The sequence below is a fragment of the Modestobacter italicus genome (genome assembly GCF_000306785.1).
GTDB classification, from domain to species: Bacteria; Actinomycetota; Actinomycetes; order Mycobacteriales; family Geodermatophilaceae; genus Modestobacter; species Modestobacter italicus.
In genome coordinates this window covers 4,263,520-4,320,434 of record NC_017955.1, presented here as the reverse complement: position 1 = coordinate 4,320,434, position 56,915 = coordinate 4,263,520, and the positions used below count along the sequence as shown (strand labels likewise).

General features: G+C 74.1%; 52 protein-coding genes (2 of these 52 only partly in view). 35 read left to right on the top strand and 17 right to left on the bottom strand.

Going from position 1 to position 56,915, the window contains the following annotated elements; translation table 11 throughout:
• From pgsA to MODMU_RS20420, 11 genes are all read left to right on the top strand, one after another.
• On the top strand, positions 1–37 hold the 3' portion of the coding sequence (pgsA, locus tag MODMU_RS20470) for a CDP-diacylglycerol--glycerol-3-phosphate 3-phosphatidyltransferase (protein WP_014742292.1). 653 nt of this gene lie to the left of the window's left edge; only the last 37 of its 690 coding nucleotides appear in the window; its start codon lies beyond the left edge, outside the window; it ends in the stop codon at positions 35–37.
• Positions 34–570, top strand: a complete 537-nt coding sequence (locus tag MODMU_RS20465) for a CinA family protein (RefSeq protein ID WP_014742291.1) — start codon at positions 34–36, stop codon at positions 568–570. Before pgsA ends, MODMU_RS20465 begins: the two co-directional genes overlap by 4 nt.
• 142 nt (positions 571–712) lie before the next feature.
• Positions 713–1,363 carry a helix-turn-helix domain-containing protein gene (locus MODMU_RS30385; RefSeq protein WP_014742290.1) on the top strand — a complete coding sequence of 217 codons (651 nt, stop codon included), beginning with the start codon at positions 713–715 and terminating at the stop codon, positions 1,361–1,363.
• A 276-nt stretch (positions 1,364–1,639) separates the two neighbouring features.
• Positions 1,640–2,125, top strand: coding sequence for a TetR/AcrR family transcriptional regulator (locus MODMU_RS20455; RefSeq protein ID WP_014742288.1), 486 nt, complete (start codon positions 1,640–1,642; stop codon positions 2,123–2,125).
• A 94-nt stretch (positions 2,126–2,219) separates the two neighbouring features.
• Positions 2,220–3,530, top strand: coding sequence for a DUF4032 domain-containing protein (locus MODMU_RS20450; RefSeq protein WP_014742287.1), 1,311 nt, complete (start codon positions 2,220–2,222; stop codon positions 3,528–3,530).
• 174 nt (positions 3,531–3,704) lie between these two features.
• Positions 3,705–4,943 (top strand): extracellular solute-binding protein, encoded by a 1,239-nt coding sequence (locus MODMU_RS20445; RefSeq protein WP_014742286.1) that lies wholly within the window; start codon positions 3,705–3,707, stop codon positions 4,941–4,943.
• A complete protein-coding gene (locus MODMU_RS20440) occupies positions 4,940–5,902 on the top strand; it encodes a carbohydrate ABC transporter permease (protein ID WP_014742285.1) in 963 nt (320 codons plus the stop codon). The genes MODMU_RS20445 and MODMU_RS20440 overlap by 4 nt, the downstream gene beginning before the upstream one ends.
• The gene (locus MODMU_RS20435; RefSeq protein WP_014742284.1) at positions 5,902–6,735 is read left to right on the top strand and encodes a carbohydrate ABC transporter permease; all 834 of its coding nucleotides are present in this window, start codon (positions 5,902–5,904) and stop codon (positions 6,733–6,735) included. Before MODMU_RS20440 ends, MODMU_RS20435 begins: the two co-directional genes overlap by 1 nt.
• 43 nt (positions 6,736–6,778) lie before the next feature.
• On the top strand, positions 6,779–8,071 hold the full coding sequence (locus tag MODMU_RS20430) for an ABC transporter ATP-binding protein (protein ID WP_014742283.1): 1,293 nt from the start codon (positions 6,779–6,781) through the stop codon (positions 8,069–8,071).
• 124 nt (positions 8,072–8,195) lie between these two features.
• Positions 8,196–9,824, top strand: coding sequence for a glucose-6-phosphate isomerase (gene pgi, locus MODMU_RS20425; RefSeq protein WP_014742282.1), 1,629 nt, complete (start codon positions 8,196–8,198; stop codon positions 9,822–9,824).
• A 174-nt stretch (positions 9,825–9,998) separates the two neighbouring features.
• Positions 9,999–10,838 (top strand): PspA/IM30 family protein, encoded by an 840-nt coding sequence (locus MODMU_RS20420; protein ID WP_014742281.1) that lies wholly within the window; start codon positions 9,999–10,001, stop codon positions 10,836–10,838.
• A 57-nt stretch (positions 10,839–10,895) separates the two neighbouring features.
• Here MODMU_RS20420 and MODMU_RS20415 read toward each other — a convergent pair whose 3' ends face one another.
• Positions 10,896–11,747 carry a DNA-formamidopyrimidine glycosylase family protein gene (locus MODMU_RS20415; RefSeq protein WP_014742280.1) on the bottom strand — a complete coding sequence of 284 codons (852 nt, stop codon included), beginning with the start codon at positions 11,745–11,747 and terminating at the stop codon, positions 10,896–10,898.
• A 33-nt stretch (positions 11,748–11,780) separates the two neighbouring features.
• The gene (locus MODMU_RS20410; RefSeq protein ID WP_430699170.1) at positions 11,781–12,644 is read right to left on the bottom strand and encodes a DNA-formamidopyrimidine glycosylase family protein; all 864 of its coding nucleotides are present in this window, start codon (positions 12,642–12,644) and stop codon (positions 11,781–11,783) included.
• Between the two features lie 136 nt (positions 12,645–12,780).
• On the opposite strand from MODMU_RS20410, the gene MODMU_RS20405 reads away from it, so the two are divergent.
• The gene (locus MODMU_RS20405; protein ID WP_014742278.1) at positions 12,781–13,347 is read left to right on the top strand and encodes an antibiotic biosynthesis monooxygenase; all 567 of its coding nucleotides are present in this window, start codon (positions 12,781–12,783) and stop codon (positions 13,345–13,347) included.
• A 12-nt stretch (positions 13,348–13,359) separates the two neighbouring features.
• On the opposite strand, the gene MODMU_RS20400 is transcribed toward MODMU_RS20405, so the two are convergent.
• Positions 13,360–17,958: an ATP-dependent helicase gene (locus MODMU_RS20400; RefSeq protein WP_014742277.1), complete on the bottom strand. Its 4,599-nt coding sequence runs from the start codon at positions 17,956–17,958 to the stop codon at positions 13,360–13,362.
• Between the two features lie 112 nt (positions 17,959–18,070).
• Between MODMU_RS20400 and MODMU_RS20395 the strand changes: the two genes are divergently transcribed.
• Positions 18,071–18,295 carry a KTSC domain-containing protein gene (locus MODMU_RS20395; RefSeq protein ID WP_014742276.1) on the top strand — a complete coding sequence of 75 codons (225 nt, stop codon included), beginning with the start codon at positions 18,071–18,073 and terminating at the stop codon, positions 18,293–18,295.
• 25 nt (positions 18,296–18,320) lie between these two features.
• Positions 18,321–19,973, top strand: a complete 1,653-nt coding sequence (locus MODMU_RS20390; protein ID WP_014742275.1) for a DUF885 family protein — start codon at positions 18,321–18,323, stop codon at positions 19,971–19,973.
• Here the strand turns inward: MODMU_RS20390 and MODMU_RS20385 are convergent.
• Complete coding sequence (locus tag MODMU_RS20385; protein WP_014742274.1) at positions 19,963–21,900, bottom strand: S9 family peptidase; 1,938 nt, start codon at positions 21,898–21,900, stop codon at positions 19,963–19,965. The genes MODMU_RS20390 and MODMU_RS20385 overlap by 11 nt on opposite strands.
• Before the next feature lie 61 nt (positions 21,901–21,961).
• Here MODMU_RS20385 and MODMU_RS20380 point away from each other — a divergent pair, with 61 nt between their 5' ends.
• Entirely contained in the window at positions 21,962–23,107 is a 1,146-nt protein-coding gene (locus MODMU_RS20380) for an acyl-CoA dehydrogenase family protein (RefSeq protein ID WP_014742273.1), read from the top strand.
• A 108-nt stretch (positions 23,108–23,215) separates the two neighbouring features.
• Positions 23,216–25,762, top strand: coding sequence for a glycoside hydrolase family 3 C-terminal domain-containing protein (locus MODMU_RS20375; protein WP_014742272.1), 2,547 nt, complete (start codon positions 23,216–23,218; stop codon positions 25,760–25,762).
• Between the two features lie 32 nt (positions 25,763–25,794).
• Here MODMU_RS20375 and MODMU_RS20370 read toward each other — a convergent pair whose 3' ends face one another.
• Complete coding sequence (locus tag MODMU_RS20370; protein WP_014742271.1) at positions 25,795–26,970, bottom strand: glycoside hydrolase family 3 N-terminal domain-containing protein; 1,176 nt, start codon at positions 26,968–26,970, stop codon at positions 25,795–25,797.
• A 64-nt stretch (positions 26,971–27,034) separates the two neighbouring features.
• Here MODMU_RS20370 and MODMU_RS20365 point away from each other — a divergent pair, with 64 nt between their 5' ends.
• Complete coding sequence (locus tag MODMU_RS20365) at positions 27,035–28,324, top strand: MFS transporter (protein WP_014742270.1); 1,290 nt, start codon at positions 27,035–27,037, stop codon at positions 28,322–28,324.
• A gap of 153 nt (positions 28,325–28,477) precedes the next feature.
• Positions 28,478–28,672 (top strand): DUF3046 domain-containing protein, encoded by a 195-nt coding sequence (locus MODMU_RS20360; RefSeq protein ID WP_014742269.1) that lies wholly within the window; start codon positions 28,478–28,480, stop codon positions 28,670–28,672.
• Between the two features lie 22 nt (positions 28,673–28,694).
• Here the strand turns inward: MODMU_RS20360 and MODMU_RS20355 are convergent, their stop codons facing one another.
• Complete coding sequence (locus MODMU_RS20355) at positions 28,695–29,552, bottom strand: NmrA family NAD(P)-binding protein (RefSeq protein WP_014742268.1); 858 nt, start codon at positions 29,550–29,552, stop codon at positions 28,695–28,697.
• Between the two features lie 101 nt (positions 29,553–29,653).
• Here MODMU_RS20355 and MODMU_RS20350 point away from each other — a divergent pair, with 101 nt between their 5' ends.
• From MODMU_RS20350 to MODMU_RS29180, 3 genes are all read left to right on the top strand, one after another.
• On the top strand, positions 29,654–30,046 hold the full coding sequence (locus MODMU_RS20350; RefSeq protein ID WP_014742267.1) for a winged helix-turn-helix transcriptional regulator: 393 nt from the start codon (positions 29,654–29,656) through the stop codon (positions 30,044–30,046).
• A 157-nt stretch (positions 30,047–30,203) separates the two neighbouring features.
• Positions 30,204–31,244 carry a recombinase RecA gene (recA, locus tag MODMU_RS20345; RefSeq protein ID WP_014742266.1) on the top strand — a complete coding sequence of 347 codons (1,041 nt, stop codon included), beginning with the start codon at positions 30,204–30,206 and terminating at the stop codon, positions 31,242–31,244.
• Between the two features lie 8 nt (positions 31,245–31,252).
• Entirely contained in the window at positions 31,253–32,341 is a 1,089-nt protein-coding gene (locus MODMU_RS29180) for a regulatory protein RecX (RefSeq protein WP_231851690.1), read from the top strand.
• A 180-nt stretch (positions 32,342–32,521) separates the two neighbouring features.
• Here MODMU_RS29180 and MODMU_RS20335 read toward each other — a convergent pair whose 3' ends face one another.
• From MODMU_RS20335 to MODMU_RS20315, 5 genes are all read right to left on the bottom strand, one after another.
• Positions 32,522–32,938 carry a hypothetical protein gene (locus MODMU_RS20335; RefSeq protein WP_014742264.1) on the bottom strand — a complete coding sequence of 139 codons (417 nt, stop codon included), beginning with the start codon at positions 32,936–32,938 and terminating at the stop codon, positions 32,522–32,524.
• Positions 32,939–33,094: 156 nt separating this feature from the next.
• Positions 33,095–33,985 carry an amino acid ABC transporter permease gene (locus tag MODMU_RS20330; RefSeq protein WP_014742263.1) on the bottom strand — a complete coding sequence of 297 codons (891 nt, stop codon included), beginning with the start codon at positions 33,983–33,985 and terminating at the stop codon, positions 33,095–33,097.
• Positions 33,982–34,629: an amino acid ABC transporter permease gene (locus MODMU_RS20325; RefSeq protein ID WP_014742262.1), complete on the bottom strand. Its 648-nt coding sequence runs from the start codon at positions 34,627–34,629 to the stop codon at positions 33,982–33,984. The genes MODMU_RS20330 and MODMU_RS20325 overlap by 4 nt, the downstream gene beginning before the upstream one ends.
• A 72-nt stretch (positions 34,630–34,701) precedes the next feature.
• Complete coding sequence (locus MODMU_RS20320) at positions 34,702–35,601, bottom strand: glutamate ABC transporter substrate-binding protein (protein ID WP_014742261.1); 900 nt, start codon at positions 35,599–35,601, stop codon at positions 34,702–34,704.
• A 29-nt stretch (positions 35,602–35,630) separates the two neighbouring features.
• Positions 35,631–36,386, bottom strand: coding sequence for an amino acid ABC transporter ATP-binding protein (locus tag MODMU_RS20315; protein WP_014742260.1), 756 nt, complete (start codon positions 36,384–36,386; stop codon positions 35,631–35,633).
• A 160-nt stretch (positions 36,387–36,546) separates the two neighbouring features.
• Between MODMU_RS20315 and miaB the strand changes: the two genes are divergently transcribed.
• Entirely contained in the window at positions 36,547–38,010 is a 1,464-nt protein-coding gene (gene miaB, locus MODMU_RS20310; protein ID WP_014742259.1) for a tRNA (N6-isopentenyl adenosine(37)-C2)-methylthiotransferase MiaB, read from the top strand.
• Between the two features lie 145 nt (positions 38,011–38,155).
• Here the strand turns inward: miaB and MODMU_RS20305 are convergent, their stop codons facing one another.
• Complete coding sequence (locus MODMU_RS20305; RefSeq protein WP_014742258.1) at positions 38,156–39,982, bottom strand: DUF349 domain-containing protein; 1,827 nt, start codon at positions 39,980–39,982, stop codon at positions 38,156–38,158.
• A 40-nt stretch (positions 39,983–40,022) separates the two neighbouring features.
• Between MODMU_RS20305 and MODMU_RS20300 the strand changes: the two genes are divergently transcribed.
• From MODMU_RS20300 to dapF, 3 genes are read left to right on the top strand one after another with little or no spacing between them, the layout of a single operon-like run.
• Positions 40,023–40,715, top strand: a complete 693-nt coding sequence (locus tag MODMU_RS20300) for a class III extradiol ring-cleavage dioxygenase family protein (protein WP_014742257.1) — start codon at positions 40,023–40,025, stop codon at positions 40,713–40,715.
• Positions 40,712–41,635 carry a tRNA (adenosine(37)-N6)-dimethylallyltransferase MiaA gene (gene miaA, locus MODMU_RS20295; protein ID WP_014742256.1) on the top strand — a complete coding sequence of 308 codons (924 nt, stop codon included), beginning with the start codon at positions 40,712–40,714 and terminating at the stop codon, positions 41,633–41,635. The genes MODMU_RS20300 and miaA overlap by 4 nt, the downstream gene beginning before the upstream one ends.
• The gene (gene dapF, locus MODMU_RS20290) at positions 41,632–42,531 is read left to right on the top strand and encodes a diaminopimelate epimerase (protein WP_014742255.1); all 900 of its coding nucleotides are present in this window, start codon (positions 41,632–41,634) and stop codon (positions 42,529–42,531) included. Before miaA ends, dapF begins: the two co-directional genes overlap by 4 nt.
• Positions 42,532–42,537: 6 nt before the next feature.
• Here the strand turns inward: dapF and MODMU_RS20285 are convergent, their stop codons facing one another.
• Positions 42,538–42,753 (bottom strand): hypothetical protein, encoded by a 216-nt coding sequence (locus MODMU_RS20285; protein WP_014742254.1) that lies wholly within the window; start codon positions 42,751–42,753, stop codon positions 42,538–42,540.
• Between the two features lie 38 nt (positions 42,754–42,791).
• Positions 42,792–44,078 carry an MFS transporter gene (locus MODMU_RS20280; protein ID WP_014742253.1) on the bottom strand — a complete coding sequence of 429 codons (1,287 nt, stop codon included), beginning with the start codon at positions 44,076–44,078 and terminating at the stop codon, positions 42,792–42,794.
• A gap of 69 nt (positions 44,079–44,147) precedes the next feature.
• On the opposite strand from MODMU_RS20280, the gene MODMU_RS20275 reads away from it, so the two are divergent.
• The 4 genes from MODMU_RS20275 (at position 44,148) to MODMU_RS20260 (ending at position 48,247) form a co-directional block, all read left to right on the top strand.
• Entirely contained in the window at positions 44,148–44,678 is a 531-nt protein-coding gene (locus tag MODMU_RS20275) for an ArsR/SmtB family transcription factor (protein WP_014742252.1), read from the top strand.
• Between the two features lie 79 nt (positions 44,679–44,757).
• Positions 44,758–46,257 (top strand): GTPase HflX, encoded by a 1,500-nt coding sequence (gene hflX / locus MODMU_RS20270; RefSeq protein ID WP_014742251.1) that lies wholly within the window; start codon positions 44,758–44,760, stop codon positions 46,255–46,257.
• A gap of 204 nt (positions 46,258–46,461) precedes the next feature.
• Complete coding sequence (locus MODMU_RS20265) at positions 46,462–47,202, top strand: phosphatase PAP2 family protein (RefSeq protein WP_231851689.1); 741 nt, start codon at positions 46,462–46,464, stop codon at positions 47,200–47,202.
• A gap of 55 nt (positions 47,203–47,257) precedes the next feature.
• On the top strand, positions 47,258–48,247 hold the full coding sequence (locus MODMU_RS20260; RefSeq protein WP_014742248.1) for a hypothetical protein: 990 nt from the start codon (positions 47,258–47,260) through the stop codon (positions 48,245–48,247).
• Positions 48,248–48,313: 66 nt separating this feature from the next.
• On the opposite strand, the gene lexA is transcribed toward MODMU_RS20260, so the two are convergent.
• Positions 48,314–49,120 carry a transcriptional repressor LexA gene (lexA, locus tag MODMU_RS20255; RefSeq protein WP_014742247.1) on the bottom strand — a complete coding sequence of 269 codons (807 nt, stop codon included), beginning with the start codon at positions 49,118–49,120 and terminating at the stop codon, positions 48,314–48,316.
• A gap of 295 nt (positions 49,121–49,415) precedes the next feature.
• On the opposite strand from lexA, the gene MODMU_RS29175 reads away from it, so the two are divergent.
• The 3 genes from MODMU_RS29175 (at position 49,416) to MODMU_RS20240 (ending at position 53,785) form a co-directional block, all read left to right on the top strand.
• Positions 49,416–50,024, top strand: a complete 609-nt coding sequence (locus tag MODMU_RS29175) for a LysM peptidoglycan-binding domain-containing protein (RefSeq protein WP_014742246.1) — start codon at positions 49,416–49,418, stop codon at positions 50,022–50,024.
• 257 nt (positions 50,025–50,281) lie between these two features.
• The gene (gene nrdR / locus MODMU_RS20245; protein WP_331437088.1) at positions 50,282–50,809 is read left to right on the top strand and encodes a transcriptional regulator NrdR; all 528 of its coding nucleotides are present in this window, start codon (positions 50,282–50,284) and stop codon (positions 50,807–50,809) included.
• A gap of 81 nt (positions 50,810–50,890) precedes the next feature.
• Positions 50,891–53,785, top strand: a complete 2,895-nt coding sequence (locus tag MODMU_RS20240; protein WP_014742244.1) for a vitamin B12-dependent ribonucleotide reductase — start codon at positions 50,891–50,893, stop codon at positions 53,783–53,785.
• A gap of 211 nt (positions 53,786–53,996) precedes the next feature.
• Here MODMU_RS20240 and MODMU_RS20235 read toward each other — a convergent pair whose 3' ends face one another.
• Positions 53,997–54,329, bottom strand: coding sequence for a GYD domain-containing protein (locus tag MODMU_RS20235; protein WP_014742243.1), 333 nt, complete (start codon positions 54,327–54,329; stop codon positions 53,997–53,999).
• A gap of 251 nt (positions 54,330–54,580) precedes the next feature.
• Here MODMU_RS20235 and arr point away from each other — a divergent pair, with 251 nt between their 5' ends.
• Together arr and MODMU_RS20225 are read left to right on the top strand one after the other, a co-directional pair.
• Positions 54,581–54,991 (top strand): NAD(+)--rifampin ADP-ribosyltransferase, encoded by a 411-nt coding sequence (gene arr / locus MODMU_RS20230; RefSeq protein ID WP_014742242.1) that lies wholly within the window; start codon positions 54,581–54,583, stop codon positions 54,989–54,991.
• A gap of 64 nt (positions 54,992–55,055) precedes the next feature.
• Positions 55,056–55,811 carry a B3/B4 domain-containing protein gene (locus MODMU_RS20225; RefSeq protein WP_014742241.1) on the top strand — a complete coding sequence of 252 codons (756 nt, stop codon included), beginning with the start codon at positions 55,056–55,058 and terminating at the stop codon, positions 55,809–55,811.
• Between the two features lie 44 nt (positions 55,812–55,855).
• Here MODMU_RS20225 and MODMU_RS20220 read toward each other — a convergent pair whose 3' ends face one another.
• The gene (locus MODMU_RS20220) at positions 55,856–56,344 is read right to left on the bottom strand and encodes a winged helix-turn-helix transcriptional regulator (RefSeq protein ID WP_014742240.1); all 489 of its coding nucleotides are present in this window, start codon (positions 56,342–56,344) and stop codon (positions 55,856–55,858) included.
• A gap of 116 nt (positions 56,345–56,460) precedes the next feature.
• On the opposite strand from MODMU_RS20220, the gene MODMU_RS20215 reads away from it, so the two are divergent.
• Positions 56,461–56,915, top strand: partial view of an SRPBCC family protein gene (locus MODMU_RS20215; protein WP_014742239.1) — the 5' portion only. It continues 34 nt past the right edge of the window; the window shows 455 of its 489 coding nt (coding positions 1–455); it begins with the start codon at positions 56,461–56,463; its stop codon lies off the right edge, out of view.

Below are 56,915 nucleotides of genomic sequence, written 5' to 3'. Positions count from 1 at the left end.
CGCACCCGGGCGCACCCGCCGGGACGACGCCGCGTGAGCCTGCCACCGGCCGAGCCGACGACCGCGGCACGGGTGCACGCCGGGCTGCTCGCCCGCGGGGAGACCGTGGCCGCGGCCGAGTCGCTCACCGCCGGGCTGTTCTGCGCCACACTGGCCTCCGTGCCCGGCGCCAGCGGCACGCTGCGCGGTGGTGCGGTCGTCTACGCCACCGACCTGAAGACGGCGCTGGCCGGGGTACCGGCCGACCTGCTCGCCGAGCACGGGCCGGTCAGCGAGCGCACCGCCGCGGCGCTCGCCGAGGGCATCCGGGTCCGCTGCGCGGCGACCTGGGGCGTCGGGCTCACCGGCGTCGCCGGCCCCGACCCCGTTGACGGTCACGCCCCCGGCCGGGTCTACCTCGGGCTCAGCGACGGGCTGCTCACCGTCGTCCACGAGCTCGACCTGCCCGGCGACCGCGCCGAGGTGCGCGCCGGCGCGGTGCAGACCGCGCTGCTGCGGCTGCTCGAGCGGCTCGACGAGCACCCGCTGCCGGCCGGGAACCACCCGGGCCGCGCCGGTGTTACGCCATGAGCGGACGTGCCCCCACCGGGACGGTGACCGGGGTCATGGCCGCGTACGGTGACCACACGGGGTCCTCCGGTCCGTCCGGTCGGTGCCCGTGCACACGACACCACGTGCAGGAACTGCGCGTCGGAGTGGACAGGAGACGGCCATGACGCTGCTGCGCACACAGCTGGGGAACACCCTGCGGGGTCACCGGCTGCGGCAGCGGCGGACGCTGCGCGACGTCTCGGGCGCGGCCCGGGTCAGCCTGGGCTACCTGTCGGAGGTCGAGCGGGGGCAGAAGGAGGCGTCCTCCGAGCTGCTCGCCTCGATCTGCGACGCCCTCGACGTCGAGCTGGCCGACCTGCTGGCCGAGGTCAGCCTGGAGATGCGGCTGGCCGAGCCGGCCCGCCGCCCGGTGCGCCCGGTCGCGCTCGCCGGGGTCGGCGCCGGCCGTCCCCGGTGCCCCCGACGACGACCCGGCCGCGGCCGCGGAGTCCGAGACCGCCGAGCAGCAGGCCACCGAGGCCCCCGTCGCCGAGCCCGCCCTGGCGCTGGTCGGCGGCGCCCAGCCGGCCCGCTCCGGTGCCCGGGCGACCGGCGCCGTCTGCCTCGCCGCCTGACGAAGGACCCCCTCGCCCCCCACGCCTCGCTCCGCTCGGCGTGGGGCCCTGCGAGGGGGCCGTTCCAGTACGTCACCGTGGGACGGGTGCTGCTCGCGAGGCGACACGAACACCGCTCGGCGTCCACCTGCTTGACCCAGTGCGACCATCAAGGCACAAAGTGTCCATGTCTTCCCCCGGATCCCGCACCCAGCTGACGCCGCAGTCCTCCGCGCCGGCGGCTCCCGGTCGTACCGGGGTCACCGTCCTGGAGGCCGACGCGGCGGAGGCCGCCGCTGCCGAGGCGGCCGCCACGGCCGGGCACCACCTGACGACGCCGGTGCCGGTCGGGGCCTTCCTGCAGCCGCCCGCGCCGGGCCTGCAGCTCACCGCGCCGGTGCCGTCGCTGACCGCCGTGGGCCGTCCCGGCGCCCCGCCCCACCGCCGCGGGGCCGCGCAAAAGCCGCCGTCCGCTGACCCGGCCCGGGGTCGCGATGAGCCGCACCCGCCGCGGCCTGCTCACCGGGGCACGCAGCGCCTTCGCCGAGCGCGGTCTGAAGAAGACGACCATGCAGCACGTCGCCGCTGCCGCCGGCGTCGCGAAGGCCACGCTGTACAACCACTTCCGCACCAAGGACGACGTCGCGCAGGCCCTGGTCGCCTTCGAGCTCGACCGGCTGGCCGCGCTCGCCGCCGAGCTCCCGCTCACCGTCGCAGTGCCCGCGCTGGCCGAGGAGGTCGGCGCGCACCCGGTGCTCCGCCGGCTGGCCGAGACCGAGCCGGAGACCCTGGTGCAGATGATGGGGCTGGACTCCGAGCGGTGGGGTGACGTCGTCCTGACCCTCGCCTCCGCGCTGCGGATCAGCCGCCCCGAGGCCGAGCTGGTCTGCCGGTGGCTGCTGGGCCTGGTGCTGCAGCCGGGCACGGCGCCGGAGCGCGCCGCGCAGGCCGCCGTCGTCACCGGGCAGCTCGTCGGCTGACCTCCGCCGGCCCCGTCGGCCGCCCGTGCCCGCCCCGGTGGGCCGGGCGGCCGTGTCGTGTCCGGGGTCACAGCGGGGGAGCGGGCATGGCATCGTGGCGGCACGCCGCGAGCAGTGCGCGGGCTCGGTCGACCGGTTCCCGGAGGGCGTCGTGCGGTACCTGTTCCGGCCCCCGGCCGCCGAGGCCGCCGGGCTCCTCGCCCTCCCATGGCACCAGCCGCTGAAGGACTGGGACCCCGCCCTGCTGCTCGAGGTGCCCCAGCGCGGCATCTCCCGGCACGTCGTGCGCTTCACCGTGTCCGAGGGGCGGGTGTACGCCCTCAAGGAGATCGCCGAACCGCTGGCCCGGCACGAGTACTCGCTGCTCGCGGAGTTCGAGGCCGAGGGGCTGCCGTCGGTGTCGGTGCTGGGCATCTGCATCGACCGGCCCGACGAGCAGGACGCCATCCTGGTCACCCGGTACCTCGAGTACTCGATGTCCTACCGGTACGTGTTCAGCGGGCCGCGGGCGGCGCACGCACCCGACCGGCTGCTGGACACGCTCGCCCAGCTGCTCGTCCGGCTGCACCTGGCCGGCGTCTACTGGGGCGACTGCTCGCTGTCCAACACCCTCTTCCGCCGCGACGCCGGCGCGTTCACCGCGTACCTGGTCGACGCCGAGACCGCCGAGCGCTACTCGACCCTGTCCGCCGGGATGCGCGCCTACGACGTCGACCTGGCCCGGGAACGGGTCGGCGCCGAGCTGATGGACCTGCAGGCCGGTGAGCTGCTGTCGCCGGACATCGACCCCATCGAGGTCGCCGACGGCCTCGCCGGCCGCTACGAGGCGCTGTGGGACGAGGTCACCCGCGAGGAGGTCTTCCGGGTCGACGAGCAGGCCTACCGGGTGGCCGAGCGCCTGCAGCGGATCAACGACCTCGGCTTCGACGTCGGCGAGGTGGAGCTGGTGACCTCCCCGGAGGGCGCCCGGCTGCGGGTGGAGACCCGGGTGTCCGAGCCGGGGCAGCAGCGCCACGAGCTGTTCCGGCTCACCGGCCTGGAGGTGCAGGAGAACCAGGCCCGGCGGCTGCTCAACGACCTGTGGTCCTACCGGGCCTTCCTCGAGCAGCGGGCCGGCAGGCCGGTGCCCGAGGCGGTGGCCGGACGGCGCTGGCTGGCCGAGGTCTACCAGCCGGTCCTCGACATCGTCCCGGCCGAGCTCGCCGGGCGCCTGGAGCCCGCGGAGGTCTTCCACGAGGTGCTCGAGCACCGCTGGTTCCTCTCCGAGCAGGCCGGCTTCGACGTCGGCACCTGGGCGGCCGCACGCTCCTACGTCCAGCACGAACTGCCCCGCACCCCAGCGGTGATGACCACCCCCTCGGTCATCGCAGATCGCGGGACGGTCACAGCTCCGGCCTCAGATTGACACAGCATGTGAGCCGGGCCACTCTCCAAGATCCAAGGCGACGAACGCGTCGCTGATCGCCAACGGAGGCTGATGACGGTGCCGAGCGCTCGCCTTGTCCGACCGACCAGCCGAGGGGCGGGACGACGCCGACGCGCGCTCGCGGGCGCCGCCGCGGCCGCGGTCCTGTCGTCCGTGCTGGCCGCGTGCGGGAGTGACGACGGCGGGGTCCCGACGCTCACCTGGTACACCAACCCGGACTCCGGCGGGCAGGCCGAGCTCGCCGCCCGGTGCACCGAGGCCGCGGGCGGCAGGTACCGGATCACCACCTCGGTGCTGCCCCGCCAGGCCGGGGAGCAGCGCGAGCAGCTGGTCCGCCGACTGGCGGCCAACGACGACTCGATCGACATCATCAGCCTGGACCCGCCGTTCATCCCGGAGTTCGCCCAGGCCGGCTTCCTCGCCCCCGTGCCCGACGACGTGGCCGAGCGGGTCACCGAGGACGTGGTGGAGAGCGCCATCGAGGGCTCGACGTGGAACGACGAGCTCGTCGCCGTGCCGTGGTGGGCGAACACCCAGCTGCTCTGGTACCGCAAGTCGGTCGCCGAGGCCGCCGGGCTGGACATGACCCAGCCGGTGACCTGGGACCAGCTGATCACCGCCGCGCAGGACCAGGACAAGCTCCTCGGCGTGCAGGGGGCGCGGGCGGAGTCCCTCACCGTCTGGTTCAACGCGCTCATCGAGTCCGCCGGCGGGTCGATCATCGCCGAGAACTCCACCGACCCGGACGGGATCGAGCTGGGACTCACCTCGGATGCCGGCGTGCGGGCCACCGAGGTCATGCGCGACGTCTCCAGCAGCGGCCAGGCGGGTGCCTCGCTCTCCACCGCGACCGAGGACACCACCGCGACCGGCTTCGAGGGTCCGGACGCCGGCTTCCAGGTCAACTACCCGTTCGTCTGGGGCCGGGCGCTGTCCGCGGTCGAGGCCGGGACGATGGAGCAGTCCGTCCCCGACGACTTCGGCTGGGCGCTGTACCCGCAGGTCGACGAGGGCACCGACAGCGCGCCCCCGTACGGCGGGATCAACCTCGGCGTCGGTGCCTTCAGCCAGCACACCGACCTCGCCTACGAGGCGACCGAGTGCATCACGTCGACCGAGAACCAGGCCTACTACTTCACGACCAACGGCAACCCGGCCTCGGACACCACGGTGTACGACGACCCCGAGGTGCAGAAGGTGTTCCCGATGGCCGACACGATCCTGGACTCGCTGGACCAGGCGGTGCCCCGGCCGCAGACGCCGTACTACAGCGAGGTCTCCGGCGGGCTCCAGCGCGAGTACCACCCGACCAGCTCGGTCGACCCGGACTCGACGCCGCAGAAGGCCACCGACTTCATCACCGCCGTCCTGCAGAAGGAGCAGCTGCTGTGAGCACCACGACGCTCCCCCCGACGGAGAAGTCGGCACCGGTCTCGGCGCCGCGGGGCACCACCAGCGACCGGGCACGCAGCGAGCGCAAGCTCGGCTGGCTGCTCGCCGGCCCGGCGCTGCTGGTGATGCTGCTGGTCACCGCCTACCCGATCCTGCAGGCGGTCTACGACTCGCTGTTCGACTACCGGCTCACCGACCCGGAGAACCGGTCGTTCACCGGTCTGTCGAACTACCTGGTGATCCTCACCGACAGCACCTGGTGGATCTCGATCGGCGTCACGGTGTTCATCACCGTGGTGACCGTCGCGGTCGAGCTGGTGCTGGGCTTCGCGCTGGCCTTCGTGATGGCGAAGGCGCTCAGCGCCATCCGGCCGGTGCTGCGGGCGGCGATCCTCATCCCGTACGCGGTGATCACCGTGGTGTCGGCCTTCGCCTGGAAGTTCGCGTTCGCGATCGACACCGGTTTCGTGAACAAGTGGTTCGCCTGGCTGCCGGGGGTCGGCGGGGACACGGACTGGTTCGGCGGCACGTGGTCGGCGATCTTCGTCGTCTGCGTCGCCGAGATCTGGAAGACCACCCCGTTCATCTCGCTGCTCCTGCTGGCCGGCCTGGCCCAGGTGCCCGAGGTGCTGCAGGAGGCGGCCAAGGTCGACGGCGCCACCTGGTGGCAGCGGCTGCGCAAGGTGACGCTGCCGAACATGAAGGCCGCGATCATGGTCGCGGTGCTCTTCCGCACCCTCGACGCCTTCCGCGTCTTCGACTCCATCTTCGTGATGACCGCCGGGGCCAACAACACCGAGACGGTGTCGTTCCTGGCCTACCGGCAGACCATCTCCCGGCTGGAGATCGGGCTGGGGTCGGCGGTCTCGGTGCTGCTCTTCCTCGTCGTGGTGGGGATAGCCGCGTTGTTCATCAAGGGCTTCAAGGTCGACCTGGCCCAGGCGAGGGGTGAGGGCTGATGTCCCGCAAGGAGAAGAACTGGTGGATCGTCGCCGGGGTCCTGATCGTCATCTACGCGCTGTTCCCGGTCGCGTGGATCGTCTCGCTGTCGTTCAAGGCGCCCAGTGACCTGGCCAACGGCCAGTTCCTGCCCACCGACCCCGTGTCGGCGAACTACGAGGGCATCTTCACCGGCGCCGGCGGTGACCTGTTCCTGCCCGCGCTCCGCAACTCCTTCGGCATCTGCCTCATCGCGACGCTGATCTCCTGCATCCTCGCGATGTTCGCCGCCTACGCGATCGCCCGGCTGGACTTCCCGGGCAAGAAGTTCATCCTCGGCACCGCGCTCGCGGTGGCGATCTTCCCGGTCATCTCGATCGTGACGCCGCTGTTCAACCTGTGGCGCAACATCGGGCTCTACGACACCTGGCCCGGGCTGATCATCCCGTACCTGTCGCTGACCCTGCCGATCTCCATCTGGACCATGTCGGCGTTCTTCCGGGAGATCCCCTGGGAGATGGAGCAGGCCGCCCAGGTCGACGGGGCGACGACGTGGCAGGCGTTCCGCAAGGTCATCGTGCCGCTGGCCGCGCCCGGCGTCTTCACCACGGCGATCATCGCGTTCTTCATCGCCTGGAACGACTTCATCTACGGCATCTCGCTGACCTCGACCAGCGCGTCCCGGCCGGTGCCGGCGGCGCTCGGGTTGTTCTCCGGCGCGTCCCAGTTCGAGGACCCCACCGGGGTGATCGCCGCGGCCGCGGTCATCGTCACCATCCCGGTCGTGGTCCTGGTCCTGCTGTTCCAGCGGCGCATCGTCGCCGGCCTCACCAACGGCGCTGTGAAGGGCTGACCCCCATGCGCACCCGAACCGACCTCCCGGAGGGGGAGAACTGATGGCCGAGATCCAGATGAGCCACATCGTCAAGCAGTACGGCGACGGCTTCCCGGCGGTGAACGACGTGAGCCTGGACATCGCCGACGGGGAGTTCATGATCCTGGTCGGCCCGTCCGGCTGCGGGAAGTCCACGCTGCTGCGGATGATCGTCGGGCTGGAGGACATCAGCAGCGGCGACATGGTCATCGGCGGCAAGCGGGTCAACGACAAGGCCCCGCGGGAGCGCAACCTGTCGATGGTCTTCCAGAACTACGCGCTCTACCCGCACCTCACCGTCTTCGAGAACATCGCCTTCCCGCTGCGGCTGGCGAAGATGGACGACGCCGAGGTGCGGCGCCGGGTCAACGAGGCGGCCGACGTCCTCGAGCTGCACGAGCACCTCGAGCGCAAGCCGGCCAACCTCTCCGGTGGCCAGCGGCAGCGGGTGGCGATGGGCCGGGCCATCGTGCGGCAGGCGGAGGCGTTCCTCTTCGACGAGCCGCTGTCCAACCTCGACGCGAAGCTGCGCGGCCAGATGCGCACGGAGATCTCCCGGCTGCAGCGCCGGCTGGGGATCACCACCGTCTACGTCACCCACGACCAGACCGAGGCGATGACCCTCGGCGACCGGGTCTGCGTGCTGCGCAAGGGCAAGATCCAGCAGGTCGCCTCGCCGCGGGAGCTCTACGACCAGCCGGTCAACCTGTTCGTCGCCGGGTTCATCGGCTCGCCGCCGATGAACTTCCTGCCCGCCCGGCTGGAGGGCCGCTCCCTGTCGACGCCGTTCGGTCCGGTCGAGCTCGACGAGAAGCGGGCCGCCGCGGTGGCCGGGCGGGAGCTGCTGCTGGTCGGCATCCGGCCGGAGTACTTCGAGGACGCCTCGCTGGTCGACGAGGCCAAGCGGCCGCTCGGCTCGGTGTTCCGGGCCCGGGTCGACGTCACCGAGTGGCTGGGTGACCAGCAGTACGCCTACATCCCCTACGAGGCCCCCGAGGAGATCACCAACCAGCTGCGGGCGCTGTCCCGGGAGCTGGACGCCGAGGAGCTGCGCACCCAGGCGATCGTGTCGATCGACTCGACCAGCCGGATCCGGGAGGGCCGCGAGGCCGAGTTCTGGCTGGACAGCCGGAAGGTGCACGTCTTCGACCCGAGCACCGGGGAGAACCTGACCCGGGACGCCGAGGCCGGCGCCGCGCTGACCCGGATGGCGGCGGAGGACCGCGAGGAGCAGATCGCCGAGTCCGCCGGCGGCCGCAGCACCGGCATGGGCACCCGCGACTCCGGCGGCGCCCACGCAGCGGGCGCCGCCTGAGCTGCCTCCGGACCCCCGGGCGCGACCGGCATGATCACGCCCGGGGGTTTGTGCTGCGGTCCCGCTGCGCACCTGTCCCCGGAGAGCCACCCCGTGGACAGCGGAGCCCGACCCTGGAGGCAGCATGGACATCACCGCGACCGACGAGTGGGCCGCACTGGTCGACCACCACCGCGAGATCAGCGCCCGGACCCTGCGCGAGCTGTTCGCCGAGGACCCGGGGCGCGCGCAGCGGCTGACCGGCTCTGCCGGTGACCTGCACCTGGACTGGTCCAAGCACCGGGTCACCGACGAGACGCTGCGGCTGCTCGTCGCGCTGGCGGAGAAGGCCGGCGTGCCCGGCCGGATCGAGGCGATGTTCCGCGGCGACCACATCAACGCCACCGAGGACCGGGCCGTGCTGCACGTCGCGCTGCGCGCACCGGAGTCGGTGCCGCTGACCGTCGACGGCCAGGACGTCACCGCCGACGTGCACGCGGTGCTGGCCAAGATGCGCGGCTTCGCCGACCGGGTGCGGTCGGGGGAGTGGAAGGGGCACACCGGCGAGCGCATCACCGCCGTGGTCAACATCGGCATCGGCGGCTCCGACCTCGGCCCGGCGATGGCCTACACCGCGCTGGCCGACTACAGCGACCGCGGGATCACCGCCCGCTTCGTCTCCAACATCGACCCCACCGACTTCTTCGAGAAGACCCGCGACCTCGACCCGGCGACGACGCTGTTCGTCGTCTGCTCCAAGACCTTCACCACGCTGGAGACGCTGACCAACGCCACCGTCGCCCGCGACTGGCTGCTCGCGGCGCTGGGCGACGACTCGGCCGTGGCCAAGCACTTCGTCGCGGTCTCCACGAACACCGACGCGGTCGCCGAGTTCGGCATCGACCCCGAGAACATGTTCGCCTTCTGGGACTGGGTGGGTGGCCGGTACTCGTTCACCTCGGCCGTCGGGCTGTCGCTGATGGTGGCGATCGGGCCGGAGAACTACGACGAGATGCTCGCCGGCTTCCACGCCGTCGACGAGCACTTCCGGACCGCGCCGCCGGCGGAGAACGTCCCGCTGGTGCAGGGCCTGCTCAACGTCTGGTACACGAACTTCTTCGGCGCGCAGACCCACGCCGTCCTGCCCTACAGCCAGTACCTGTCCCGGCTGCCGGCCTACCTGCAGCAGCTGACGATGGAGAGCAACGGCAAGTCCGTCCGCTGGGACGGGGAGCCGGTGACGACGTCGACCGGCGAGGTCTACTGGGGCGAGCCGGGCACCAACGGCCAGCACGCCTTCCACCAGCTGCTGCACCAGGGGACGTCGCTCATCCCGGCGGACTTCATCGGGTTCGGCGAGCCGAACCACGACATCGGCGAGATGCACGACCTGCTGATGGCCAACCTCTTCGCGCAGAGCGCCGTGCTGGCCTTCGGCCGGACCGCCGAGGAGGTGGCCGCCGAGGGGACGGCCGCCTACGTCGTGCCGCACAAGGTGATGCCGGGGAACCGGCCGTCGACGACCGTGCTGGCGCCCAAGCTCACCCCGGGCACGCTGGGCCAGCTGATCGCCTTCTACGAGCACACCGTCTTCACCGAGGGGGCGGTCTGGCAGATCGACTCCTTCGACCAGTGGGGCGTCGAGCTCGGCAAGGTGATGGCCCGCGAGCTGGGGCCGGCGCTGACCAGCGAGGAGGCCCCGGAGATGGACCAGGACGCCTCCACGGTGGAGCTCGTCCGGCACTACCGGCAGCTGCGCGGCCGCAAGGTCTGAGGGCCCCGCTGCCCCCCGCGCCTCGCTCCACCGGGCCCGGACCCCTGCAGCGGGTCCGGTGACCGTGCGCTGTGGCTGGCCGCGGTGCGGGCCTGGGACGATGATCGAGACAGCGTCGCCCGTGCCGCCCCCGCCCACCGCCCGGTGGGTGGGGGCGCCGGACCAGGAGGAGCCATGCCGAACCCGTTCGTGAAGCTGTGGAAGTACCTGACGGCCTCGGCCAACCAGCAGATCGACCAGCGGGCCGACCCGAAGATCCAGATCGCCCAGGCGATCGAGGCGGAGCAGAACCGGCACCAGTCGCTGGCCAACCAGGCGGCAGCGGTCCTGGGCAACCAGCGCCAGCTGGAGATGCGGCTGAACCGCCAGCTCGGGGAGGTCGAGAAGCTGCAGTCCTCGGCGCGCCAGGCGCTGACGCTCGCCGACCAGACCCGGGCCAAGGGCGACGCGGCGAAGGCCTCGGAGTACGAGCAGGCCGCGCAGGCCTTCGCCACCCAGCTGGTCAGTGCCGAGCAGGCGATGGAGGACCTCAAGCGCAGCCACGACGAGGCGCTGCAGGCCGCCGAGCAGGCCAAGGGCGCCGTCGAGACGAGCCGGATGCGGCTGCAGTCGACGTTGGCGGAGCGGACCAAGCTGATGTCCCAGCTGGAGCAGGCGAAGATGCAGGAGCAGGTGTCGGCCTCGCTGCGGCAGGTCAACGAGCTGTCCGCCCCGGGGAACACGCCCAACCTCGGTGAGGTCCGCGACAAGATCGAGGCCCGCTACGCCAACGCGCTCGGCCAGGCCGAGCTGGCGCAGAACTCGGTCGAGGGCCGCATGCTCGAGGTGCAGAAGGCCACGATCGACGTCGAAGGCGCGTCCCGGCTGGCCGAGATCCGCGCTGCCATGAGCGGCGGCACCCCGGCGATCAGCGGCAACCAGGCGGCCGGCGCGCTCGAGCAGGGCACCCCGCCGGTGACCGGCCTGGGCGCCGAGACCCCGGCCACCCAGCCGGCGGAGCGGCCCGAGCAGTAGCGCCACCCGCCGCCCGCCCGGAGCCCCGTCGTCCTGCTGGACGGCGGGGCTCCGGCGTCAGCTGGCGGCCAGCGACGCCGGGTGGCCCGGCTCCCCGGTGCGGGCCAGCGGGTCGATCGGGCTGCGGGCGGCCTGGCAGGTCGGGCACCAGTAGGTCACCCGCTCCTGGGTGTCCGGGCCCTGGTCACCGAGCAGGATCGTTGTCCGGCAGCGGCGGCACGGCCGGCCCTTGCGACCGAACACCCAGTGGTCCTCCCCGCGCCGGGTCGAGCCGGTGGTGCTCTGCTCGGGGTGGTCGCGGTTGGCCTGCATCAGGCTGCGGGCCCGGGTGACCAGACCCGGCAGGTCCGGCACGTCGGCGACCCGGGTCCACGGGTGGGTGCGGGTCATGAACAGCGTCTCGACCTTGTACAGGTTGCCGATGCCGGCGAGGTTGCGCTGGTCCAGGACAGCCACGCCGATCTCCTCGTCGGGGTGCGCGCGGAGCCGGCGCAGCGCCTCGTCGAGGTCCCAGTCCGGGCCCAGCACGTCCGGACCCAGGTGGCCGACCAGCTCGCCCTCGGCGCTGGTGGGGACGACCCGCAGGTCGTGCAGCCGGTAGCCGACGCAGTCCCACTCGTCGGTGGTCAGCAGGGCCCGGACGCTGTGCGCCGGGCCGCCCTTCCACGGGGTGCCCTTGCGGTAGATGTGCCAGCTGCCGTCCATCCGGAAGTGGGTGCGCAGCGTGCGGCCGTCGGCGAACCGGATGAGCATGTGCTTGCCGCGGGGCACGACCTCGGTGACCGTCGCGCCGGCGAGGTCGACGGTGGCCAGCTGCGGGACCCGGAGCTCGCCGGTGGTGAGGGTGGCGCCGGCCAGCGCGGTGTTCATCCGGTTGGCGGCCAGCCAGACCGTGTCTCCCTCGGGCATCCCACCATGATCCCCGCCCGCGGCGGGCGGTGCTCAGTGGTAGTCGGCGCCGAGGGCCTCGGTGCCGGCCTGGCCGGTGCGGGCGCGCGGGTCGACCGGGGGCGGGGTGGCCTGGCAGCGCGGGCACCACCAGGTGACCCGCTCCTGCAGGTCGGGGCCCTGGTCGCCGAGCAGCACCGGCGTCCGGCAGCGGCGGCACGGCCGGCCCTTCCGTCCGGCGACCCAGTGCTCCTGCCCGCGGCGGAGCTCACCGGTGGTGCTCTGCGCCGGGCGGTCGCGGTTGGCCAGCATCAGGGTCCGGGCGCGGGTGACCAGGCCCGGCAGGTCCGGCACGTCGGCGACCCGCGCCCACGGGTGGACGCCGGCCAGGAACAGCGACTCGACCTTGTACAGGTTGCCGATCCCGGCGAGGTTGCGCTGGTCCAGCAGCGCCACGCCGATCTGCTCGTCGGGGTGCGCGCGGAGCCGGCGCAGCGCCTCGTCGAGGTCCCAGTCCGGGCCCAGCACGTCGGGCCCGAGGTGGCCGACCAGCTCGGCCTCGGCGCTGGTGGGGACGATCCGCAGATCGTGCAGCCGGTAGCCGACGCACTCCCACTCGTCGGTGGCCAGCACGGCCCGGACGCTGTGCCCGGGGCCGCCCCGCCACGGCCTGCCCGGCCGGTAGATGTGCCAGCTGCCGTCCATCCGGTAGTGCGTGCGCAGCGTCCGGCCGTCGGCGAGGCGGGTGAGCATGTGCTTGCCGCGCGGCACGACCTCGGTGACCGTCGCGCCGGCGAGGTCGATGCCGGCCAGCTGCGGCACCCGCAGCTCACCCCGGCGCAGCGTCGCACCGGCCAGCGCGGTGTTCATCCGTTGGGCGGCCAGCCAGACGGTGTCTCCCTCGGGCACGCCCACCATCGTCCCCGGCGCAGCCGTCCCGCGCCCGCCCCTGACCTGCCGACGATCGTCAGGAGCCTCGGTCGGGTGACCTGCTGTGAGCGGGGTGACAGCCGGGAACAGCCTGAGGTCCGTCGGCGCTCACGTGGCCGTGACCATGTCGACGCGACTGCGCAACCTCACCCCCGCACCGGCACCCGAGCCGGTGACGGTGACGGTGGCCCGCGTCGTGCCGCCCGAGCAGCGCGCCGCCTACGAGCGCTGGGCGGCCGAGGTGCAGGAGCTCGTGGCCACCTTCCCGGGCAACCTCGGGACGTCGCTGCTGCGCCCGGGCCCGGGCAGCAACGAGTACCACTTCGTCTACCGGTTCTCCGACGACGAGGCGCTGTCCCGGTGGGAGCGCTCGCCGGAGCGGGAGCAGGCGCTGGAGCGGGTGCACCCCTTCACCGAGCGCGAGCGGTTCGCCCGGGCGGTCGGCCTGGAGACCTTCTTCGCGGTGCCGGCTGAGCCCGGTCCGGCGTGGCGCAGCTGGCTGCTCACCGTCGCCGTCGTGCTGGCGATGACCACGACCTTCCAGCTGGTCGCCGTGCCGTTCATCGGGAGCTGGCCGTGGGGCCTGCGGCTGCTGCTGTCGGCCGTCTACGTGGTGACCGCGCTGCGCCTGCTCATGCCCCGCGTCAGCCGGCTGTTCGGCTCCTGGCTGCAGGGCTCGCGCCGCCGCTGACGCACCCGGTCGTCAGCCGCGCAGCCGCAGGCCGCGCGGGGTGGCGGCGAAGCCGGCCGCCTGCAGCGCGGCGGTGAGCGGACCCGACTCGTGCACCGAGGCCCCGTCGGCCTTCTGCACCGTCATCCGCCCGAGCGCCCCGGAGGCGGCCGCGGTCGACAACGCCGTCGCGGCCTCCTTGAGCACCGTCTCGTCCTCGGTCCAGGACAGCAGCGTCTTGCCGCCGCGCTCGACGTAGAGCACCAGCTCGCCGTCGACGAGCACCACCAGCGCACCGGCCTTGCGGCCGGCCCGGTGCCCGGTCTTCCGGCTGCCGGTGCCCTCGCCGACGTCGACCCCCTCCACGGACCCGTCGGCCGAGCCCACCGCCCGCTCGGGCCAGGGCAGCGCCGCGCCGTAGACGTTGGCCGGGTCGGTGGCGGCCAGGACGACCGGGCCGGCCGGCACCCGGTCGGGGCTGGCGAAGCTGCGCAGCCGGTCGATGGAGCCGGGGGTGCCGAACTGCGCCGCGCCCAGGGTCTCCACGAAGTAGCCGCGCCGGGCCCGGCCGTTCTCCTCGAACGCCCGCAGCACCGGGTACACCGCGGAGAACCCGCCGACCACCTGCTCGGCCTGCACCGCCCCGCGGGTCAGCACGCCGTGCCGCTCCAGCAGCGCCTCGCTGCGGGCGGTGGTGCGCTTGGTGGTGTTGCCCTCCAGGTCGGGCAGCCGCGACCAGCGGCCGGCCATCGCCGGCGGCCCGGTGCGGGTGGGCATCGCCGGGCGCCCGAGCCGGGTGCGGCCGTAGCGCGTGCGGTCCAGCCGGGCGCGCGGTGCGGCGGGCTGCCGCTTGTGCGTGCCGCCGCCGGCCAGCCGGACCCGCAGCGGGGCCAGCGTGTCGTTGGTGAGCGCGCCGGCCCAGACGAGGTCCCAGATCTCCTCGGCCAGCGCGGTGTCGTCGGTCGCGCCGACCCGGTCCGACAGCGACCGGAAGAACATCGCCTGACCGCCGGCCAGCTCCTCCAGCAGCGCCGCGCCGTACCCGCCCTCGACCTGGGCGGCACCGGGGGGCTCGGGCAGCAGCAGCGGGGCCAGGTCGGCCGGCACGAGGGTCACCCAGCCGTCGCCGCCGGACAGGCCCCCGGCGCCTGCCCACAGCACCTCGCCGGCGCTGGTCAGCTCGTCGAGCAGCGCGGGGGAGTAGCCCTGCACCCGCGAGGGGAGCACCAGCGACTCCAGCGCCGAGGCCGGCACGAGCGCGCCGGCCAGCTGCTCGACGACGGCCAGCACGCCGTCGACCCCGCGCATCCGGCCGCCCACCGACTGCCAGGACGGGGTGAACCGGGCCAGCGTCTCGATCGGGACCGGCTCGACCTCCTGGCGCAGCTTGGCCAGCGACCGGCGGCGGATGGAGCGCAGCACCTCGGCGTCGCACCACTCCTGGCCGGTGCCGCCGGGCCGGAACTCACCGGTGACCAGCCGGCCGGTGCCGACCAGCCGCTGCACGGTGGCGGTGACGACGGCTACGCCCAGCCCCAGCCGGGTGGCGACCTCGGGCGGTGCGAAGGGGCCGTGGGTGCGGGCGTACCGGCCGACCAGGTCACCCAGCGGGTCGGCGACCGGCTCGGTGAACGCCTCCGGGACCCCGACCGGCAGGGCCGTGCCCAGCGCGTCCCGGAGCCGGCCGGCGTCCTCGATGGCGACGTGCCGCTGCTCCCCGGCGATCCGGACCACCAGCGCCCGCCGGGAGACGACCAGCTCCTCGAGCCACTCCGCCGGTACGCCGCGGGCCGCCGCCTCGGCGACGGTCAGGTCGCCCACCCCGCGGAGCAGGTCGCTGGCGCCGTCGACGTCGCGGGGGTGCCGGGGCTGCGGCAGCCGCTGCAGCTCCTGCTCGACCTCGGCCATCGCGTCGGCGTCGAGCAGCTCGCGCAGCTCCGACCGGCCCAGCAGCTCGGCCAGCAGCCCGGTGTCCAGGGCCAGCGCCTGCGCCCGGCGCTCGGCGAGCGGGGCGTCGCCCTCGTAGATGAACTGGCCGACGTAGCCGAACAGCAGCGACTGGGCGAACGGCGAGGCGGTCTGGGTCTGCACGTCGACCACCCGGACCCGGCGGGCCCGCACGTCGCTCATCAGCTCGACCAGGCCGGGCACGTCGTAGACGTCCTGCAGCACCTCCCGGACCGCCTCGAGGGTGATCGGGAAGCCGGAGAACTCGCTGGCCACCGACAGCAGCTGGGCGGCCCGCTGGCGCTGCTGCCACAGCGGCGTCCGGCGACGCGGGTCGCGCCGGGGGAGCAGCAGGGCGCGGGCGGCGCACTCGCGGAAGCGGCTGGCGAACAGCGCCGAGTTGCCGACCTCGGCGGTCACCTCCCGCTCGACGTCGTCGGGGTCGAGGATCGCCAGGTCGGCCTCGGGTGCCTCGCCGGTGGTGTCGGGGAGCCGGAGCACGATGCCGTCGTCGGAGTGCATGGAGGCGACGTCGACGCCGTAGCGCTCGCGCAGCCGGGAGGCCAGCACCAGCGCCCACGGGGCGTTGACCTGCGCGCCGAACGGGGAGTGCACGACCAGCCGCCAGTCGCCCAGCTCGTCGCGGAAGCGCTCGACGAGCAGCGTGCGGTCGTCGGGCAGGTGGCCGGTGGCCTGCTTCTGCTCGGCGAGGTAGGCGAACAGGTTGGCCGCGCCCCACTCGTCGAGACCGGCGGCGCGGGCCCGCTCGGTGCCGGCCTCCGGGGTGGCCGAGCCGACCTCGCGGAGGAACGCGCCCAGCGCGCGGCCCAGCTCCAGCGGCCGGCCGAGGGTGTCGCCGTGCCAGAACGGCATCTTGCCGGGCAGCCCCGGGGCGGGGGAGACCAGCACCCGGTCGTGGGTGATCTCCTCGATCCGCCACGACGACGAGCCGAGCAGGAAGACGTCGCCGACCCGCGACTCGTAGACCATCTCCTCGTCGAGCTCGCCGACCCGCTTGCCACCCTCGCCCTTGCCGGAGACGAGGAAGACGCCGAACAGCCCGCGGTCGGGGATGGTGCCGCCGCTGGTGACCGCCAGCCGCTGGGCGCCGGCGCGCGCGGTGAGCGTGTCGGTGACCCGGTCCCAGGTCAGCCGCGGCCGCAGCTCGGCGAAGGCGTCGGAGGGGTAGCGGCCGGCGAGCATGTCCAGCACCGCGTGCAGCGCGGAGTCCGGCAACGCGGAGAACGCGGCGGACCGGCGCAGCACCCCGGCGACGTCGTCGACGGTGCGCGGCCGCTCGGACACCATGGCCACGATCTGCTGGGCCAGCACGTCCAGCGGGTTGCGCAGGTAGCGGGTCGACTCGATCGCCCCGGCCCGCATCCGCTCGGCCACCACGGCGCTCTGCACCAGGTCGCCGCGGAACTTCGGGAAGATGACGCCCTCGCTCACCGCGCCCACCTGGTGGCCGGCCCGGCCGACCCGCTGCAGCCCGGCGGCGACGTTGGGCGGGGACTCGACCTGGACGACGAGGTCGACCGCGCCCATGTCGATGCCGAGCTCCAGGGAGGAGGTGGCGACGACGGCGGGCAGCTGGCCGGACTTCAGCGCCTCCTCGACCACCGCGCGCTGCTCGCGGGAGACCGAGCCGTGGTGCGCGGAGGCGACCGGCTTGACGTCGGCCGGCAGCCCTCCGCCGGAGCCGGCCTGGGCCATCAGGTCGGCCGGGTTCGCGCCGTGCGGCAGCGGCTCCCCGGTGGCCCGCTCGTAGGCCAGCTCGTTGAGCCGGCTGGTGAGCCGCTCGGCCAGCCGGCGGGAGTTGGCGAACACGATGGTGCTGCGGTGGGACTGGATGAGGTCGAGCACCCGCTCCTCGACCGCCGGCCAGATCGACGTCCGGGGCTGGTTGCCGGCGGCGGACCCCTCCAGCTCGCCGGTCGGCTGGCCGAGGGCGCTCATGTCCTCGACCGGGACGACGACCGAGAGGTCCCACTTCTTCTGCGACGGCGGGGCCACCACCTGCACCGGGCGGCCGCCGGCCAGGAAGGTCGACACCTCCTCGATCGGCCGCACGGTCGCCGACAGCCCCACCCGCTGCGCCGGCCGCTCCAGCAGCTCGTCGAGCCGGTCGAGGGAGACGGCCAGGTGCGCGCCGCGCTTGGTGCCGCAGACCGCGTGCACCTCGTCGAGGATCACCGTCTCCACCCCGCGCAGCGCCTCCCGCGCCTGGCTGGTGAGCAGCAGGAACAGCGACTCGGGGGTGGTGATGAGGATGTCCGGCGGGCGGCGGGCGAAGGTGCGCCGCTCGTCGGCCGGGGTGTCGCCGGAGCGGACGCCCACGGTGATCTCCGGCCGGGTGAGCCCGAGCCGGGCAGCGGCCTGGCCGATGCCGGTCAGCGGGGCGCGCAGGTTCCGCTCGACGTCGACGGCCAGCGCCTTGAGCGGGGAGACGTACAGGACCCGGCAGCGGGCGAGCGGGTCCTCCGGGGGCGGGGTGGCGGCCAGCCGGTCCAGCGAGGAGAGGAAGGCCGCCAGCGTCTTGCCCGAACCGGTCGGGGCGACGACGAGGGCGTGCTCGCCGCTGCTGATCGCCGACCAGGCGCCCTCCTGCGCCGCGGTGGGCTGCTCGAACGCACCGGTGAACCACGCCTGGGTGGGCGCGGAGAAGCGATCGAGGGCCGACACGCCGTCCAGTGTCCACGCGGGTACGACAGTTCGCCGAGGTCCGACGGCTCGACAGGTCGGCACCGCGGAATGACACTGGTGTCATTCCGTCGCCGTCCCGCAGGGGGTGGACATGCTCCGGCAGCGCGTCGAGTCCTCGCACATCGCCACCGTCGGGTACGACGAGGAGCAGCGGATCATGGAGATCGTGTTCCGCGACGGCCGCGTCTACCACTTCCTCGAGGTGCCGCCCGAGCGCGTGCTGTCGCTGCTCCGGGCGGAGAGCAAGGGCCGGTTCTTCAACGCCGAGATCAAGCCCGACTTCGAGTACCGGGCGGTCGGCCGCCGCTGGGGGTGAGCCGGCGCCACGGCAGGATGACGCCGTGACGCAGACCGGGACGTCGGAGGACGTCGAGACCCTCGCCCAGGACTTCTGGGAGTGGCGGGCGGCCCAGCAGCCGCGCTCGCACGACGACATCCCCCGCATCGACCGGCCGGCCGGCTGGCTGCCGGACTTCTCCGCCGGTGCCGTCGCCCGGTACCGCCGGGAGCGGGACGCGTTCGCCGAGCGGCTGGCCCGGGTCGACGTCGGCGCGGACCGGGCGGCCGCGGTCGACGCCCGGCTGCTGCGGTCGGCACTCGCGCGCGTCCGGTGGGAGCTGGACGTCCTCCGCACCTGGCAGCGCGACCCGGGCTTCTACGTCGACCAGACCCTCGGCTGCGTGTTCGACCTGCTCACCCCGGTCGAGGTCGACGCCGCGCGGCTCGCCGACGTCCGCCGGGTGCTCGCCGCCACCCCGGCGCTGCTCGACGTCGGCCGGGAGAACCTCGCCGGCGAGGCGGTGCAGGAGTTCGCCGGCCTGGCGGTCACCGCGCTGGCCACGGTGGAGGACGACGTCGCGGCGATGGTCGCGGCGCTGGGCGACCTGCACCCGGCCGGGTGGGGCGCCGACGACGGCCGGGCGCTGGCCGCCGCGGGCGCGGCGGCGGCGCGGGCGCTGGGCGCTTTCCGCGACCGGCTGGCCGAGCAGCTGCCGGGGCTGCCGAGCGCGGAGCCGGTGGGGCCCGAGGACTTCGGCTGGTTCCTCCGCGAGGTCGCCGTCCTGCCGTACACCCCGCAGGAGCTGCTCGACATCGGCCGGCGGGAGGCCGAGCGGGCCGCGGTCCTCGAGCTGCTGGAGCGCAACCGCAACGGCAGCGCCCCGGGCGGGCGACCGGTGCCGCGGTTCGAAACCGGTGCCGAGCAGGCCGCCGCCCAGGCCGACGCCGAGATCGCCGTCCGCAGGTTCTACGAGGACCGCGGGCTGCTCACCCAGCCGGACACCCTGGCGCACTACCGGACCCACCCGATGCCGGCGTACCTCGCCCCGATCGCCTGGTGCGGCGTCGCCGACGACCTCACCGGGCCCGACCGGCTCGACGAGGACGGCTCGGCGTTCTTCCCGCCGCCGGGGGAGGACCTGCCCTACTTCTACGCGGCCAACGCCGCCGACCCGCGGGCCGGGATCATCCACGAGGGCGCCCACCACCAGCAGCTGGCGCTGTCCTGGCGGCACCCGCGCGCGGTCCGGCGGCACTACCACGACTCGTGCGCCAACGAGGGCATCGCGTTCTACAACGAGGAGCTCATGCTGGCCTCGGGGCTGTTCGACGACGCCCCCGCCACCCGCGAGGTCGTCTGCAACTTCATGCGGCTGCGGGCGCTGCGGGTGGTGGTCGACGTGCAGCTCGCGCTCGGCGAGCTCGACGTCCCCGCGGCCGCCGAGCTGCTCGAGCGGCAGGTGCCGATGGACCGCGGGACGGCGCTGGAGGAGGCGGCCTTCTTCGCCGCCACCCCCGGCCAGGCGATGACCTACCAGGTCGGCAAGACCCAGGTCCTGGCCCTGCTGGCCGACGCCTCGCGGACCGAGGGGTTCTCGCTGCGGGCCTTCCACGACCGGTTGTGGCTCGAGGGCAACGTGCCGTTCGCGCTGCAGCGCTGGGAGCTCCTCGACGACCGCAGCGACCTCGACCGGATCGACCGGCTCACGCCCTGAGCCAGCGGCCGAACCACTCGAGCAGGATCTCCAGCCGCTGCAGGCGGTGCACCGGGCTGCCGCTGCGGGTGAGCTCGTGGCACTCGCCGGGGAACCGGATGAGCTCCACCTCGCGGTCGAGCAGCTTCAGCGCCATGAACAGCTCCTCGGCCTGCCCGATCGAGCAGCGCCGGTCCTCCTCGGAGTGCACGATCGCCAGCGGCGCGGTGATGTCCCGGACCAGCCGGATCGGCGAGGCCTGCCAGTAGGAGGCGGCGTCGTCCAGGTGGGAGGCGCCCAGGTAGGCCTCGAAGAACCACGGCGCCTCGTCCTTGGTCCCGGCGTCGCTGTACAGGTCGTAGGGGCCGCGCTCGGCCCAGCCGGCCCGGAACAGGTCGGTCTGCGCGAGCAGGTGGGCGGTCAGCAGGCCGCCGTAGGACCCGCCCATGACGCCGACCCGGGCCGGGTCGAGGTCGGGGTCCGCGGCCAGCGTCGCCCGGATGACGGCGCTGACGTCGGCGACGTCGGTGACGCCCCACCCGCTGCCGGGCAGCGCCGCCCGCTCGCCGGAGACCGCGCGCATCCACGCCGTGCCGTAGCCCGCCGAGCCGCGCGGGTTGAGGTACAGCACGGCGAAGCCGGCCGAGACCAGCAGCTGCAGCTCGTGGGAGAACTGCCAGCCGTACTGGGTGCCACCACCCTGCAGCCACACGACCAGGGGCAGCGGCCCCTGCCGGTCCGGCCGTACCAGCCAGGAGTCGACCGTGATCCCCGGGGCGACCGGCACGGCCGTGTGCCGGGGCGCGACCAGGTCGCGCCGGGTCGCCGCCGACGGGGCGTGCCGGACCCGCTCGGTGCCGTCCGGCGCGAGGACGGCCACCGCGGGCGGGTCCACCGGCCCGGAGGTGACGACGGCGGTCCGCCCGCCCCGGACGTCGAACGCGGTGACCCGCCGCGGGCCGCCGACCAGCACCCGGTGCGACCCGGGCTCGGCGGTGGAGAAGGCGTGCACCGCGATCGCGCCGGCGTCCTCGACGACCACCGCGACCGTGGCCTGGTCGGTCCACACCGGGGCGACGCAGTCGCGGTCGAACCCGGCCGCCAGGTCGGTCAGCTCCCCGGTGGCCGGGTCCAGCACCGCCAGGTGCGCCGCCGCCGGGAACCCGGCGACGTCGGTGACGGTCAGCGCGACCAGCGAGCCGTCCGGCGACGGCACCGGGGAGCTGTGCAGGACGTCGCTGCCGGTGAGCCGGCGCGGTTCGCCGTCCAGCGGCTGGACGAAGACGTCGTTGACGATGCTGCGGTCCGCGCCCGGGTGCCGCTTGCCCACGAAGAAGACCGACCGCCCGTCGGGGTGCCAGGCGAACTCGGCGTCGTCGAAGCCGCCGCGGGACAGCCGGGTGGGCGCCGCCGTGCCGCCGGCGTCGACGAGGTAAGCCTGCCGGGGCCGGTCCACCGTCCAGCCGACGCCGTCCTCCTGGTAGCCCAGCGTGGTCAGCCGGCGCGGCGGGCGGCGGTCCTCGGGGAGGTCGTACCAATCGCGGTCGACGGGTTCGCGGACGACGAACAGCAGCCGCTGCCCGTCGGGTGACCAGGCGAGCTCCTCGACCGGGTCCGGCCACCCGGTGACGACGGTGGTGACCGCCCCGTCCGGCCCGACCAGGCGCACCTCGCTGCCGCCGGGCCCGTCCACCACGACGGCCAGCCGGTCGTCGGCCGGGGACCAGCGCGGCAGCCGGACCGCGCCCGGCGGGTCGAGGGGCGTCAACGGGGCGTCGCCGTCCACCGGGCCGGTGACGACGTCGCGGTGGTACCGGTTCGCCTCGACGTCGGGCAGCGACACGGCCACCGCGACCCGCGTGCCGTCGCGGGACAGCGCGACCTCCCCGATGTCGGCGTACCGGCCGAGGTCGTCGGGGAGCACGGGCTGGGCGGCCGTCGTCGTCACCGGGGGATCCTCGCAGCCCGGCGTCCTGCCCCCGCAGGGCGGCGTGGGTCACACTGAGGCCATGCGGCACCGCCTGTACGAGGCCGACCACGAGGACTTCCGGAAGAGCGTGCGCGCCTTCCTGGACGAGCACGTGGCGCCCTTCCACGACGACTGGGAACGCGCCGGGATCGTGCCCCGGGAGCTGTGGACGGCCGCCGGTGCGCAGGGCCTGCTGGGCATCGGCATGGAGGAGCGGTTCGGCGGCGGCGGGGTCCGCGACTTCCGCTGGTCCTGCGTGCTCGTCGAGGAGCTGGCCCGGATCGGTGCCAGCGGGGTCGGCTTCGGCCTGCACGACGACGTCGTCGGCCCCTACCTGCGCGACCTCGCCACCGAGGAGCAGAAGCAGCGCTGGCTGCCGGGGTTCTGCTCCGGTGAGCTGATCACCGCGATCGCGATGACCGAGCCGGCCGCGGGCAGCGACCTGCAGGGCATCCGCACCACCGCGCGGCGGGACGGCGACGGCTGGGTGCTCAACGGCTCGAAGACCTTCATCACCAACGGCATCAACGCCGACCTGGTCATCGTGGTGGCCCGGACGGCGACCGACGTCCCGGCCTCCCGCGGGCTGAGCCTGCTCGTCGTCGAGCGCGGCATGCCCGGCTTCAGCCGCGGCCGCAACCTGGACAAGGTCGGGCTCAAGGCCCAGGACACCGCCGAGCTCTTCTTCGACGACGTCCGGGTGCCCGACGCCAACCTGCTCGGCACCCGCGACCAGGGGTTCGCCCACCTGATGCACAACCTGCCGCAGGAGCGCCTGCACATCGCCGTCTCCGCCGTCGCGGCGGCCGAGACCGTGCTCGCCCTGACCGTCGGGTACGTGACCGAGCGGACGGCGTTCGGCCGCCCGGTCGGCTCCTTCCAGCACTCCCGCTTCGTGCTGGCCGAGCTGCAGACCGAGGTCGCCATCGCCCGCACGTTCGTCGACGAGTGCGTCCGGCAGCTGGACTCCGGCGACCTGACGGCCACCGACGCCGCCATGGCCAAGTGGTGGACGACGGAGCTGCAGAACAAGGTCGCCGACCGGTGCCTCCAGCTGCACGGCGGCTACGGCTACATGAGCGAGTACCGGGTGTCGAAGGCCTGGCGGGACGCGCGGGTGCAGTCCATCTACGGCGGCACCAACGAGATCATGAAGGAGATCATCGGCCGCTCGATGGGGCTCTAGCCCTCCACCCAGCGGGAGTCGAGTGGTGCGTCGCTCAGCCGGCTCTCAGGATGGACGGCGACCCGGGGGACACAGGGGTCCGACCCGGCGCACCGAGGGGATCTCCCCATGGCACCGCACCGCACCCGACGCCTGCGCGCCGGCCTCACCATCGCGGCCACGGTCGTGGTCGTCGCCGGCGGCGCCGCACCCGCCCTCGCCACGCCCGGCCGGGACGGCGGCGGACCCGCTCCCGGGCAGCCGCACGTGGACCGGCAGCGGATCGCCGCGCTGGTGGCGCAGATGACCGTCCCGGAGCAGTTCGGGATGCTCGGCGGCACCACCGGGGCCAACGGCGCCGCGGGGGCCATCGTCGGCGTCCCCCGGCTGGGCGTCCCCGGCCTGGACATGGCCGACGGGCCCTCCGGTGTCCGGGCCAGCGAGCCGGCCACCGCGTTGCCCGCGCCGATCGCGCTCGGCGCGACGTTCGACCGTGACGCCGCCACCGCCTACGGCGGCGTGCTCGGCCAGGAGGCGGACGCGCTGGGCATGGAGGTCCTCCTCGGCCCGATGATGAACCTGGTCCGCACCCCCTACGCGGGGCGGAACTTCGAGACCCTCAGCGAGGACCCGCTGCTGACCGCCCAGCTCGCCGCCCCCCAGGTCGCGGCCGTGCAGGACCACGGGGTCATCGCTACCGCCAAGCACTTCGCGGCCAACAACCAGGAACTCGGCCGGCAGGGCATCGACGTCCAGGTCGACGAGAAGACGTTGCACGAGACCGAGTTCGCCGGGTTCGAGGCGGTGGTGCGCGCCGGCATCGGCGCGGTCATGTGCTCGTACAACCAGGTGAACGGCGTCCAGGCGTGCGAGGACGCCGAGCTGCTGACGCACGTGCTGCGCGAGGAGTGGGGCTTCGACGGCTTCGTCATGACCGACTGGGGCGCGTTCCACGGTGCAGGCGCGTTGGAGGCGGGCCTCGACGTGGAGATGCCCCGCCCGACGGCCGCCTTCACCGACCTGAACCGGGACGCCAACGGCGACGGCGTCGTGGACGACCGCGACCTGACGCCCCCGGTGGCCGCGGCGCTGGACCGCGCGGTCACCGGCGTGCTCACCGCGATGGCCGAGGTCGGGTTGCTCGACGACGCCGGTGCCGAGCCGGAGCGGGCCGTCGCCCAGAACGCCGCGGTGGCCCGGCAGGTCGCCACCGAGGGCGCCGTCCTGCTGGCGAACGAGGGTGGCGCGCTCCCGCTGGGTGCGGACCAGCTCGCCGACGTGGCGCTGGTCGGGCCGACCGCGGCCACCCCGCTCATCGGCGGCGGCGGCAGCGCCCGGGTCACCCCCGACACCGGAGCCGTCGACAGCACGGTCGACGTGCTGCGGGAGCGGGGCGCCGGCGTCACCTGGGCCGTCGGGGAGGACCTGGAGGGCGTCGTCGTCCCCGGCTCGGCGCTGAGCACGGGTGCCCCGGTCGACACCACCTACACCGCACCGGTCACCCAGACCGTCACCGTCACCGCGCCGTCCGCCGGGGCCTACACCTTCCACGTGCAGACCACCGGCCCCGGTGTGCGGATGGACGTGGAGGGGGTGCCCGGCACCGACGCCGAGGCGTCCACCCAGCGCCGGTTCGGCGCCGCCGGCGGCAGCCTGATCCCGACCGCCGACGGCCGGACCAACGACAGCTACACGGTCGACCTGGCCGCCGGACAGCAGGTGACGCTCACGCTCAGCTGCGACAGCGCCCAGGCCGGGCCGGTGGCCGCCTGCGCGCCCACGGCCGAGGCGCCGCTCGCGTTGCGGCTGGCGTGGACGACGCCGGAGCTGCGGGCCGAGCGCGTCGCGGAGGCCGCCCGGACCGCCGCGGACGCCGACACCGCCGTCGTCTTCGCCTACAACGAGGGCACCGAGGGCGAGGACCGGCCCTCACTCGGCCTGCCCGGCTTCCAGGACGACGTCATCGCCGCGGTCGCCGCGGCCAACCCGGACACCGTGGTCGTGCTCAACACCGGCGACCCGGTGCTGATGCCGTGGCTGGACGACGTCCGCGCGGTGCTGCAGATGTGGTACCCCGGCCAGGAGGGCGCCGAGGCGACCGTCGACCTGCTCACCGGGGTGGCGAACCCGGGTGGCCGGCTGCCGGAGACCTACCCGGCCCGGGAGGACGCGACGCCGGTCAGCGACCCGGCCAACTACCCGGGGCTGGACACCGACGCCGACCCGGTGCCCGACGTGCAGACCTACACCGAGGGCACCGACGTCGGGTACCGCTGGTACGCGGCCACCGGCACCGAGCCGCTGTTCGCCTTCGGCCACGGGCTGTCGTACACGTCGTTCGACTACTCGGGGCTGGAGGTGCGCAACCGGCACCGCGGCCTGCAGGTCAGCTTCACCGTCCAGAACACCGGGGACGTCGCCGGCACCGAGGTGCCGCAGGTGTACCTCGGCGGTGGCTCGGCGGCCGGCACGCCCTCGCTGCAGCTGGCCGGCTTCGACCGGGTCGCGCTCGAGCCCGGCGAGCGGCAGCGGGTCACGGTGACCGTCGAGGAACGTCAGCTGTCGGTGTGGGACGCCGACGCCGACGAGTGGGTGCGCGCCACCGGCACGCGGCCGCTGACGGTCGGGGCCTCGTCGGGCGACGTCCGGCTGTCGTCCTCGGTGCGGGTCCGCTGAGCCGGCTGACGGGCTCCGGAGCGCGGAGCCCGTCAGCAGGTCAGCAGGCCGAACCGCTCCTTGAGCGCCAGCACCCGGCCGGCGGACTCGGTGACCCGGCCGGCGAACGCCTCGTCGTCCGCGGCCCGGTCGGCGAGGGCCTGCGCCATCGGGGTGGCATCGGCCGGGCTGACGGTCAGCACGACGTCGACCCCGGCGGCAACCGACTCCACCGCCCGCTCGGCGACCGGGGTCTGCGACACCGCCTCGGCGTCACCGACGTCGTCGCTCATCACCACGCCGGTGAAGCCCAGCTGCCCGCGGAGCAGGTCCAGGACGGCGGGGGAGAACAGTGCGGGGGAGTCCGGGTCCAGCTGCGGGTAGGTCGCCGAGCTGACCATCACCGCGCCGACCCCGGCGTCCACGGCGGCGGCGAACGGGCCCAGGAACGGGTCGTCGGGGCTGGTCTCGGGGTCGGTGGCACCCAGGTCGGTGTCGGTGTTCACCCGGACCCGGCCCAGCCCGGGGAAGTGCTTGGCGGTGGCCACGACGCCGGCGTCCTGCAACCCCTCGACCACCGCGGTCACCGACGCCGCGACCGCCTCCGGGTCGCTGCCGAACTGGCGGTCGAAGGCGCCGATCGGCGGGTTGTCCGCCTCCGTGCCGGCGGGCACGGTGTCCGCGACGGGCCCCAGGTCCATGGTGATCCCGGCGGCGTGCAGCTGACCGGCCCAGCCGGCGGTCGTCGAGCGCAGCGCGGCCGGGTCCTGGCGGCCCTGCTCCAGCGCGGTCGGCACCCGGTCGAAGCCGGGGCCCTTGAGCGTCTGGACCAGCCCGCCCTCCTGGTCGACGGCGATCTGCAGCGGGACGGCGGCCCCCTCCTGGAGTTCCGCGACGGACGCAGTCACCGACGAGGCGTCGGCCGAGCTGCGGCCCTGCAGGAACAACCCGCCGACGGGCACGCCGGACAGCGCGGCGGTGCCGGACGCCGGGTCGGCCGCGGGCACCCCCACCATCAGCAGCTGCCCCACCTGCTCGTCGAGGGAGAGGCCGGCCAGCGTCCGGTCGGCGCAGGAGGCGGCCGGTGCGGACGACGACGGCGCTGCCGACGACGCCGGCGCGGAGGAGGACTGCGCGGTCGCCCCGTCCGGAGCCGTGCCGCCGCACCCCGCCACGGCCAGCAGGACCCCGAGGAGCAGCCCGGTGCGGGTCGGTGCCGGTCGTCGCATCTCGTGCCTGCTCCTCGTCGCTCGTACCGCTCTGCCGGCGGGCGCTGTCCGGCACACTGCCCGGGTGACCGGAGCCCTGCCGACGACCACCGACCGGGCGGCCGTGCAGCGCCGCACCGTGGCGGTGCTGTCCGCCGGGGTGGCGCTCGGCGGTCTCGGCGTGACCGTCGGGATCACCGTAGGCGGGCTGCTCGCGCGCGATGTCGCCGGCAGTGACGCCGCCGCCGGCCTGGGGCAGACCGCCAGCGTGCTCGGTGCCGCGCTGCTCGCCGTCCCGCTGGCCCGGATCAGCGACCGGCGGGGGCGCCGGGTGGGCCTGGCCAGTGGGTACGGCATCGCCGTCCTCGGGGCGGTCGTCGTCGTCGGCGCCGCCGCGGTCTCCTCGCTGCCGCTGCTGCTGGCCGGGCTGTTCCTGTTCGGCGCCTCCACCAGCAGCGGCCTGCAGGCCCGCTACGCCGCGGCCGACCTCGCCGAGCCCGAGCACCGCGGCCGCGCCCTGTCGCTGGTGGTCTGGGCGACCACGATCGGCTCGGTGCTCGGCCCCAACCTCGCCGAGCCGGGCAACGCCCTCGGCGCGGCCCTGGGCCTGCCGGACCTCGGCGGGGCGTTCGTGCTGTCGATCGCGGCGTTCGCCCTCGTCGTCCTGGGCGCGCTGCTGCTCCTCCGGCCGGACCCGCTGCTGCTGGCCCGCAGGCTGGCCGTCGGCGCCGACCCGGCCGGCCCACCTCCGCGCACCGGGGCCGCGGCGGCGCTGCGCGCCGTCTGGGCCTCACCCGGCGGGCGGCTCGGGCTCACCGCCGTCGTCGTCTCGCACGCGGTGATGGTCGGGCTGATGGTCATGACGCCGGTGCACATGGGCGCCGGGCACGAGGGGGCCGAGGGGACGACGCTGCGGGTCATCGGCCTGGTGATCAGCGTCCACGTGGCCGGGATGTACCTGTTCTCCCCGGTGGTCGGCTGGCTCGCCGACCGGGCCGGTCGCGCCACGACGGTGGCGCTGGGCGGTGTGCTGCTGCTGCTCGCCGCCGTGGTCGCCGGCACCGCCCCACCGGGCGCGGCGGTCCAGCTGGGCGTCGGGCTGTTCCTGCTCGGGCTGGGCTGGTCGTGCGGGCTGGTCGCCGGCTCGACCATGGTGACCGAGTCGGTGGGCGCGGACCTGCGGCCGACCGCGCAGGGCGCCACCGACCTGCTCATGGGGCTGGGCGCGGCGGTGGCCGGCGCGCTCGGCGGACCGTTGCTGGCCGTGGGCGGCTTCGACCTGGTCGCGCTGGTCTCCGCGGTGCTCGTCCTCCCGCTGGCGGTGGTGTGGACCGCGGCGCGGCTCACCCCCGCCGGTCAGCGCCGGTTGCGGTAGTCGCGCACGAGCAGCACCAGGGTCACCAGCAGGACCCCGGCTATGCCGATCTGCAGGACCGCGTCCCAGGTCGGCGATCCGGTGCTCAGGCCCACGGGACGAGCGTAGGACCGGCCGGGCTGCGGCGGGTGCGCACTGGGTACGGTCGTCGCCGTGCGGCTGCAGGAGTTCTGGTCCCGGATGGAGCAGCACTTCGGCTCGATGAGGGCGCGGACCGTGGCCGGTGACCACGTGTTCAGCACCCTCGGCGGGCGGACGGCGGTGGAGGCGATCGACGCCGGCGTGCCGATCCGCACCGTGTGGCTGGAGATCTGCAAGGAGTACGACGTCCCGCCGAAGGACCGCTGAGGCCCTCCGGCGGGACGACGCGTCAGCGGCCGAGGACGGCGCGGACGTGCTCGGCGAGCGTCGTGGTCGGCCGGCCGGTCAGCTCCGACAGCGCCCGGCTGCCGGTGTCCAGCGCGCCCTGGGCGATCGCCTGGTCCAGCCCGACGACGAACTCCGCCGTCCCCTGGGGGAGCCCGGCGTCGAGCAGGGTCTGCAGGTGCTCGGCGGCGCTCAGGTCGCGGTAGGTCACCTCGCGGCCGGACTCGGCGGCGACCGCCTCGGCCAGCTCGGCGATCGTGAACGCCTCGTCGCCACCCAGCTCGAGCACGCCCGGGGTGGGCTGCTCCGCGGTGAGGACGGCGACGGTGGCCGCGGCGAAGTCGGCCCGGGTGGCCGCGGCGATCCGGCCCCCGCCGGAGCTGGCGGCGAGCTCGCCGGTCTCCGCGGCCTGGCGGATCTGCTGGTCGTAGTTCTCCAGGTACCAGTTGTTGCGCAGCACCACGGCCGGGATGCCGAAGTCGGCGATCAGCCGCTCGGTGGCGATGTGCTCGGGGGCGAGGGGGAGGGGGGTGTCGTCGGCCTTGGACGCGCTGGTGTAGACGACCAGCGCGACGCCCGCGGCCTTCGCCGCCTGCAGCACGTTGCTGTGCTGGGGCACGCGCTGGCCGACCTCGCTGCCGGAGACGAGCAGCAGCCGGTCCACCCCCTGCAGCGCGGTGCCGAGGGCCGCCGCGTCGGCGTAGTCGGCCGCGCGCACCTGCACACCCCGCTCGGCGAGGTCCGCGGCCCGCTCGGGGGTGCGGACGACGGCGACCACCTCGGCGGCGGGGACGCCGGCGTCGAGCAGGCCGGTGACGACGAGGCGGCCGAGGTGGCCGGTGGCTCCGGTGACGGCGATCATGGGGATTCCTCCGAGTGCTCTCTGTCCGTAGGGCACTAACGATTGGTTAGTACGGCTGTCCTGGACGGTACACTCGGCCGGGACGACGGGAGGAGGCGGTGGTGGGAGCCGAGCAGACGGTCGAGGAGCTGGTGGCCGACGTGTTCAGCCGCGCCTGCACCTCCCGCGAGGCGTTGGAGCACGTGACCGGCAAGTGGTCGCTGCTCGCCCTGTCCGCACTGGCCGACAGCCCGCACCGGTTCGGTGAACTGCGCCGGCGGATCGAGGGCGTCAGCGAGAAGATGCTGGCGCAGGGCCTGCAGACCCTCGAGCGCGACGGCTGGGTGCACCGCGAGGTCCGCTCGACCATCCCGCCGCACGTGGAGTACCGGCTGACCGAGGCCGGCGCCGAGCTCGTGCCGCACCTGCTCGGGCTCATCGGCTTCGTCGAGGGGCGGATGCCCGACGTGCGCGCGGCGCAGGCAGCGGCGGACGAGGCCCGCCCACCCCGCTGAACCGCCCCGGCGTGTCGCTGGAATCGAACAGGTGTTCGGCCTACGGTGTCCACAGGCCCGGTCCGCGTCCACAGATGTGGCCGGTCCACCGGAACTGTCAGACCCCCGTCCTAGCGTCGTCGACGACCCGACACAGCGACATCCGAAGGTGGCCACCATGGCAACGCTCGACCGCGACAAGGCCCTCGACATGGCCCTCGCCCAGATCGACAAGCAGTTCGGCAAGGGTTCCGTCATGCGCCTGGGCGACTCGCCCGAGGTCGCCATGAAGGTGATCCCGACCGGCTCGATCGCCCTCGACATCGCCCTCGGCGTCGGCGGCCTGCCGCGTGGCCGGGTGGTCGAGGTCTACGGCCCGGAGGCCTCGGGCAAGACGACGGTCGCCCTGCACGCGGTGGCCAACGCCCAGGCCGCCGGCGGCATCGTGGCCTTCGTCGACGCCGAGCACGCGCTCGACCCCGACTACGCCCGGGCCATCGGCGTCGACACCGACGCCCTGCTGATCAGCCAGCCCGACACCGGTGAGCAGGCGCTGGAGATCGCGGACATGCTGATCCGCTCCGGCGCGCTCGACCTGATCGTCATCGACTCGGTGGCCGCCCTGGTGCCCCGCGCCGAGATCGAGGGCGAGATGGGCGACAGCCACGTCGGCCTGCAGGCGCGGCTGATGAGCCAGGCGCTGCGCAAGATCACCGGTGCGCTGAGCAACTCCGGGACGACCTGCATCTTCATCAACCAGCTGCGCGAGAAGGTCGGCGTCGTCTACGGCTCCCCGGAGGTCACCACCGGTGGCCGCGCGCTGAAGTTCTACTCCTCGGTCCGGCTCGACGTGCGGCGCATCGAGACCCTCAAGCAGGGCACCGACGCGGTCGGCAGCCGGGTGCGGATCAAGGTCGTCAAGAACAAGGTGGCCGCGCCGTTCAAGCAGGCCGAGCTCGACCTCATCTGGGGCACCGGCTTCAGCCGTGAGGGCGGCCTCATCGACATCGGAGTGGAGCAGGGCTTCGTCCGCAAGTCCGGTGCCTGGTACACCTACGACGGCGACCAGCTCGGCCAGGGCAAGGAGAACGCCCGCAACTTCCTGCGGGACAACCCCGACCTCGCCGACGAGATCGAGAAGAAGATCAAGGAGAAGCTGGGCATCGGCGTGGCCAAGGTCGACCCGGCCGACGTCGCCGCCGAGCCGGCCGACTTCTGATCCCGCCGGTGGCCGACACGCTGTTCGGCGGCGGCTCGGGCGGCAGCTCCGATGACGACGCGGCGCCGGCCGACGACCACGGTCGTCGGTCCGGCGGCCGCGGTCGCCGGGGTGGTGCGCGTGGCGGTCCGCGGAGCGGTGAGGGCGACGGCGACGGTCGCCGGCGTGGCGGCCGGTCCAGCGGTCCCCAGTGGACGAGGTCGGCCGACCCCGACGCCACGCCCGCGGAGATGGAGGACCCGGAGGCCGTCGCCAAGGGCATCTGCCTGCGCGCGCTGACCGGAGCGGCCAAGACCCGCAAGCAGCTGGCCGAGCTGCTGGCCAAGAAGGAGGTGCCGGAGGAGGCGGCCAACGCCGTCCTCGACCGGTTCACCGACGTCGGCCTCATCGACGACGCGGCGTTCGCGGCCGCCTGGGTCACCTCCCGGCAGTCCGGGCGCGGCCTGGCCCGCCGGGCGCTGGCTGCCGAGCTGCGCGCCAAGGGCGTCGACGGCGAGGTGGCCGCGGCCGCCGTGGCCGAGGTCGACCCGCAGAGCGAGTGGGACTCCGCCCGCCGGCTGGTGGAGCGGAAGGTCCCGTCCATGCGCCGGCTGGACCGCGTCACCGCGGAGCGCCGGCTGATGGGCATGCTCGCCCGCAAGGGCTACGGCGGCGGCCTGGCCGGCTACGTCGTCCGCGAGGCGCTCGACGCCGACGGCGCCGCCGAGGACGCCGCCGCCGAGGACGCCGCAGCCGAGGCCGAGCCGTTCGAGGCCGAGCCGTCCCGGACCACGCCGACCCAGCCCGCGCAGTCCCGGACCCCGTCCGAGCCCACGCCGTCCCGGACCACGCCGTCCAGGAGCACGTCGTTCGGGCGCCGGTCCGCCCGGGCCGGCTCGGCAGCTGCGGCTGAGCCGGACGACGAGCCCACCTGGTCCGGTGCCGAGCCGCCGGTCTGGACCGCCGCCCGCTCGGCAGCGCGCAAGGCCCGGGCGGCGGCCGCCGAGCTGCCCGACGACGCCGTGGCGAGCCCGGAGGTGGGTGAGGGCTGGGCGCGGCCGATCAGCCGCGGCCGGCAGCTCCCCGAGCACCTGCTCCGCGGGGAGGAGCTGCCCTGACCCCGGGCCGGGCGCCGTCCCGGCCCTGAACGCCGATCAGCCGGTGCGACCGAGGTCGCACCGGCTGATCTCGTCTGTCCGCGTGCTCCGTCGCCACCCGAGCGGAGCGCCGGCACGGGCGCCGCTCACCGGTCCGCGGGGGATGCCGGTGAGCGGCGGGTGGTCCGCGTCAGGCGGCGGTCAGGCGCTCCGCTGGTCCAGCCAGGCGGGCACGTCGATGGCCACGCCACCGGCGGCCTCCTCGTCCGGCACCAGCCACCGGCGGCTGCGCTCCTGGCCGGCGCTCAGCCACTGCTCGATCGCGGTGTCGAACTGGGACATGGTGATCTCCTTGCCGGCGATCGTGCTGGCCGGGCCGAGGAACGTCACGTCGGCCTCCTGGCCGGCCGGGTACAGCAGCACCACCCGGCAGCGGGCCCGGCGGTGCCGGGCCGGCGGGACGGCCTCACGCACGATCGCCGACTCGGCACCGGCGGCGGAGGCGAAGCGGCGGGCGCTGGCGCGCAGCTTGCCCACGAAGATCTGGGTGGTGGTCTCCAGGTCGTCGTCGTCGAGGTCCCGGTGCGTGTGGCGCGGTGCGGTGGCGGTGGAGGTCACGTCCTCTCTCTCGGCAGGCAGCCCTGCCGAGGTCACCGGCGACATCTGCCAAGCCGTGCGCCGGACTCCGGCACATCCCTCGCCGGGCGGTCCGGCACCGGACGCGCGCAGGCCCCCGACGTCCGGGTGTGGACGCCGAGGGCCTGGGGAGTGCGGTCAGATCGAGGTCTGACCGGTCGCCGAGGGGAGGTCGGTCAGATCGACGGCGTGCGTCGCCGCCGTCTTCGGGCTGCGGCGGGACCGGCGCTCGATGTACTTCGCCAGCTGGGACAGCAGCACGTTGACGATGATGTAGATCAGCCCGGCGGCGACGTACAGCTGGAAGGTGTACTCGTTGCCGAAGCGCGGGGTGAAGAACTCCACCAGGCTGCGCGCCTGCCGGAGCAGCTCGAAGTACCCGATGATGAAGCCCAGCGAGCTGTCCTTGAGCAGCACCACGAGCTGGGCCACCAGCACGGGCAGCATCCGGCGGACCGCCTGCGGCAGCAGCACCAGCCGCATGACCTGCGCCTTGCGCAGCCCGATGCCGTACGCCGCCTCCGACTGGCCCCGGTCGACCGACAGGATGCCGGCCCGGAAGATCTCCGCCAGCACGGCCATGTTGTAGAGGACCAGGCCGATCGTCAGCGCGGCGTACGTGCTCAGCCGGATGCCGAAGCTCGGCAGCACGAAGTACAGCGCGAAGATCACCACCAGCAGCGGGATCGCCCGGAAGAACTCGATGACCGTGGTGACCGCGACCCGCACGACCCGGTGGTCGGAGAGCCGGCCCACGGCCAGCAGCAGCCCGAAGATCGTCGCGAACACCATGCCGACGGCGGCGACCCGCAGCGTGCGCAGCAGCGCCTGCCACAACGCCTGCGGCACACCGCTGTTGGGGTCGAACAGCACCGACCAGCGCTGCGGGTCCAGCTGGCCGTTACGGCCCAGCCGGACCAGCACGAACGCGACGATGGCGACCACCAGCAGCGCGCCGATCACCGTGGCGACCCGGATCCTGGCCCGCGCCCGGGGCCCGGGGAGGTCGAAGAGGACCGGTGCGCTCATCGCAGGATCGCCACCCGTCGCTCGACGCGGCCGACGACGTAGGCCGCGGGCAGCGTGATCAGCATGTAGCCGGCGACGACGGCCGCCAGGACCAGCAGGATGTCGCCTCCGTTGGCGTTGGACAGCCGCTGCAGCGAGGCGGTGAGCTCGGTGACCGCGAAACCGGCGGCGATCGACGTGTTCTTCACCATGGCGATCAGCACGTTGCCCAGCGGCGGGACGACGGTGCGGAACGCCTGCGGGAGCACGACCTCACGCAGCGACTGACCGAAGGTCAGGCCGATCGCCCGGGCGGCCTCGGCCTGCCCGGGGGAGACGGCGTTGATGCCCGACCGCACCGCCTCGCAGACGAACGCCGCCGTGTACAGGCCGACCGCCAGCACCGAGCCGGTGAAGAAGCCGACGGCGAAGTCGATCTGCGGCAGGCCGAAGATGATGAAGAAGAAGACCACCGTCAGCGGGGTGTTCCGGAACGTCTCCACGTAGAAGGTCGCCAGGCCCCGCAGCGGCGTGATCGGGCTGACCCGGAACGCCGCCAGCACCGTCCCGAGGACCAGGGCGAGCAGGCCCGCCAGCACCGACAGGCTCAGCGTCTTGAGGAAGGCCTCCCGCAGCAGCGGGAAGTTGTCGACGAAGAACTGCACCACGCCTCCCTTCGAGGCTCAGCAGCACGCTGCCGGGCGGGGAGCCCCCGCCCGGCAGCACGCACGGGTCGGTCAGTAGCGGTCGACGGCCGGCGGCTCAGGGGCCTCGGTGCCGCTGATCGCGCCGGCGGTGGCGTCCCACGCGTCGGCCCACGAGCCGTCCTCGAAGGACTCCTCGAGGGTGTCGTTGATGAAGTCGCGGAACTCCTGGTCGCCCTTGGCGAGGCCGATGCCGTAGGGCTCCTCGGTGAACGGGTTGCCCACCAGCTCGAAGCCCTCGGGGTTGCCGGCCACCAGGCCGGTCAGGATGACGTTGTCGGTCGTGACCGCGTCGACCTGGCCGTTGGTGAGCGCGTCGGCGCACTTGGAGTAGACGTCGAACAGCGTCAGCGTCGCCTCGGGGTAGTTGGTGCGGATGTTCTCCGCCGGGGTCGAGCCCTCGACCGAGCAGACGTTCTTGCCGGCCAGGTCCTCCGGGCCCGCGATGCCCAGCGGGTTGCCCGCGGCCACCATGATGTCCTGGCCCGCCTCGTAGTACGGCCCGGCGAAGTCCACGACCTCCTTGCGCTTGTCGTTGATCGTGTACGTGGCGACCACGATGTCCGCCTGGCCGTTCTGGATGAACGGCTCGCGGTTGGCCGAGACGGTCTCGACGAAGGTGATGCCGTCCTCGGGGATGCCGAGCTTGGCGGCGATGATCTTGCCGATCTCGACGTCGAAGCCCTCGGGGGTGCCGGAGGGGTCCAGCAGGCCGAAGCCCGGCTGGTCGTACTTGGTGCCGATCGTGATCGCGCCGGCCTCGTTGAGCTCGGCCATCGTCGTCCCGGCCTCGAACTCGGCGTCGGTCTCGACAGCGGCGCTGTTGTCGGCGGCGTCCTCGGCCTGGTTGCCGGCATCGCTGGAGCAGCCGGCCAGCACGACGCCGGCCGTGGCCATCGCGGCGAGGGCCGCGAAGGGGCGGGTGATGCGCATGAGGGGTCCTCTCGTGGGTGTGCGGTCGGTCAGTGGTTCAAGATCTTGGAGAGGAAGTCCTTCGCCCGGTCCGAGGTCGGGTGGGTGAAGAAGGTCTCCGGCGTCGCGGACTCGACGATGCGGCCGGCGTCCATGAAGACGACCCGGTTGGCCGCGCGGCGGGCGAAGCCCATCTCGTGGGTCACCACGACCATCGTCATGCCGTCGTGCGCCAGCGCGGTCATCACCTCGAGGACCTCGTTGATCATCTCCGGGTCCAGCGCGGAGGTGGGCTCGTCGAAGAGCATCACCTTGGGGTCCATCGCCAGCGCCCGGGCGATGGCCACCCGCTGCTGCTGGCCGCCGGACAGCTGGGCGGGCACCTTGTCGGCCTGGGCGCCCACCCCGACCCGGTCCAGCAGCTCGCGGGCGCGCCGCTCCGCCTCGGCCTTGGGCTGCTTGCGCACCGTGGTCGGGCCGAGCGTCACGTTCTGCAGCACGGTCTTGTGCGCGAAGAGGTTGAAGCTCTGGAACACCATGCCGACGTCGCTGCGCAGCCGGGCGAGCTCCTTGCCCTCGTCGGGCAGCCGCGTGCCGTCGATGGTGATCTCGCCGTCCTGGATGGCCTCCAGGCGGTTGATCGCGCGGCACAGCGTCGACTTGCCCGAGCCCGACGGCCCGATGACGACGACGACCTCGCCGCGGTCGATCGTCAGGTCGATGTCCTGCAGCACGTGCAGGTCACCGAACCACTTGTTGACGCCGGACAGGCGGACGAGAGGTTCTCCGGTCGGACGATCAGTCACAGCGGGTGACCCTAGGGCGGTCCGGGCACTGCGACGTCGCTGCGCGATCACGAAGCTGTAACGACGCTGTGAGTTCCCCGTGCGGGTGTCGGCTCGGTCACGAAGCGCTGCGACCGGCCGCCAGGACGGGGGAGCGCCGCGGGGTCTCTACGATGCGGTGGTGAACGGCAAGACCTACCTCGTGCGCACCTACGGCTGCCAGATGAACGTCCACGACTCCGAGCGGCTGTCCGGGCTGCTCGAGCAGGCCGGCTACACCGCCGCCGCCGAGGGCGCCGACGCCGACGTCGTGGTGCTGAACACCTGCGCGGTCCGCGAGAACGCCGACAACCGGCTCTACGGCAACCTCGGCCACCTGCGCCCGGTCAAGGACGCCCACCCCGGCATGCAGATCGCCGTGGGCGGCTGCCTGGCGCAGAAGGACCGCGGCGAGATCGTCCGGCGGGCGCCGTGGGTCGACGTCGTCTTCGGCACCCACAACGTCGGCTCGCTGCCGGTGCTGCTCGAGCGCGCCCGGCACAACGCCGAGGCCCAGGTCGAGATCGTCGAGTCGCTGGAGGTCTTCCCCTCCACGCTGCCGGCCAAGCGGGACTCCGCCCACTCCGGCTGGGTGTCGATCAGCGTCGGCTGCAACAACACCTGCACGTTCTGCATCGTCCCGGCGCTGCGCGGCAAGGAGAAGGACCGCCGTCCCGGCGAGGTCCTGGCCGAGGTGCAGGCGCTGGTCGACCAGGGCGTGCTCGAGGTGACCCTGCTCGGGCAGAACGTGAACGCCTACGGCGTCGAGTTCCGCGAGCGGGGCGCCTTCGCCGACCTCCTCCGGGCAGCGGGCGCCATCGAAGGGCTGGAGCGGATCCGGTTCACCAGCCCGCACCCGCGCGAGTTCACCGACGACGTCATCGAGGCGATGGCCGCGACCCCGGCGGTCTGCCACCAGCTGCACATGCCGCTGCAGTCCGGCTCGGACGACGTGCTGCGCCGGATGCGCCGCGGCTACCGGCGGGACCGCTACCTGGGGATCATCGACCGGGTGCGGGCGGCGATGCCCGACGCGGCGATCACCACCGACATCATCGTGGGCTTCCCCGGCGAGACCGAGCAGGACTTCGCCGACACCCTCGACGTCGTCCGGCAGGCCCGCTTCGCCAGCGCCTTCACCTTCCAGTACTCCAAGCGCCCGGGCACGCCGGCGGCCGAGCTGCCCGACCAGCTGCCCAAGGACGTCGTCCAGGAGCGCTACCTCCGGCTCACCGCGCTGCAGGACGAGATCAGCTGGGCGGAGAACACCGCGCAGATCGGCCGCCGGGTCGAGCTGCTGGTCGCGGCGGGGGAGGGCAGCAAGGACGCCGCCCGCGGCCGGCTCTCCGGCCGGGCCCGCGACGGCCGGCTGGTGCACTTCACCGCGGCCGACGGCGTCCGCCCCGGCGACGTGGTGGCGGCGGTCGTGACCGCCGCCAAGCCGCACTTCCTGGTCGCCGACGGGCCCCTGGTCTCGCACCGCCGCACCCGGGCCGGCGACGCGAGCGAGGCCGGCACCCGCCCGACCACCCCCGGCGTCTCCCTGGGCATGCCCCAGATCGGCGTCCCCGCGCCCCTCCCCGCCGCGGTGTCCGCCTGCAGCTGACGCCTCACCAGGCATAGGTACCTATGCGTGCGTTTCAGACCCCGATACGCACGTGTAGGTACCTATGCCTGAGCAAGCGGGTCCGCGGACGTGCGAGGGCCCCGTCCGGATCGGTCCGGACGGGGCCCTCGGCGTTCGTGCTAGGTCAGCGGCGGGAGGAGGACTTCTCCGCCTCGGCCAGCCACTCGCGGCGGGTCGCCAGGTTGGCCTCGGCCTCGCTGATCCGCTTCGCGTTGCCGGCCGCCTGCGCCTTGGCCAGCTGGTCCTCGGCCTTGGTGACGGCTGCCCGCATCGAGGTGAGCAGCGGGTTCTCCGGCTGCACCCGCGGGCGGGTGGACTCGGCGACGCCGCGGAACTTCTCCTCGACGGCGCGCATCCGGTCCTCCAGCGGGCGCATGGCGTTGCGCGGCACGTGCCCGATGGCGTCGTAGCGCTCCTGGATCTTGCGGAGCGCGTTCTGCGCCGCCCGGTTGCCCGGGTCCAGCGCCTCGGCCTCGGCCAGCAGCTCCTCCTTCTGCTTCTGGTTGGCCAGCTCGTCGGAGCTGCGGGCCTGGTCGGAGGCCGTCCGGGCGGCGAAGAAGACGTCCTGCGCGGCGCGGAACTTCTTCCACAGGTCGTCGTCGGTGTCCCGGCCGACCCGCGGCACGGCCTTCCAGCGGTCCATCAGCGAGCGCATCGCGGCGCTGGTCGGACCCCACTCGGTGGAGCTGGACAGCCGCTCGGCCTCGGCGATGAGCTCGCTCTTGGCCGCGCGGGCCTCCGCGCGCTGGGTGTCCAGCTGGGCGAAGTGCGCGCCGCGGCGGCGACCGAAGGCGTCCCGGGCTGCGGCGAAGCGGTGCCACAGCGCCTCGTCGGTCTTCCGGTCGATGCCCTTGATCGTCTTCCACTCCTCGACGATCGCCTTGAGCCGGTCGCCGGCCGCCTTCCACTGCGTGGAGTCGGCGGCGATCTGCTCGGCCTCGGCCGCGAGGGCCTCCTTGCGGGCGATCTGCCCGGCCCGCGCCTTGGCCTTCTCCGCCCGGTTCGCCGCGACGGCCGTCTCGGCCATGCTCGAGATGGCCCGGGCCCGCAGCGCGAGGTGGTCGAGGTCGCCCACGGCCGCGGAGGTCAGGATCTGGTCCGCCAGCTCCTCGGCCTTGGCCTTGATCTCGCCGGGGTTGCCGGTGTGCGCGGCCAGCCGCGCCTCCAGCAGCGAGACCTCGGTGGCGAGGTCGTCGTACCGGCGGCCGTAGTGCGCCAGCCCGGCGGCCGGGTCGCCGGCCTGCCAGGACCCGACGGCGCGCTCCCCGGCAGCGGTGGTCACGAAGACGGTGCCCTCGTCGTCGACCCGGCCCCACGCGGTGGGGTCCGACGCCGGGACGGCGGGGACGATCGTCGGGGTCTCCGCCGAGGAGGAGGACCCGGCTGCGTGCCGGCCACCGGGGGAGGGCACCGGCGCGGCGGCAGGGGCCTCGGCGGCAGGGGCCTCGGCGGCCGGGGCCTCGGCGGCGGGGGGCGTGTCCGTGCTGGGCGTGTCCGTGGCGGGGGTGTCCGTGGCGGGGGTGTCCGTGATCAGGACGTCCGGGGTCGCGGGAGCGGCCGTCGGGTCGGCGAGCGCGGCGTCGGTCGGCGAGCCGGTGGCGGGGGTGCCCGCCTCGGGGGTGACCGCCTGCGACGCGGGGACCTCGGTGCCGGCCTCCGCCGGCTCGGGGACGGCGGCGTCCGGCGTCGCCGCCAGCGGGCCCTCGTCGACCGGCGCGGTCGCGGTCACCGACGGGGCGTCGGCAGCGACCTCCGAGACCGCCGCCTCGGGCGCGCCGCCGGCGGGTTCGTCGACGCCTGGTTCCACCACCTCCGGGACGACCGCATCGGGGGTCGCCGCCAGGGGCGTGGGATCGACCGGGGCGACCTCGGCGAGCCCCGTCTCGGGGCGCTCGTCGGGGGCGGGGGCGGCCTGCTGCGTCCGGTCTCCGGTGTTCTCCGTGCTCGACACGCCAGCAGTCTCCCACGCCCCATCGGCAAGACTGCCCCGCGTGAGACCCCTCCGTCCGGTCACGGTCGCCTTCTGCCCGCAGCCGCCGCTGCTGCTGCCCGCGGTGGCCGGGGCGCACAGCGCCGAGCTGGGCGTGCTGCGGGCGGCCGTGCGCGCCGCCGTGCAGGTGGTCCTGCACGATGGACCCGAGGTCGTCGTCGTGCTCGGTACCGGCGCCGACGGGGTGCGGTTCGGCCCCGGGGACGCCGGTGACCTGCGCGGCTTCGGCGTCGACCTCGAGCTGCCGTTCTCCGGCTGGGCCCGGCCGGGCGGCCGGCGGCTGCCGCTGCCGCACCTGCTCGGCGCCTGGCTGCTGGACCAGGCCGGTCACGTCGGCCCGCGGCTGGGGGTCGGCCCGGACGACTTCGGGACGGCGCTGTCGGACCTGCCGGGGTCGGTCGGCGTCCTCGCGATGGGCGACGGCTCGGCCCGGCGCAGCGAGCGGGCCCCCGGCCACCTGGACCCCGCCGCAGCCCCGTTCGACGCCGCCGTCGCCCGGTCCCTGGCCACCGGGGACGCCGGCGCGCTGGCCGCCCTCGACCCGGTCGAGGGGAGCCGGCTGCTGGCGGCGGGGGTGCCGGTGTGGCGGGCCGTCGGTGCCGCCCTCGACGGGCTGGACATCGACGCGGAGCTGCTCACCGACGAGGCGCCGTTCGGGGTCGGCTACCCGGTCGCGACCTGGCGGACCCGGTGACCGCAGGGCCGCCGGTGGTCGCCGTCGTCGGGCCCACCGCCACCGGGAAGACCGCGCTCGCCGTCGCGCTGGCCACCCGGCTCGGCGGAGAGGTGGTGAACGCGGACTCGATGCAGCTCTACCGCGGCATGGACATCGGCACGGCCAAGCCCACCCCGGCCGAGCGGGCCGGCGTGCCGCACCACCTGATGGACCTGTGGCACGTCCGGGAGCCGGCCTCGGTCGCCGAGTACCGGCAGCGCGCCCGGGCCGAGGTGGACCGGCTGCGCGCCGCGGGCGTCGTCCCCCTGCTGGTCGGCGGCTCCGGGCTCTACGTCAGGGCCGTCCTCGACGAGCTGGACTTCCCCGGCACCGACCCGGAGGTGCGCGCCCGGCTGACCGAGGAGCTGGCCGCCGTCGGGCCGGCGGCCCTGCACGACCGGCTGACCGCCCTCGACCCCGCGGCCGCCGCGGCGATCCTGCCCAGCAACGGCCGGCGGGTGGTCCGCGCGCTGGAGGTCATCGAGCTGACCGGGCAGCCCTTCACCGCCCGGCTGCCCGAGCCGGCGGCGCACTACCCGGCGGTGACCGTCGGGCTGGACCGGGCGCCCGACGAGCTCGACGAGCGGGTCGCCCGGCGGGTGGACGCCATGTGGGCCGCGGGCTTCGTCGACGAGGTGGCCGCGCTGGCCGCCGACGGCCTGCGCGAGGGGCCGACCGCCTCCCGCGCGCTGGGCTACGCCCAGGTCCTCCAGCAGTTCGACGGCCTGCTCACCGCCGAGGAGGCCCGGGCGCGCACGGTGAGCACCACCCGCCGGTTCGTCCGACGGCAGCGCTCCTGGTTCCGCCGGGACGCCGCCACCACCTGGTTCGACGCGGGCCGGGCCGACCTGGCCGACGCCGTCGTGCAGCTGATCGCCGACCGTACGATCGGGCGGTGATCGACAGCGCGAGCCCGCGGGTGCTCCTGGGCCACGGCACGGAGAACGACTTCGTCGTCCTGCCCGACCCCGACGGCGGCGTCTGGCCGGAGTCCCGGCTCGACGCCGACCTGGTCCGCCGGCTGTGCGACCGCCGGGCCGGCCTGGGCGGCGACGGGGTGCTGCGCGTCGTCCGCAGCCGGCACGTGCCCGACGCCCCCGCCGTCCTCGGCGACGCCCTCGCCGACTGCGAGTGGTTCATGGACCACCGCAACGCCGACGGCTCGCACGCGGAGATGTGCGGCAACGGCATCCGGCTGTACCTGCACGTGCTGCTCGCCGAGGGCCTGCTGGACCGCGCGGCCGCCGAGGCAGGCGTGCTGGTCGGCACCCGCGGCGGGCCGCGGCGGGTCGGTGCCCGCGCGGACGGCGGCTACTGGGTGGACATGGGCCCGGCCGTGCCGCTGGGCCGCGGCGAGGCCCGGATCGCCGGGGTCCCCTTCCCGGGGCTCGGGGTGTCGATGGGCAACCCGCACCTGGTCGCGCTCACCGACGTCGAGGTCGACTCGCTGGACCTGTCGGCGCTGCCCGGAGTGGACCCGGCGATGTTCCCCGAGGGGGTCAACGTCGAGGTCGTCAACGTGCTGGCCGCCGAGGACGCCCCCGCCGGCGCCTGCGCGCACGTCCGGCTGCGGGTGTACGAGCGCGGCGTGGGCGAGACGCGGTCCTGCGGCACCGGCGCCTGCGCCGCGGCCTACGCCGCGCTGGAGGCCGGCGGCCGGACCGCCGGGACGGTCGCGGTGGACGTCCCGGGCGGCCGGCTGTCGGTGGAGTTCGACGGGACGACGACGGTGCTGTCGGGCCCGGCGGTCGTCGTCGCCTCCGGCATGCTCACCGCGGAGTGGCTCGGCGGCTGACCGACCTCAGGGGCGGTCGGGGGTGTCGGCGCGGGTCTCCGGCTCGTCGGTCGGCGCCTCGGGCTTGTCACCGGGACCGACGTTGCCGGTGCCGTCCGGGGTGCCCTGCCCGCTGTCCTGGTCGGCGCCGCCGCCGAACAGGTTCCGCGGCGGGTTGAGCCCCTTCGGGTCGCGGCCCGGGTCGTCGAGCTCGCCGTCGGAGTTGGTGGTGGGGCTGGTCATCGTCGTCCTCCCTCGCAGGGCATCCGGTCGTCCCCGCCCTACCCGCTGGCCCCCGGCACAACCGGCTCCGCTTCCGGCACCCGGCCCCCGTCCCACTCGTCGGTGAGGTCGCCCATCGTCAGCAGCGGGCTGAGGACGACGGGCAGGCAGGCCAGCGCCGTACCGGCCACGCCGACCCACAGCGCCGGGACGACGCCGAGCCAGGTGCCCAGCACGCCGCCGAGGAGCCCACCCAGCGGCATGGTGCCGAAGACGATGAACCGGACCGAGGCGTTCATCCGGCCGAGCAGGCCGGGCGGGCACAGCCGCTGACGGAAGCTGACCTGGGTGACGTTGTAGACCACGACCGACCAGCTGAACCCGAACATGCTCACCACCAGCAGCACCACCGGGGCGCCGAGGTCGGCCAACGGCGTGAGCGCGGCGAACGGCACCAGGACCGCCGCGGACAGCGGGATGGCCCGCCCCTCGCCCACGCGCCGGGCGAACCGTGCGGCGGTGGCCGCGCCCAGCAGCCCGCCGACGGCCCCGGCCGACAGCGCCAGTCCCAGGGTGCTCTCGGACAGGCCGAGCTCCCGGATCGCGAACAGCACCAGCAGCGTGCTGGTGATGCTGCCGAAGAGGTTCCCGGTGCCGGTGCACGCCACGATCCGGCGCAGCAGCGGGTGCCGCACGACGAAGGCCAGCCCCTCACCGATCTCGGTGCGCAGCGGCCGCCGGGACGCCCGGTCCGGGACGACGTCCGGCGCGCCGATCTGGCCGATGAACAGCGCGGACACCAGGTAGGACACCGCGTCGACGGCGATGAGCAGCGGGGCGCCGAGCACCCGCAGCAGCACACCGGTGGCGCCCGGGCCGGCGACCTGCGCGACCGCGCGGCTCGCCTCGAGCTTGCCGTTGCCGTCGACCAGCTGGTCGCGGTCGACCAGGGCGGGCAGGTAGCTCTGGTAGGCGACGTCGAAGAACACCGTGGCCGCGCCGGTGACCGCCGCGACGGCGAAGAGCTGGCCCAGGGTGAGCACGTCGAGCAGGTACGCGACCGGCAGCGTGGCCAGCACGGCGGCGCGGACCAGGTCGGCGGTCACCAGCACCCGCTTGCGGCGCCAGCGGTCCACCCACGCCCCGGCCGGCAGGCCGATGAGCAGGAAGGCGGCGGTCTCCAACGCGGTGAGGACGCCCATCTGCAGCGGCGTCGCGTCCAGCACGGTCACCGCGACGACCGGCAGCGCCAGCAGGGTCACCTGGGTGCCGACCTGGCTGACCGTCTCGGCGGCCCACAGCTGCCGGAAGTCGTGGTGGCGCAGCAGGCTGCGGTCGGTGCTCACCGCGGCAGGGTGGAGTGAGTGATCGGGAAGTGTCAATCACTTTGCGTCGTGTCTGCCTAGGCTGCTCCCGTGCCCGAGCCGGAGCGTCGTCCCCGCGTCGCCGGCGAGCGCCGTCCGGCGACCGACGCCGAGGCCCGGGCCCTCGCCTCCGCCGTCCGGCTGCGCATCCTGCGGCTGTGCCTGGACGCCCCGCTCACCAACAAGGAGCTGGCGGCCCGGCTGGACCGCAACCCGGCCACCGTCCTGCACCACGTGCGCACCCTCGTCGACACCGGCTTCCTGGCCGCGGAGCCGGCGCGGCGGGGCACCCGCGGTGCGCGGGAGGTGCCGTACCGGGCGACCGGGAAGAGCTGGCTGATGGACGACGCAGGAGGGCCGGCCGCCGGGCGCGACCCGTCGCTGGCGGCCTTCCTCGAGGAGGTCGCGGAGGCGGGGGAGGACCGGCTGCACAGCAACCGGCTCGGGTTGCGCCTGACGGCTGCCGAGCGGGAGGAGCTCGCCGGCCGGCTGCACGCGGTGCTCGACGAGTTCGCCCGCCGGCCGGCGGATCCGCAGGGGGAGAAGTGGTCGGTGTACCTCGGGATGCACCCGGAGCCCTGAGGTGTTGTACCGGGCGATGACAACAGCTCGCACCACAAGTCAGTCGCCCTCCGTGCGAGGGCATGCCACGCTGGACACGATGACGACAGCCCAGAACCGCGCGATCCTCGACGAGGCCGAGGCCCGGGTCGACAAGGCCGCGCGCGCCCGCGCCCAGGACCCGACCCCTGCGCCCACCACCCCGTGGGACGCCCCGGACGACTCGACCGGCTCCTACGTCAAGGAGGAGCGCGGTGCGCTGCGCCGCGTCGCCGGTCTGTCGACCGAGCTCACCGACGTCACCGAGGTCGAGTACCGGCAGCTCCGCCTGGAGCGGGTCGTCCTGGTCGGCGTCTGGACCGAGGGGACGGCGGTCGACGCGCACCGCTCGCTGGCCGAGCTCGCCGCGCTCGCCGAGACCGCCGGATCGCAGGTGCTCGACGCGCTCGTGCAGCGCCGCGACAAGCCCGACCCGGCCACCTACGTGGGCTCGGGCAAGGCCGCCGAGCTGCGCGACGTCGTCGCCGCCACCGGCGCCGACACCGTGATCTGCGACGGCGAGCTGGCCCCGGGCCAGCTCAACCAGCTGGAGAAGATCCTCAAGGTCAAGGTGGTCGACCGGACCGCGCTGATCCTGGACATCTTCGCCCAGCACGCCACCAGCCGGGAGGGCAAGGCGCAGGTCGAGCTCGCCCAGATGCAGTACATGCTGCCGCGGCTGCGCGGTTGGGGTGAGTCGCTGAGCCGGCAGGCCGGTGGCCGCGTCGCCGGTGGTGGCGGCATCGGTACCCGTGGTCCCGGTGAGACCAAGATCGAGACCGACCGTCGCCGGATCCGCGCCCGGGTGAGCAAGCTGCGCAAGGAGATCGCCGGCATGGCGACCGCCCGCACCACCCAGCGCAACTCCCGCGACCGCAACGCCACCCCGAGCGTGGCCATCGCCGGGTACACCAACGCCGGCAAGTCCAGCCTGCTCAACCAGCTCACCGACGCCGGCGTGCTGGTGCAGGACGCGCTGTTCGCCACCCTGGACCCGACGGTCCGGCGCGCGCAGACCCCGGACGGCCGGGAGTTCACGGTGACCGACACCGTCGGCTTCGTGCGCCACCTGCCGCACCAGCTGGTCGACGCCTTCCGGTCCACGCTGGAGGAGGTCGCGGCCGCCGACCTGCTCGTGCACGTGGTCGACGGGTCCGACCCCGACCCGCTGGGCCAGATCGACGCGGTGCGGGTCGTGCTCAACGAGATCGACGCCGCCGCCGTCCCCGAGCTCATCGTGGTCAACAAGGTCGACGCGATGACCGAGGACGACGTGCTCGCCCTGCGGCAGGCGCTCCCCGGCGCCGCCTGGGTCTCCGCCCGGACCGGCGAGGGCATCGAGGCGCTGCGGGACGTCATCGCCGCGCGGCTGCCGCACCCGGACGTCGACGTCGAGGTGCTGGTGCCCTACGACCGGGGTGACCTGGTCGCCCGGGTCCACCGGGACGGCGAGGTCATCGAGGAGCGGCACGGGGCCACCGGCACCCTCCTCACCGCCCGGGTCGCCCCGGCGCTCGCGGCGGTGCTCGAGGACTACGCCGCGCCGGTCGCCGGGATCTGACGAAGGTCGAAGGACCTCGTCCTCCTCACCCCTCGCAAGCTCGGGGCGAGCCTCGGGACGAGGCCTGACCCACCCCGCGCAGGCTCGGGGCGGGGCCCTGCAGGCGGGCCGTTCCAGCGCGTCACCTGCTCGGGGCGGGGCCCTGAGAGGGGGCCGGGGTCGGTCTTGGTCACGACCAGGTCACGGTCCCGGTACCGTGACCCGGTGGCCAGGAGCGCGGTGCAGTCGATGGCGGACGCCGCCGGCGGCCTGCCGTCCTCCCGGTCTGCGCCGGTCATCGGGGTCGGCCGGCCGCCGTGGTGGGTGCTGCTGCTCTCCGCGCTGGTGACCCTCGGGGTCACCGTCGACCTGCTCAACCGGGGCTGGCTGGAGCGGATGGACCTCCGGGTCTCCGAGGTGGTCAGCGTCTGGGACCTGCGGCACTCCGACGCCTACTGGTTCGTCTGGGCCTTCACCCAGGCCGGCGGCCGCGGCTTCATCCTCATCGTGCTGGCGGCCCTGGTCGGCTGGTTGGCCGTCCGCCGCCGGACCCTCGTCCCCCTGGTCCGCGTGCTGATGGCCCTGGCCCTGCTCACCGCGGTCGTCTACGCCTTCAAGTACGGCACCGGCCGGACGGCGCCGGCCTACCCCGGGTCGTTCTTCCACCGGGACGGCGCCAGCTACCCCTCCGGGCACGTGGCCAACGCCGTCCTGATGTGGGGGGTCGCCCGGTGGACGGCCGTGGAGTACGGGTTGCCCGCCTGGACGCAGCGCACCACCTGGGCGCTGAGCATCCTGGGGCCGCTGTGCACCGGCGTGGCCATGGTGGCGCTGGACTTCCACTGGGTCACCGACGCGGTCGTGGGGCTGGCCGTCGGGCTGCTGCTGTTGGGCGTGGTTCATGCACTCGACGCTGTCGTGGTGTCACGCTGGGTCCGTGCCAGAGCGGGCCGTTCGCAGCCCTGACCGCGCGGGACGCCGGAGAGCGGGCCGCGCGGCCCTCGGCGCGCCCCTCGGTCTGGTGCTCGCCGTCCTGCCGGTCGCCCCGGCCGTCGCCCAGGGCGCGGACGCCGCGCCCTACGGCGAGCCGAGCACGCGGTGCGCGGTCACCGACCCGCGGCTGCCGGAGCTCTCCGGGCTGGCCAGCGCCGGCGACTCGATGCTGGCCATGAACGACGGGGGCGACCGTGCCGAGGTGTTCGTCCTCGACGGCGGCTGCGCGATCGGCGAGGTCCGCTCCGCCGACGTCGACCCCTACGACCCGGAGGACCTGGCGCTGGCCGGGGACGGGACGATCTGGCTGGCCGACACCGGGGACAACAACCAGACCCGGGAGACCGTGGCGCTCATCGGCCTCCGCCCGGACGGCAGCTCCACCCTGACCCGGCTCACCTACCCGGACGGCCCGCACGACGCCGAGGCCCTCCTGCTGGCGCCGGACGGCACGCCGTACGTGGTCACCAAGGAGGTGCTGGGGGCCAGCGCCGTCTACCGGCCCGACGGCCCGCTCGCCGACGACGCCACCGTGCCGATGAGCCAGGTGCTCCGGCTCGGGTTCACCCTCACCGGGACCCCCGGCGGCCCGGTGGGGCGCGCCGGGCAGCTGCTCGTCACCGGCGGGTCGGTCTCGCCCGACGGCCAGCGGATCGCGCTGCGCACCTACACCGACGCCTACGTCTGGCCGCTGGTCGGCTCCGACGTGGTCGGCGCACTGGGCGGCTCCCCGGTCCGGGTGCCGCTGCCGGACTCACCTCAGGGCGAGGCGATCACGTTCGCCGCGAACAGCCGTGACCTGCTGGTGTCGGGGGAGGGGCTGCCGGCCACGGTGACCCTGGTGCCCGCGTCCGGCGCGCTCGAGCCGGCCGCGGCGACCGGCCCGGCCGAGGACGCCTCGGCCGACGGCGGGCTCGCCCGCTCGGTGAGCCCGCTGACGGCCGGGCTGATCGCCGCCCTGGTCGCCACCACCCTGGTGTGGCTCGTCGGCCGCTTCCGCCGCCGCCAGCAAGGCTGACCACCCGGCCCCCTCTCAGGTCCCCGCCACGAGCCTGCGAGTGGTGGGGGGAGAGGGGGTCCTTCCTCAGACGCGGCGCAGGACGGTGACGACCCGGCCCAGGACGGTGGCGTCGTCGCCGGGGATCGGCTCGTACGCCTCGTTGTGCGGCATCAGCCAGACGTGCCCGTCGCGGCGCTTGTAGGTCTTCACCGTGGCCTCGCCGTCGATCATGGCGGCCACGATCTCGCCGTTCTCCGCGGTCGGCTGCTGGCGGACGACGACCCAGTCGCCGTCACAGATGGCGGCGTCGACCATCGAGTCACCGGCGACCTTGAGCATGAACAGCGTGCCCTCGCCGACCAGCTCGCGGGGGAGCGGGAAGACCTCCTCCACCGCCTGCTCGGCCAGCACCGGGCCACCCGCGGCGATCCGGCCGACCAGCGGCACGTAGGTCGGGCGGGGCGCGGCGGCCTCGTCCACGCCGCTGGCGCCACCGGAGGCCGCGAGCGGCCCGGCGGCGGGCTCGGCGGCCTCGGTCATGACGGCGGTCTCGCCGGGGAGCCGGACGTCGAGCGCCCGCGGGCGGTTCGGGTCGCGCCGCAGCCAGCCCTTGCGCTGCAGCACCGAGAGCTGGTGGGCCACCGAGGAGGCCGAGGAGAGCCCGACCGCCTCGCCGATCTCGCGGACCGAGGGCGGGTAGCCGCGGCGGTCGATGGAGTCGCGGATGACCTCGAGCACCCGGCGCTGCCGCTGGGTCAGCCCGTCGCCGGCCTCGCCGCGGTCGGGGAACTCCCGGATCGCCGCACCGGCGCCGGCCGCCCCCGTCTCCCCGGCGCGACCGCGCCGCGCGGAGCCCTTGCCACTGCCTGCCGTCGGGCCGTCGACCGCCATGTGTCCTCCTCGTCCGGCTGCCGGGGCAGCGGTTCCCGGGTGCGTCGCCGCACTCCGGGCGGGGCCGGCGCGGCGATCCCGATCTCGATCGCAGGTGAACGGTAGCGGGTCACACCCGTGTAGTTCAAACACCTGTTCGAAGAAGTCGGTGTCAGGGGCTGGACTTGTCGGTGGGATGCGGTAGACATCGCACAGACGTTCGAATCGAACAGGCGTTCGAGGGCAGTGCTCCACGCCTGGTCGGTCGCACGGCCCGTCCCGCCGCCCGGCACCGTCTGACCCCAGGAGCGCCCTCGTGACCAGCCCCCAGCGCCGTGTCCCTCCCCCCGTCGCGCCGCTGTCCGAGTTCCCGGCCGAGCGCCTCGCCTCCCGGCCGGTCGCCGTCCCGCCGGCGGCCGCGCGCTGCGGCGTGCCGGCCGGGCGCGGCCCCCGGGCGGCCGCGCCGGCGACCTCCCGGCGGGACCCGGCCCGACCGGGGGCCCGGCCGGCGTGGGCCGGTGCGCCGGCGTCCGGGCGCCCGGTCCGCGGGGGCTGCGCGGTCGAGGGCGGGGAGCGCCGCGCGGCGCCGGCGCGCGCGGTCGCCGGGTGGCGGCCGGCGCCCGACGAGTTCATCCCGGTCCGGCTCACCGAGCGGGGCCGCCGGGTGGTCGCCGGGCTGTCGATCGCGGTGGGGTTGTCCATCGCCGCGGCCACCGTGGTCACCGTCCAGCTCAACGCCGAGCGGGGTGGGCTGGAGCTGGCCGGGTCCTCGACCGTCGTGGTGCAGCCGGGCGACACGCTCTGGTCGCTGGCCCGGCAGGTGGCCCCCGAGGAGGACGCGCGGGCCGTGGTCGACGCCATCGTCGACCTCAACGGGCTCCGGGACGTCGACCTGCTGCCGGGTGCGGTGCTGCAGCTGCCGTGACGCCGGGTCGGAACGGGCCGGTCAGGCGCGTGGGACGGGCGGGGCGCACGCGACGGGGGAAGACGCGCCGGGGCCCAGAGGTTGTACCTGTAGTGGTGCGGGGTTAACCTCACCCCAACATCTTGTAGTGACAGAGATGTAAGTCAGTCCACAGGCGCTTCCCCAGGTCAACCCCAGGACATCCACCGGATGTCCCCCGGTCGGTCCACAGGGAGCGTCGGGCGGTCGCCCTCCACGGGCCGCCGATCGACGAGGAGGTGCCCCCGGTGCGTTGCCCGTTCTGCCACAGCCCAGACAGCCGGGTCATCGACTCACGCGAGACCGACGAGGGCGCGACGACACGCCGTCGCCGGTCCTGCCCGGTCTGCGGTCGGCGGTTCACGACCGTGGAGGAGCCCGTGCTGGCGGTCGTCAAGCGCAGCGGCGTCAGCGAGCCGTTCGACCGCAACAAGGTCATCGCCGGCGTCCGCCGGGCCTGCCAGGGCCGCCCGGTCGACGAGGGGCAGCTGGCCGTCCTCGCCGCCAAGGTCGAGGACGCGGTGCGCGCCACCGGCTCGGCCGAGGTGCCCAGCAACGAGGTGGGCCTCGCCATCCTCGGGCCGCTGCGCTACCTCGACGAGGTCGCCTACCTGCGCTTCGCCAGCGTCTACCGGTCCTTCAGCTCGGCGGCCGACTTCGAGAAGGAGATCGCCGAGCTCAAGCGGCTGCGTCCCGCGTCCACCGCCGGGGGCCCACCCGGCGAGGGCGCACCCGGCGACGACGCCGGGCCCGTTCCACCCAGCTAGCCCGCACTCCGCACCACCGGCTTCCGACGACGTCCGTCAGCCGCCACCCGCACGCCCGAACGCCAGACCAGGGAGCACGCCTTGACCGAGACAGCCGATCGCCTCTCGCCCAGCCGGAACCGTCGCACCGGCGGGAGCGGCAAGGCCACGACCCGCGGGAAGGGCCTCAAGGTCAAGCGCGTCTTCACCACGGCAGGGGTGCACCCCTACGACGAGGTCGTCTGGGAGCGCCGCGACGTCGTCATGACCAACTGGCGTGACGGCTCGATCAACTTCGAGCAGCGCGGCGTCGAGTTCCCGTCCGAGTGGAGCATCAACGCCACCAACATCGTCACCACCAAGTACTTCCGCGGCGCGGTCGGCAGCCCCCAGCGGGAGACCAGCCTCCGCCAGCTCATCGACCGCGTCGTCCTCACCTACGGCGCGGCCGGCCGTGAGCACGACTACTTCGCCTCCGAGGGCGACGCCGAGGTCTTCGAGCACGAGCTGACCTGGATGCTGCTGCACCAGGTGTTCAGCTTCAACTCCCCGGTCTGGTTCAACGTCGGCACCGCCTCGCCGCAGCAGGTCAGCGCCTGCTTCATCCTGGCCGTCGACGACACCATGGACTCGATCCTGAACTGGTACCGCGAGGAGGGGCTGATCTTCAAGGGCGGCTCGGGCGCCGGCCTCAACCTCTCCCGCATCCGCTCCTCCAAGGAGCTGCTGTCCTCCGGTGGCACCGCCTCCGGTCCGGTCTCCTTCATGCGCGGTGCCGACGCCTCGGCCGGCACCATCAAGTCCGGTGGCGCCACCCGCCGCGCGGCCAAGATGGTCGTCCTCGACATCGACCACCCCGACATCGAGGAGTTCATCGAGACCAAGGCGCGCGAGGAGGACAAGATCCGCGCGCTGCGCGACGCCGGGTACGACATGGACCTCGGCGGCCGGGACATCACCAGCGTCCAGTACCAGAACGCGAACAACTCGGTCCGGGTCAACGACGAGTTCATGCGTGCGGTCGAGAACGGCACCGACTTCGGGCTGCGCGCCCGCTCCGACGGCTCGGTGATCGAGACCGTCGACGCCCGTGAGCTGTTCGGCAAGGTCACCCAGGCGGCCTGGGAGTGCGCCGACCCGGGCATCCAGTACGACGACACGATCAACGACTGGCACACCAACCCGGAGACGGGCCGGATCAACGCCTCGAACCCGTGCTCGGAGTACATGAGCCTGGACAACAGCTCGTGCAACCTGGCGTCGCTGAACCTCATGAAGTTCCTCAAGGACGACGGCACGTTCGACTCGAAGACCTTCGTGAAGTCCGTCGAGCTGATCATCACCGCGATGGACATCTCGATCTGCTTCGCCGACTTCCCGACCGACCCGATCGGGGAGACCACCCGCGCCTACCGCCAGCTGGGCATCGGCTACGCCAACCTCGGCGCGATGCTGATGGCCACCGGCCACGCCTACGACTCGCGGGGCGGCCAGTCGCTGGCCGCGGCGATCACCTCGCTGATGACCGGCACCGCCTACCGCCGCTCGGCCGAGCTGGCCGGCGTCGTCGGCGCCTACGACGGGTTCGCCCGCAACGCCGACGCCCACGCCCGGGTCATGCGCAAGCACGCCGCGGCGAACGACGCGATCCGCCCGGTCGGCGCCGACGACGCCGACGTCCTCAAGGCCGCGACCGCCGAGTGGCAGGAGTGCCTGGCCATCGGTGCGGAGAACGGCTGGCGCAACGCGCAGGCCTCCGTGCTGGCCCCCACCGGCACCATCGGCTTCATGATGGACTGCGACACGACCGGCATCGAGCCGGACTTCTCGCTGGTCAAGTTCAAGAAGCTGGTCGGCGGCGGCTCGATGCAGATCGTCAACCAGACGGTCCCGCGGGCGCTGAAGAGCCTGGGCTACCAGGACGAGCAGGTCGAGGCGATCGTCGAGTACATCGCCGAGCACGGGCACGTCGTCGACGCCCCGACCCTGCGTCCCGAGCACTACGAGGTCTTCGACTGCGCGATGGGCGAGCGGTCCATCTCGCCGATGGGCCACGTCCGGATGATGGCGGCGGTCCAGCCGTTCATCTCCGGTGCGATCAGCAAGACGGTCAACATGCCGGAGTCGGCGACCGTCGAGGAGGTCGCGGACATCTACTTCCAGGGCTGGAAGATGGGCATCAAGGCCCTGGCCATCTACCGCGACAACTGCAAGGTCGGCCAGCCGCTGTCCGGTGGCAAGGGCAAGAACGACGGCACCAAGGCCGAGGTCGTGGCCGAGGTCGCGCCGACCACCGCGCTCGCCCACCCCGTGCGCAAGCGGCTGCCGAAGAAGCGGACCAGCGTCACCACGTCCTTCAGCGTCGCCGGCGCCGAGGGCTACATGACCGCCGGCATGTACGAGGACGGCAGCCTGGGTGAGGTCTTCCTCAAGCTGGGCAAGCAGGGCTCGACCCTGGCCGGTGTGATGGACGCCTTCTCGATCGGGATCTCCCTGGCGCTGCAGCACGGTGTGCCGCTGGAGACCTACATCCAGAAGTTCACCAACATGCGGTTCGAGCCGGCCGGCATGACCGACGACCCGGACATCCGGATCGCCCAGTCGGTGATGGACTACATCTTCCGTCGCCTGGCGCTGGACCACCTGCCGGTCGAGACCCGGGCGGGCCTCGGCATCCTGAACGCCGAGGAGCGGGCTGCGCAGGTCTCCGGCTCCTACGGCTCCTCGGCCTCGACCCCCACGGTTGCGGAGGACGAGGACGTCGACCTGGTGCAGCTGCGGGGTTCGGCCCCGATCGAGACGGCCAAGGTGGAGGAGAAGGTGACCCCGGCCGGCCCGAAGTCGGTCAAGGAGGCCCACTCCTCGGCCGAGCTGCTCGAGCTGGTCACCGGAACGGCCACCGACGCGCCGCTGTGCATGACCTGCGGCACGAAGATGCGGCCGGCCGGCAGCTGCTACGTCTGCGAGGGCTGCGGCTCCACCAGCGGCTGCAGCTGACAGCAGCGCCCGCCGGGGCGCCGGCCGGATCCTCGGCTGGTGGCCCGGCGGGCTCCCGCTGACCTCCCTCGCGGGGGTCGGCGGCACACACCGCAGGCACGACGCACACAGAGCCGCCCCGACCCCTCCGAAGGCCGGGGCGGCTCTGTGCGCTCCGACCGGCTGCTTCGGCGAGCCGCCGGCTCGCCGCGCGCGGGCTGACCGGCGGCGGTCAGGTGCCGGGCGCCTGGAAGGCGGCGCGCCCGGCACGCACCCTGGCCAGGACGGACTGCAGCTCGTCCTGGTCGAACAGCTGGTGGGTGCCCAGGCTGCGGACCGTGCCCGTGCTCGCCGAGGTGAGCGTGACCGCGGCCGCAGTCTGGGCGTCCGGCGCCTCCAGGACCACCATGCCGTCCGCCTCACCGAGCATCCAGTACAGGGCCTCCAGCCGGGCGCCGACGGCCTCCGCCGACGCGCGCACGGCGGCCGTGCGGTCACCGGGCTGCTCGACCATGCGGCCCCAGGTCTCCGGGGTGTAGGCGAAGAAGATGACGAACCTGGGCATCGGGACCACCTCGTCGTGGGTCGTGGAGGCACCGAGTCCAGCAGCGGGTGCGGCCGGGCGGCCGGCCCGCCGGCGCGCCTTCCGTGGCGCGCTGCCGGCCGGGACGCGGTGCAACTCCCTGAGCGCCGTCCGCTGTCGTGCGCGAGCCGTCGGGGACCGGAGGTCGTCGTGGCCTGGTTCGATCGTCAGGATGGGGGCAGCATCGCCGCGGCGATGGGCCCGTTCACCCCCGAGAGGACCGCCTTCCCGCGATGAGCCACCCGTCGGACGAGGGACCGTTCTTCCACGGTACGAAGGCCGATCTGCCGGCCGGCGACCTCCTGACACCGGGGTTCCGGTCGAACTACCGCCCTGATGTGGTGATGAACCACATCTACTTCACCGCGCTGCGTGACGGAGCCGGCCTCGCTGCAGAACTCGCGGTCGGTGACGGCCTCCCGCGCGTCTACGCGGTCGTGCCCACGGGAGCGTTCGAGGACGACCCCAACGTGACCGACAGGAAGTTCCCGGGCAACCCCACCCGGTCCTACCGCAGCAGCGCCCCGCTCAGGGTCATCGGTGAGGTCACCGACTGGACGCGGCTGACGCCCGAGGCGCTGCAGGTGTGGCGGGACCGGCTGTCGGCGCTCCGTGCCGACGAGCGCGGCGAGATCATCAACTGAGGGGCCGCACGCGGCCGCCGGCTGGACGGTCGGGGACGCTCATCTTCCGAGGCGGAGGCCGCAGATGACCCACCAGGACGGACGACCGCACCCCGACGCGGAGGCGTGGTTGGCCGCGGCGAGCGTCGATGCGGCGGTGTTCGAGCTGCAGCCGGACTACCGAGCGCTGCTAGTGACCGGCGACGGCCTCCGTGGCGGGCCCAGCGACGAGGTCAGCGAGCGCGTCCTCACCGCCGCGGAGGCCACCGCCCGCCGGCTGCTCGACGGTCGGAGGCCGGAGCAGCTGCCGCACCCGGCCGCCTGGCGGGAGGCCTACCGCGCGTTCGGTGCCAAGCCGCAGCGCACCCGGCCCAGCGTCGAGGCCCTCCTGCGCCGCCTCGAGCCCGGCGGGCTGCCGCGCATCGACCGGATCACCGACGTCTACAACGCCGTGTCCATCGCGCACCTGCTCCCGCTGGGCGGGGAGGACCGCGCCGCCTACGCCGGGCCGCCCCGGCTGGTCCGCGCCGCCGGCGACGAGCCCTTCGACACCACCGCCGCCGGCGAGCCCGCCGTCGAGCACCCCGAACCCGGTGAGGTCGTCTGGCGCGACCAGCTCGGCGTCACCTGCCGTCGCTGGAACTGGCGGCAGGGCGTCCGCACCCGGATCACCACCGACACCAGCAGCGCCGTCTTCATCCTCGACGCCCTCGACCCGCTGACCGATGAGGAGGTGCAGGCCGCGGCCGACGCCCTCACCGACGGCCTGCTCGCGCTCAGCCGGGACGCCGTCGTCCACCGCCGGCAGATCGGCGCCGCCGACCGCCCGAAGAGGAGCTGACCGGCGTCCGCTCGGGGCCATGTTGGCCAACATGGCCCCGACGGTCAGGCGGTGCGGCCGCGGCGGCGGGCCTCCACGTAGCCCGCGGGCATCCCGGGGCCGGGGCGGGCCTGCACGTCGTCCGGGTCGTGCGTCCCGCACGTCGTGCAGACGCTCCGCGACTCGACCGCGCCGCCGCACCCCGCGTGGGTGTAGAGGATCGGCGGCTCGCCGGTCCCGGCCCACCGGTCGCCCCACTGCGTGAGCGCGACGATCGAGGTGGACAGGTCGCGGCCCATCGGCGTCAGCACGTAGTCGAACTGCTCGGGCTGGTCGGCGTACCGCCGGCGCTCCATCAGCCCCGCGGTGACGAAGGCGTCGAGCCTGGCCGCCAGCACGTTGGGCGCGATGCCCAGGCCGCGCTGGAAGTCGCTGAACCGGGTCACGCCGGCGAACAGCGCGTCCCGGACGATCAGCAGGCTCCACCGCTCGCCCACCACCTCCAGGGCGCGGGCCATCGAGCACACCTCGCGGTCGTACGTCTTCCCGAGCATGCGAGCAGAGTACTTGCTTCACGCTAGCTCCTGCCCGTAGCGTGACTTGCATCATGAAAGCAGGCATGTCGGACCGGCGAGCGAACCGGACGGCACGGACGAGAGGTGCACCTCCCATGGACACCAGCCTCAGCTACACCTTCACCGTCGAGCAGACCCCGGAGCAGGCCTTCGCCGCGATCACCGACGTCCGCGCCTGGTGGTCGGGGACCATCACCGGCCCGACCGACGAGCTGGGCGCCGTCTTCAGCTACACCGTCCCGGACATCCACTGGTCGGAGTTCCGGATCACCGAGCTCGAGCCGGGCCGCCGGGTGGCCTGGCTGGTGACCGACAGCTGGCTGAGCTTCCCGGCGGACAAGGAGGAGTGGACCGGGACGACCGTCGTCTTCGACATCACCGAGCGCGACGGGTCGACCGAGGTCCGCTTCACCCACGAGGGGCTGTACCCGCAGGCCGAGTGCTACCAGGTCTGCTCCCGCGCCTGGGGCGAGTACGTCACCGGCAGCCTCCGCACCCTCATCGCCGCCGGGGCCGGCCGGCCGAACTCCTTCGAGGGCCCGGAGGCGCT

What these genes read in the sequence shown, in the direction of transcription:
- MODMU_RS30385 (WP_014742290.1), top strand. Translation starts at nt 713, where the DNA reads ATGACGCTGCTGCGCACACAGCTGGGGAACACCCTGCGGGGTCACCGG.
- MODMU_RS20455 (WP_014742288.1), top strand. Translation starts at nt 1,640, where the DNA reads ATGAGCCGCACCCGCCGCGGCCTGCTCACCGGGGCACGCAGCGCCTTC.
- MODMU_RS20435 (WP_014742284.1), top strand. Translation starts at nt 5,902, where the DNA reads ATGTCCCGCAAGGAGAAGAACTGGTGGATCGTCGCCGGGGTCCTGATC.
- MODMU_RS20430 (WP_014742283.1), top strand. Translation starts at nt 6,779, where the DNA reads ATGGCCGAGATCCAGATGAGCCACATCGTCAAGCAGTACGGCGACGGC.
- pgi (WP_014742282.1), top strand. Translation starts at nt 8,196, where the DNA reads ATGGACATCACCGCGACCGACGAGTGGGCCGCACTGGTCGACCACCAC.
- MODMU_RS20420 (WP_014742281.1), top strand. Translation starts at nt 9,999, where the DNA reads ATGCCGAACCCGTTCGTGAAGCTGTGGAAGTACCTGACGGCCTCGGCC.
- MODMU_RS20415 (WP_014742280.1), bottom strand. Translation starts at nt 11,747, where the DNA reads ATGCCCGAGGGAGACACGGTCTGGCTGGCCGCCAACCGGATGAACACC.
- MODMU_RS20410 (WP_430699170.1), bottom strand. Translation starts at nt 12,644, where the DNA reads ATGGTGGGCGTGCCCGAGGGAGACACCGTCTGGCTGGCCGCCCAACGG.
- MODMU_RS20405 (WP_014742278.1), top strand. Translation starts at nt 12,781, where the DNA reads ATGTCGACGCGACTGCGCAACCTCACCCCCGCACCGGCACCCGAGCCG.
- MODMU_RS20395 (WP_014742276.1), top strand. Translation starts at nt 18,071, where the DNA reads ATGCTCCGGCAGCGCGTCGAGTCCTCGCACATCGCCACCGTCGGGTAC.
- MODMU_RS20380 (WP_014742273.1), top strand. Translation starts at nt 21,962, where the DNA reads ATGCGGCACCGCCTGTACGAGGCCGACCACGAGGACTTCCGGAAGAGC.
- MODMU_RS20375 (WP_014742272.1), top strand. Translation starts at nt 23,216, where the DNA reads ATGGCACCGCACCGCACCCGACGCCTGCGCGCCGGCCTCACCATCGCG.
- MODMU_RS20370 (WP_014742271.1), bottom strand. Translation starts at nt 26,970, where the DNA reads ATGCGACGACCGGCACCGACCCGCACCGGGCTGCTCCTCGGGGTCCTG.
- MODMU_RS20355 (WP_014742268.1), bottom strand. Translation starts at nt 29,552, where the DNA reads ATGATCGCCGTCACCGGAGCCACCGGCCACCTCGGCCGCCTCGTCGTC.
- recA (WP_014742266.1), top strand. Translation starts at nt 30,204, where the DNA reads ATGGCAACGCTCGACCGCGACAAGGCCCTCGACATGGCCCTCGCCCAG.
- MODMU_RS20330 (WP_014742263.1), bottom strand. Translation starts at nt 33,985, where the DNA reads ATGAGCGCACCGGTCCTCTTCGACCTCCCCGGGCCCCGGGCGCGGGCC.
- MODMU_RS20320 (WP_014742261.1), bottom strand. Translation starts at nt 35,601, where the DNA reads ATGCGCATCACCCGCCCCTTCGCGGCCCTCGCCGCGATGGCCACGGCC.
- MODMU_RS20285 (WP_014742254.1), bottom strand. Translation starts at nt 42,753, where the DNA reads ATGACCAGCCCCACCACCAACTCCGACGGCGAGCTCGACGACCCGGGC.
- hflX (WP_014742251.1), top strand. Translation starts at nt 44,758, where the DNA reads ATGACGACAGCCCAGAACCGCGCGATCCTCGACGAGGCCGAGGCCCGG.
- lexA (WP_014742247.1), bottom strand. Translation starts at nt 49,120, where the DNA reads ATGGCGGTCGACGGCCCGACGGCAGGCAGTGGCAAGGGCTCCGCGCGG.
- MODMU_RS20235 (WP_014742243.1), bottom strand. Translation starts at nt 54,329, where the DNA reads ATGCCCAGGTTCGTCATCTTCTTCGCCTACACCCCGGAGACCTGGGGC.
- arr (WP_014742242.1), top strand. Translation starts at nt 54,581, where the DNA reads ATGAGCCACCCGTCGGACGAGGGACCGTTCTTCCACGGTACGAAGGCC.
- MODMU_RS20225 (WP_014742241.1), top strand. Translation starts at nt 55,056, where the DNA reads ATGACCCACCAGGACGGACGACCGCACCCCGACGCGGAGGCGTGGTTG.
- MODMU_RS20220 (WP_014742240.1), bottom strand. Translation starts at nt 56,344, where the DNA reads ATGCTCGGGAAGACGTACGACCGCGAGGTGTGCTCGATGGCCCGCGCC.